Raw genomic sequence first — 57,671 nt, 5'->3', positions numbered from 1 at the left:
AAAATCGAAAACAATCTGGCAAGCCCCTCCTCCCGCTTCCTGCATGAGGTTGCGGGGCGGCTCGGCGTGCAGCCCGAAGATCTGCTCCAGCCCGCCTCCGTGCGATTCGAGGACGAAATAAGGGGCATTTTCTTAGCTTATTGGGAGCGGGACCTTATTACCGGAGACGATATTTCCAAGCTGAGCCTGCATTTGCTTGAAGTGCACAGCAACGAGACCTATCTGATGATGTACGCGGTCCTGATCCGTTACCACTACCTGAATTCGACGTACAAAGCGGGGCTGGAGCTTTATGCCGCATCCTTGAAATATGTGAAGGAGAACGATACGGAGACCCCGGAGTTCGTATTATTTTACTATTATCAAGCTTGCGGGCTGTTGTTTTTCAACCTGCAGGATTTCGTCAAATCCAATCAATACTTGCTGCGCTCGGAGACGTTCGCGAAAGACCGCAGCCATAAGGACAAGGCCCGGCTTTATTTTAACCTGAGCCTCGTTCATCAACGTCTCCAATACGATGTGGGATTATGCTTATATTATTCCGAGAAGGCTTGTTTCCATATCAAGCAGCTGAACGATCCGAACCGGACGGCGAACCTGGTGCTCACCCGCGGCATTCAATTCCTGCTTGCGAAGCGGCCGGAGGAGGCGATGCAATGCGTGGAGGAAGCGCGGGAGCTGGTGCGGGAGGACGGCAACGAGGAGCTGCTGGCGGCGATCGACTATAACTTCGGGCGGGCGCACCAGCTTGCCGGGGAGTACGAGCAGGCCGTCGCTTTCATGTATAGATCGCTCGACCGGTTCGCCAAGCTGCCGGACTCGACGAAGGTTCAGCAAAACTATCGAAGGCTGATCGAGGTGTATTTGCAGCTTCGGGACTGGCAGAAGGCGGCGGAATGTCTGCAAATCGCGGAGCGGTACGCCGAGCAAAACAAAGAGGTGCTGTTCGATATCGAGCTGCACCTGCTGCGCGCCCAATTGTACAGGTACACCGAAGATACCCGCAAATATGAGAAGGAGCTGCACCGGCTGCTCGACTACTGCGTGAAGATGAACCAGCACCACCAGGTCAAGAGCATCGGCAAGCAGCTCGGGGACTACTATTATGAGCGAAAATCATACCGGAAAGCGGCCGAATGCTACCACGTAATGTCCCGCAACATGTAACGGCGCGCCCAACAAACTCAGGCTATCGAGGATACTCGGCAGCCTATTTGGCGTTCGCCCGCGCGAGACTCGTCCGGAATGGTTAAACGAGAAGCGGAAAAAGGCAATCGAACCGGCAGGAGAATATCGTAAATTTAACTTCTTTCAATTAACGAAAGCGGGATGATACATTTTTAAGAAGAAATTTTGGAAGGACGGTTTACATAGGGTAGGGGGGTATGGTATTATGAATCCAAGAAAGATGCAACTTCTCGCCAACCGTAAAACTCAATTTCCGAAAGGAGTACATACAATGACAACTTCTTCGAACACAGCAAAGGCAGGCCTGACGCAGACGGCTGCAGGCCCCGCGATACCGGAACCCGCTGTGCGGACCGGCTTAAGCAAACCGATGGTGACGTTCACGTTCTTGCTCGGCATCTTCATGGGGGCGCTGGATCACGGCATCGTCGGGCCCGCGCTCAGCTCGATCATGGCGGCGTACGCCGTCGATGCGACTTGGGGGGTATGGAGCTTCACCATGTACACACTGCTGTTCGCGGTCAGCATTCCGATTCTCGGCAAGCTGTCGGACCGCTTCGGACGCAAAAGGACGTTCATGTTCGGCATCTCGATGTTCGCTCTTGGTTCGCTGCTGGCGGCGTTCGCGCCGAGCTTCGGCTGGTTTCTGGCCGGCCGCGCGGTGCAGGCTGTCGGTACCGGGGGGATATTCCCCATTACCGCTGCGCAAATCGCCGTCTCATATCCGCCTGAGCGCAGAGGACGCATGATGGGGCTGATCGGCACGGTGTTCGGCGTCGGTACGATTCTCGGCCCGATCATCGGCGGCTTGCTCATCTCGCAGCTGGCATGGCAGTGGATCTTCCTCGTCAACGTACCGATTTCCATCGTGATCATCGCGCTCATCGCTACTTACCGCCAGGCGCAGGCTCCGGTAAAGAAGCCGATCGACCTGCCGGGAATCGCCCTGCTGACGGCTGCTTTGATTTCGATCATGTACGGCATTACCGCAAAAAATATAACCGTCGCCGCAATCGGGCTGCTCTTCGCCGCAGGGTTAGTGCTGGTGGAGCGCAAAGCGGCAGACCCGGTCATGAACGTCAGGTACTTCACGAGAGCGAACTCGCTGATCTTGCTGCTGGCTTCCATGGCGTCCGGCTTCGTGATGGCTTCCGCGACGAATATGATGCCTTATTTTACCGAGAAGGTACTGGGACTGGCGGCTGGCAGTTCAGGCTACATGGTCGCTCCTCTGGCGGCGGCTTCGATGGCGGCGTCGCTGGCGGGCGGCGTGCTGGTTGACCGGATCAGCGCGAGACGCGTGCTGGAGCTCGGCTTCGTGATCAGTGCGATCGGGGCGCTGTGCCTGGCATTCCTGGTATCCAGTGCGGCTGCTCTTATTCCGGTGCTCGTTGTACTTGGCTTCGGAATCGGGATCATTACCGGCGCTCCGCTTAACATGCTGATGCTGCAGACGGTGGAGCCGAAGGAGACCGGCGCGGCGGTCGGCTATGTCAGCTTGTTCCGCTCGCTCGGCTCGACGATGGGACCGACGGTGGCAGGCGTATTGGCGGCGGCTTTCGCCGAAGGGTTTACGGTGCTGTTCGCGGCAAGCGCAGCAGTGTCCGCCGTTAGCCTGGCGCTGGTGCTTATCGGCTTGCGGAAGCGGACGCCGGCTGCATAATACGGGCCCCCTGTATGTTGGCATAGGTATGGGGGGTATATTATAGTGATAATCAGAACATACTGATACCCCAATGGGGTATATACGGAGTGATAACTATGCAAAATCAATCTACATCCGCACCAAGCCAAACGACGCTGCAAATTACCGGCATGACTTGCGCAGCCTGTGCGAACCGGATCGAGAAGGGGCTGGGCCGCATGGAGGGCGTCGCGGAAGCGACGGTCAATTTCGCCCTGGAGCAGGCTTCGGTGACCTATGATCCGGCCAAAGTCACTCTTCCGGCGATCGAGGAGAAGATTCAGGCGCTCGGCTACGGCACGGTGAAGGAAACAATCGATTTTACGATAACCGGGATGACTTGTGCGGCATGTGCGACGCGGATCGAGAAAGGGCTCGGCAAGCTGCCGGGGGTTGCGCAGGCGAACGTGAACCTGGCGCTCGAGACGGCCCGCGTCGAGTACTCGCCGGCGGAAGTTTCGCCCCAGGACATGATCCGCAAGGTGGAGCAGCTCGGCTACAAGGCGGCTGTGAAGGAGGAGGCTCGGCCGGAAGCGGGGGATCACCGCAAGAAGGCGATTCGGGCGCAGCAGCTCAAGCTGCTCGTATCCGCACTTCTCTCTCTGCCGCTGCTCTGGGCGATGGTCGGGCATTTCTCCTTTACTTCATGGATTTGGTCGCCGGAATTGTTCATGAATCCGTGGTTTCAGCTCGCGCTGGCCGCGCCGGTGCAATTCATTATCGGCAGGCAGTTTTACGTCGGGGCTTATAAGGCGCTTCGCAACGGCAGCGCCAATATGGATGTGCTCGTGGCGTTAGGCACGTCGGCGGCTTTCTTCTACAGCTTGTACGAAACCTTAGTTTGGGCGCAGGATGCGGAAGCGATGCACGCTCCGGCCCTGTACTACGAAACGAGCGCTGTGCTGATCACGCTGATCGTGCTCGGCAAGCTGCTTGAGGCGCTGGCGAAGGGCCGCTCCTCCGAAGCGATCAAATCCCTGATGAATTTGCAGGCCAAGACGGCGCTCGTCGTCAGGGACGGCCAAGAGCTGAGTCTTCCGCTGGAAGCTGTAGTGACGGGCGACGTGATCATCGTGAAGCCGGGCGAGAAAATACCGGTTGACGGCGAAGTGCTGGAGGGCTCTTCGTCCGTAGACGAGTCGATGCTGACCGGCGAGAGCATTCCGGTCGGGAAGCAGCCGGGCGACCCGGTCATCGGCGCGACGATGAACAAGAACGGCGTGCTGCGCATTCGGGCGACGAAGGTCGGCCGGGAGACGGCGCTGGCGCAAATCATTAAGGTGGTTGAGGAAGCGCAGGGGTCGAAGGCGCCGATTCAGCGGATCGCCGATGTGATCTCGGGCATCTTCGTGCCGATCGTCGTCGGGATTGCGCTCGTTACGTTCCTGGTGTGGTATTTCTGGGTGGAGCCGGGCGATTTCGCAGGGGCGCTGGAGAAGACGATCGCGGTGCTGGTCATCGCCTGCCCGTGTGCGCTCGGACTGGCGACGCCGACATCGATTATGGCCGGATCGGGCCGTGCGGCGGAGCTTGGCGTGCTGTTCAAGGGCGGCGAACACCTGGAGTCGACGCAGCGCATCACGACCGTCGTTCTGGACAAAACCGGCACCGTAACGAAAGGGAAGCCGGAGCTAACCGACGTTACGGTTGCGGCGGGAGGCCTGACGGAGCGCGAGCTTCTGGCGCTCGTTGCCGCGGCGGAGAAAAACTCCGAGCACCCGCTCGCCGAAGCGATTGTAGCCGGCGTTCAGGCTCGGTCCATCGCCGTGCCGGCTGCGGATTCGTTCGAAGCGGTGCCGGGATACGGCATCCGCGCTGCGGTGCAAGGGCGCGAGCTGCTGGTCGGCACGCGGAAGCTGATGGCGAAGCACGATGTTCAGGTGACGGAAGCGCTGGCTGAGATGAGCAGGCTTGAAGAAGAGGGCAAGACGGCGATGCTCGTTGCGGTCGACGGGGCGTACGCCGGCATGGTGGCCGTGGCGGATACGATCAAGGATACGTCGCGGCAGGCGGTGGCCCGCATGAAAGAGATGGGGCTCGAGGTCATCATGATCACCGGCGACAACGAGCGGACGGCCCGGGCGATCGCGGCGCAGGTCGGCATCGACCGGGTGCTGGCGGAGGTGCTTCCGGAAGGGAAAGCCGCAGAGGTGAAGAAACTGCAGCAGGAAGGCCGCAAAGTGGCGATGGTCGGGGACGGCATCAACGATGCGCCGGCGCTGGCGACCGCGGATATCGGCATGGCGATCGGCACCGGTACCGACGTTGCCATGGAGGCGGCGGATATTACGCTGATGAGGGGCGATCTGAACAGCATTCCCGACGCGATCTTCATGAGCCGCAAGACGATGCGGAACATCAAAGAAAATTTGGTCTGGGCGCTCGGATACAACGTGATCGGCATTCCGATTGCGGCGATGGGCTACCTCGCTCCATGGGTGGCCGGAGCGGCGATGGCGATGAGCTCGGTGTCGGTCGTGCTGAATGCGCTGGACCTGCAGCGGATCAAGGTGGACTACAATCCGAATAAAGGGGCGCTTTGGATGAAACGAATTTTGTATGTGCTGATATTGGCGGTGGCGGTGCTTGCTACGTACAGCTTCACGAAAGATTATTACACCAAAAATCCTGTGGCGGAGGCTCCGGCAAGCACGGCGGGTGGACACGGCGGCGCCGGCACCGGCACCGGCGGGCATGGGGCTTCCGGCAGCGGAGCAAGTGCTGGGGCGGCAGCCCCTGCAGGGGCAAGCAGCGGTGCTGCTGAAGCGGCTGCGGGGCACGGGCATGCCGAGGGCGGCGGACACGGCGCGGGGACGGCCATCAAAGCCGAGGATGTCAAGGCGGTATGGACGATTGGCGACGGTCATGCGCATGCGAAGCAGGACACGCTTGTTCAGGTGCGCTTCGAGCGGGACGGCAAGCCGATCGAAAATTTCGAGGTGAGCCACGAACAGAAGCTGCATTTGATTATCGTCAGCAAGGACTTGTCGTTCTTTAACCACATCCATCCGGAATACAAGGGCGGCGGTCTCTTCGAGATCACGACGCAGTTCCCGGCGGGAGGCGATTATAAGCTGATCGCGGATATCGTTCCGACGGGAGGCAGCGCCATGAGCAAGATGGCCTGGACGCGCCTGGAGGGCGAAGCCGCCCCGGCTGCAGCGGTGACGCCGGACGCTGCCTTGACGAAAGCTGCGGACGGCAAGCAGGTGGCGCTTTCGGTCGAGGGGCTGGCTGCAGGGAAAGAAGTAACGTTGAATTTTGCCATAAAGGATGAAAAATCCGGGGCCCCGATTACGAACCTTCAGCCTTACCTGGGCGCGGTCGGTCACGTGGTTATCCTGACCGAGGATACGGAGAACTACTTGCACGTACACCCGCTGGATGAGAAGTCGGCCGGACCCGAAGCGAAGTTCATGACGACGTTCCCGAAGAGCGGCGTGTACAAAATATGGGCGCAGTTCAAGCACAACGATCGAGTGTTTACCGTGCCGTATGTGGTGAAAGTGCCTTAATAGATGGAGAGAAACAAGCCCTTCATGATGATGAGGGGCTTGTTTCGTTGTTCCGGGAATCGCTCAAGCTTCGAACAAGATGTCCCCAGTACGGGATAAGTCGTACCCCGGAATCGCCTGCAGCTCCTTCTTGAAGGCTTCGGACTGCAGGATTTGCAAAAGGGTAGGGAGCCAGGCTTGATTGGCCGGGGTTTTCAGCATCACCAAATCATAACGCTCCCGGATCAAAGGGATGAAATCGATTTGCCCGACAATGTGCGCCGCTTTTTCGATCCCTACGCCCACATCGGCTTCGCCTGACGCGACTTTCATCGCCACTCCGAGATGATTGGTTTGTTCATGATCGTATCCGGCAAGCTGCGCGGGCTTGATGCCGTGAAGACGAAGCTGTTCGTCCAGCAATACTCTGGCGCCCGAGCCTCTCTCCCGATTCACCAATCGCAGTCCCGGACGGCTTAGATCGGACCATTGGTTAAGTCCGAGCGGATTTCCTTGCTTGACGTACAAGCCTGCACTTCTGGTGAGCAGATTGACGACGACATAGGAAGCTCCGACAAGCAGCTTACGAATATAAGGCAGGTTGTATTCTCCGGTATCTCCATCCAGGAGGTGGGTGCTGACGATGTCGGACTCGCCCTTGTACATGGATATTAAGCTGTCGAGACTGCCGACAAACGAACGTAAGGGCCGGATGCCGGGGATGCTTTTTTCCATGTGCTTGGCCAAAATATCTAAGCCGATATCATGCCCGGTTATCACGATGGGGCGATTCGGACTAAGGGAAGCCAGTGGTTGGGCATGTACGGGCGAACGGGCTTCTACAGGAGGGTTTGCGGGAATCGCGACCATTCTTGCGCGTTGTTTGTACGCCTCCAGATCTGCGGCATCCACCCGCATCTGCTTGCCGACCCGGTAGGAAGGCAATTCCCCTTTTTTAATCAGATCGTAGACGGTGAGCTTGGATATTTTCAAGAGTTTGGCGATTTCCTCTGTTGTATAAGACATGTCATGGGACATATCGTGATCCTCCCGCTTTGCTGCAAAAAGCTGCTTGGTTTTGAAACTAATTATAACACAGTCGAACGAAACGAAGTCGAAACCGGCTGCAGGGAGACAGGGGTGCCCGCTAAACTATGAATAACTTTCGATTTAACTAAGTTTAGATATATTTAGGTTGAATTGGTTTACAGTTTATTCCTACGGAAGTATAATAGTTTTGTTTAATTATAATCAAACATAACTTTCTAGGGGGATTTATGATAAAGAACGTGAAGAATAGTTCGATTTTAATGGTTGTTTTGTCTTTGGCGTTAGCGATAGCAGGCTGCGGTACGGCGCCAAGCTCGACAACGGCCGGAAACGCCGGTACGCAAGCTCCAAGTCCGAATGCACCGCGCCCAACACCGACTGCAACCGTAGAGCTAACGGTATCCGCTGCGGCTAGCATGACCGATGCGCTTAAGGACATTCAAAAGGCTTACGAAACGAAAAATCCGAATATCAAATTGAACTTTAACTTCGGCGCATCCGGTGCCTTGCAGCAGCAGATCGAGCAGGGAGCCCCTGCCGACTTGTTCCTTTCCGCGGCGGCCAAAAACATGAAAGCGCTCGTGGACAAGCAGCTCATCGAGGCAGCTCAACAAAAAAATGTGCTCAGCAACGAATTGGTGGCTGTCGTTTCCGCTGACGGCAAAGCATCGATAGCAAACGCTGCGGATTTGTCCAAGTCCGAAATAAAGAACATAGCGGTCGGCATTCCGGAGAGCGTACCGGCGGGAGCCTATGCCAAAGAAGCGCTCACCAGCATGAAGCTCTGGGATTCCCTTCAGTCCAAGCTCGTTCAAGGGAAAGACGTAAGACAAGTTCTTCAATACGTGGAAACGGGAAATGCCGACGTCGGGTTCGTCTACAAAACAGACGCATTAACCTCGCGGAAAGTAAAAGTCGCATTCGCCGTAGATCCTAAAGCGTATACACCTGTCGAATACCCGATCGGAATCGTAAAGGCAACGAAGCATAAGCAAGAGGCCGAAGGCTTTTACACCTATTTGCAGTCCAAAGAAGCGCTTGACGTTTTTGTAAAATACGGATTCTCCGTCCTGAATTAGTTGAGGCCGTTATGAATTGGCATGAATTTTGGAGCCCGATCAAGCTTTCGCTGCAAGTTTCCGTTCTGTCCAGCCTAATCGTCGTTATACTCGGTGTGGCTGCCGCCTGGCGGATGTCCCGAGAATCGTTCCCGGGCAAAACGATTCTTGAAACAGCCTTTATGCTGCCGCTAGTTCTTCCGCCAACTGTGGTTGGCTTTATCCTGTTAGTCATTTTGGGCCGGAGAAGCCCGTTTGGGAAATGGATAGAGTGGCTTTTTGCCGCACCGATTATATTCACCTGGTGGGCCGCGGTGATCGCATCGGTCGTGGTCGCCTTTCCGCTCGTCTATCAAACGATGAAGGCAGGATTTTCATCCGTAGATAGGGATATAGAGGGAGCCGCGCGTTCAACCGGTGCGAATGAATGGCAGGTGTTCAGACACATTACGCTTCCATTAACGTTTCGTTCGCTAGTTACCGCCTACATCCTCGGATTTGCCCGCGGCCTTGGCGAATTCGGGGCGACGTTAATGATAGCGGGAAACATCCCGGGGAAAACGCAGACGATTCCTACAGCGATATTCGTTGCGGTGGATGCGGGCAATACGGCGATGGCATGGGCTTGGACGGGATCCATCATTGTGATTTCGTTTATATTGTTGCTGCTTACGAGACAAAAACCTAGTTCTTGAAAATAGCCGCTCATGCAGCGGCTTTTCCTTTTCACAAAATTCCTCCCTCAGTTGTCTTAGATATTGAACTGACTAACCCCAACCGAGGAGGAAATTCCATGAAGCTTAGAATGAACCACCGCGAAGCCAACCCGAAAGTGTTCGAGATCATGCTGCAGCTGGAGACGTCCGTGCAAAGCCTGGGTCTTGACAAAACCTTATACGAGCTTGTAAAAATCCGGGCGTCGCAGCTCAACAACTGCGCCTTCTGCATCGACATGCATGCCAAGGAACTGCAGGGGATGGGCGAGCAGTTCGACCGGATCTTGCTGCTGTCCGTCTGGCGGGAAGTGCCGATCTATACCGAACGGGAGAAGGCGGCGCTGGAGCTGACCGAGTATTTGACGCGGCTTTCCGACGCGGGGCTGCCGGATGAGGTGTACGCCCGTGTTCGGGCGCAGTTCCAGGAGAGCGAAATCGCGGCCCTCATCCTTGCCATTAACACCATTAACGGATGGAATCGTCTTGGCGTGGCGACCGGAATGTTCCCGGGCTGCTTCCTCTAACCCGACAGATCGGTGTAAACTGATAGTTAAAAGATCTGTTGCAGGGAGGAACGCGAAATGAAGCAGCCGGCAAGTGATCATGCCGCCTCAGCAACTGAGCAGCTGTACATCGCGTATCGGCCGCTGATGTTCTCGATCGCTTATCGGATGCTCGGCACGGTCGCCGATGCGGAGGACATCGTTCAAGAGGCTTTCGCCGCCGTACAGTCAATGCCCGGGCGGCTCGACCGGGTCGCCAACATGAAGGCGTATCTGAGTAAGCTGGTGGTGAACCGCTGTTTGAATGAGCTGAAGTCCGCGAACCGCCGCCGCCGGGATTATTTCGGGCAGTGGCTGCCGGAGCCGCTTGTCGGTGAAGCCGAAGAGCCGGCTGCCGCAGCCGAGCATAACGAAGCGATGTCGTATGCGTTCCTCGTCCTCCTGGACCGCCTCTCCCCGACGGAGCGGGCGGTCTTCGTGCTGAGGACAGCCTACGGTTTCGATTATGCGGAGATTGGGGGGATGCTCGGCAAGACGGACGTTTACGCACGGAAGCTGTACAGCATCGCCAAGAAGAAGCTGCGGCCAGAAGGCGAGAGGATGCAGTCGAAGCAGGAGCCCCCGGGGGACCGGGAGGGGGCCGTACCGCGGCAGCGGCGGCAGGAGCTGGAGCGGTTCGTGGAAGCGTTCCGGCGCAGAGACGTCACCGCGATGCTGGCGATGCTGAGCGAGGACGCCGTGCTCGTGACCGACGGGGGCGGAAAGGTCCGTGCGGCGGTCAAGCCGATCTTGGGCAGGGTGCGCGTAACGACGCTGCTGGACGTCATTTCCGGACGCAAGCTCGACGCAGCCGAAGCTGTCATCCGGCCGGTCAGCGGCCGGGAAGAGCTGTTGTTTTACAAGGAAGGCAAGCTGCTTGCGGTAGTAGCCGTCGATTGGAACGAGGGCAGCGGGCGGATCGACAGGATCTACGCGGTGTTTAATCCGGATAAGCTTGGACAGCACGCGCGGCCCTATTCCGAACCGGAGGATGACCAACATGTAACGGTGTGAATATGATATTCTATTCTATGAAATTGTCTGAGACTTCCGGCGATTTCATAGTGTTCTATTTGTCGGCGAATTCGGTGATCCTATTTTACAGTAAAGAGAGGTTGCCGCATGAAGCAGAACAGCCGCATCATCCGGGTATTCCGCGTTCTGGCGGTCGCTGCCATGCTGTTTGCAGCCGCGCTGCCGGTATCCGCTGCCGAGCCGCTTCCGCTCGCAGAGAAGGTGTACCGCCTGGAGCTCTCCCGATGGGGCGTTTACAACGACGGCACGCACCCTGTGGAGACTACCGCCGGTCTCAACGCTGCGCTGCAATGGGCGAGCGGCCAGAGCTATAACGTATTCAAAGTGCCGGCCGGCACCTATCTGATCGCCAAAGGGAAGGGCGGCACCGATCCGAATGCCCGCATCAACATGGTCAGCAATATGACCCTCGAGCTTGATCCGCAAGCGGTCATTCAGAAGGAAGCGAACGGCTACACCGGTTACCAGACGATGTATGTCGGAGGGTTCGTTCACGATGCGGTGCTGCGGGGCGGAACGTATCGAGGCGACCGGAATTCGCATGATTACACGGTACCCGGAACCCACGAGGGCGGCTACGGGATCATAACGGCCGGCTCCTCGCGCATCACGATCGAGAATGTGAAGGCGGAGCAGTTCACCGGAGACGGACTTGCCGTCGGTGCGTTCAATGCGTATTTTCAAGACTTGTATCCGAATCATTTCGAGCTGGGGACGATTGACCGAAACGGGAGAAAGACCGCTGCGACGGATCGGGTGAGGACTGCCAAGCATTGGCCGATTACGCATCCTTCCTTCGCCGAGACGAAGCAAATGGTAATCGACAATATTCAGCACCTGCCATGGACCTTCGATGTGATCTTTTACAAGGAGGACGGCACCTTCATATCTACAGCGGCCGCACAGCGCAAGGGAGAGTATGTTGCGATTCCGGCAGGGGCGGCGCAATTCAGCCTCGTGTTCAAAGCCGCGGAGACGAAACAGGCTTATCTGGAAATATGGAACAAGGTACAGTCCAGCTCCGTCATCGTTCAACATTCGGAATTCGCCTTCAACCGCCGGCAGGGGATTACGGTAGGCGGCGGCAACGGCGTGCTGATCCGGAATAACCGCATTCACGACCAGAGCGGCACGGCTCCGCAATCGGGCATCGACGTCGAGGGCGGCGCAGGCGATAACGGCTATATCAACAAAAATATTACGATTCAAAACAACGAGTTCTATAACAACAAGGCGTACGACATCATCTTATATGACGGCAGCGGCGCTGTCGTCGAAGGCAACCGCCTCGGCTCGAAGGGGGCGATCGGCCTTGCCGTATCGCCGCCGTTCACAGGAGCCAAAGTGAACAACAATACGTTCGACGGTACCCGGATCGTCGCCTATCACGACGTCAGCTTCGACGGCAACCGGATGATCGATTCGTACACGTATTTGGAAGGGCCGAATATCAGCGTAACCAATATGACGTTTACGGACGCTATGTTCTCGATCAGCTCCAAGGTGCCGTTCGGCGTATCCGCTTCGAATATTACGATCCGGAACAACAAGAAGAGCGATTCGGGACTGACGATTTGGAACCAGCCGGTTCATTTGCGGGACGTCACGATTATCGGCGAATCGACCTTGCGCAGCTTGAGCGGGGGCGTGGCGGACGGAAGCATTTTCGATAATTTGAAGGTGATCGGCTACAATGCGGCGTACGGGCTCGATCTTCCGCGCGGAACGTATAACAGCTGCGTGTTTGAGGCGGCGCCGCCAGGCCGCAGTGAGCCGAGCATCGGCAAATCCGGCCGCTACGTCTTTAACCAATGCTCCTTCAAGGGAAGCGGCACCGGGCTCGGCGTGTATCATAAGGATGCGGATGTGAAGATCACCGGCTCGCGGTTCGACGTGCTGGGTAACGCGGGAGCGATCTCGGTCGGCTCCGCCAAGTCCATCATTGTCGAAAATTCCGCCATCACCGCAAACAGCTTAACGTCTGCGGACACGCAGCTGATCGGCATCGGCAGCTATTGGCGCCGAACAGAGCCGTATCAAACCGGCTACGCCCTGATCAAGGGCAATACGATGACGTCCAATTTGGCGGCTAAAGGGATCTCGACGATTTATGCGGGCGCCGGCGCGCCGGCCTACACGGTGGAAAACAATGTGCTCCACAAGGCCAAGCTGGACCTGAAGCCGAACGATAAGAGCAAAGGCAATCAAGAGCTGCCGGAATAGGGCTGCGGTTGCTCCCGTTTTCCCAGGAATCGCGAAGAGCCGCTTACCGTATGCCGGTAGGCGGCTCTTGCTTGATCGCCCCGAGCTAGGAGGGCAGTTCCCCGAACTGCTGCTCCACCCACTCGTCGCAATACACCGTATCCAAATACCGTTCGCCGCGGTCGTGGACGATAACGACACAGACCGCTCCGCCCGGCAGCTCCTGCTCGATCCGGGCAAGCGCCATCGCCACCGCCCCGCTGGAGGGTCCCGCGAGAATCGATTCCTCCGCCACCAGCCTTCTGCAGCCGATAACCATATCCCGGTCGGACACTTTCACGATCCGGTCCATGAAGCGCGTCTGCGCGAACGGCGGGACGATGCCGGCCCCGATGCCGGGAAACCTGCGGAACTCCTTCTTCCCTCCGAATATCACGCTGCCCACCGCATCCACGGCGATCAGCTTCGTCGACAGACGGTGGTCCCGCACATAAGCGGCGCAGCCGTGCATCGTTCCGCATGTGCTGACGGCGCCGAATACATAATCGACGCTGCCGAGCTGCTGCACGATCTCCTTCATGGTGCCCTCATAATGAGCCAAATAATTGTTTTCGTTTCCGTACTGATTCGGCCAATAGCTGTTCGGGATCGCCGCCAGCAGCTCTTGAACCCGTGTCAGGCGGGCCGGCAGGAATTCGCCCGTGTCCGCATCCGGCTCTTCGACCCGGCTGATCTCGGCGCCGAACGATTTCAGAATCTGCACGTTGGAGGCCGAAGTCTTCGGGTCGATGACGCAAATAAAACGAAGGCCGTAGCGGGCGCAGATCGACGCCATACTAATCGCCATGTTGCCGGAGCTTGACTCGACGACGACCGAGCCCGGCCCTATCTTGCCCTCCCGCCACGCTTCGCTAATGATGCGCATGGCGGGACGATCCTTGGCGCTGCCGCCCGGATTGAGCAGCTCGAGCTTGGCGTAGACGTGCAGGTCGGGGCGGAACATGGTCGTGAGCCGGACGAGCGGGGTGTTGCCGATAATCGATAAAATAGTGTTGTTCACGGCTCCCCGACCTTTCAATAGTGAAGTTTCTTGCTCTTGCCGGTTGGACGGGCAAATGCTTCATGGCCCTCGTCGGCGGCACGAACCTCAATCGACTCGAGAATTCCGCTGCCGATCATCGAGCCGATTTCCGGTATTTTGTGCTCGATAGCCGTTCGGATCGCGGGCAGCATCGCGCTCTCCAGCGAAGAGCTGCGGAGCAGCACGGTCAGCCGATTGTCCCGGAGCTGTACGCGGGTTTGCGCATCCGGCAGCTGAGCGGCGACGACGGCCTCGATGTCGTAGATGCTGATTTTCTCGCCGTGCTTCAGCTCGGGGCCGATCCGTTTGGCAATGCAGGTGAACGCCTGCCGGGGCGTGCCGTCTACCTCGATCGTCTGCAAATCCCGAACGACGTCATACGTCACAAACCGCAAGGCGGGAAAATACGACCGAACCCACGACGTCAGCACAAGCACCTGTTCATTGTCCGCAAGCGGCTCGAAGCCTTCCTCCAGCCGTTCGGGTGCAATGCCTTCCGCATGCAGCCCTTCCGCCAGCAAATATTTGCCGTGAGCGTGCGAATAGGCGGCAATCGTGCCGATCTCGATCGAACCGAAAGTGTCGAGGATATCCTCCGGGGCGATGCCGAATGCGGATGCGATGCCGCGCTGCCAGGCCGGGGTGGCGATTTCGCCGACCAGGATGATTTTGCGGATGCCGAAGCGGGCCGGGTCGGACGCAGCATGTACGATCCGGTCCAGGATGGATGGCATCGTGTACAGCACATCCGGCCGGAACGCTTCCAGCCGTTCGATATGGCGCGCGACCGGAAGCTCATAGGAGAGCGATTCCGTTGTGAGGCCCAGCCGTTCGAAGATGGTAACCGCCGTACTGGCGGCATGCCCCGTGCCCATATCGGCGAGCGCTCTTTGAAGAGAGTTTGCGGTGCACTGCAGCCAGTCGCCGTACAGACGCGTCCGGATGTCGATATAATGGCGGTCGTCCTCTTCAGAGTAATAGATCGACTTGCGAATCCCGGTGCTCGTGCCGGATGTCCGGTATACGGAGAGCGGGCCGTCCGTGTCGCTGCGTGGCGGCGAAGCGTAGTAATGCTTCTCCAGCAGCGGCGCCGTCATCAGCGGCAAGTCGTCCAGTGTCAGCTGCGACGGGGCAATCGAATCCATCTTTCCGGCCGGCAATAGGCCGCCGTACCAAGGAAACACGCGAACCGTTTCCCGTATTTTTCGCTGCAGCTGCGGTGGGGGTGGATGAATCAACGTGCCTGTCACCTCATTCCATGTACAAACTGATCCTCGCTAACACATTCATATTCGACCCTTCGGAGCGGCGTCAGGGACAACCGCCCGAACGGATGGAGGGATTTTACAGTAGGATAGAGCATCACGGAACGAGTGGAGGAGCTATGAAAAAGGAACGAAAACTGGGCAAAGTTTATCACGACAAATGGGGAAAGACGCAAATGATGTGCAGCCACAAACGCCTCGCCTTGTATGTACCGGAGACCCGGCGGCTGTCGGCGGTGAGCTTGCGGGAGATGCTTCAGCGGTATGGCATGGTGTACGTGAAGCCTTGCTTTGGATCGTTGGGACGCGGCGTGATGAAGGTCGAGCGCCTTCAGGATGCGAAGAAAATTCGATACGCTTACCAGTTAGGGGAAAAACGGTTCGTGTTCAATAGCTTCCGGGAGCTGACAGCTTCGCTAAGGAAAGTGATTCGCGGTGAATCTTATTTGGTGCAGCAAGGGATTCATGTGCTTAAGCGGGCGGGACGGCCGTTCGACATCCGCCTGATGGTGCAGCTCAATGAGCGCGGACGCTGGGAAGTGACCGGCGTAATCGGCAGAGTGGCGCATCCCCGGAAAATTGTAACGAACGGCAGTCAAGGCGGAACGATCTATACGGTAGACCAGCTGTTGAAGGGCTCTGCGCCGTCCTGGAAGCAGTCGAAGGCTGTCACGAAGATGAACCGGGTAGGCATGGTTGCGTCGAAGGTGCTGAAGCGCTCCCTGCCCAAGCTCTGGGAAGTTGGGCTTGATCTGGCTGTCGATGGCGAACTGAAGCCGTGGATCCTGGAAGCGAACACGCGGCCGGACCCGTGCCCGTTCACCAAGATCGCCGACCGTTCGATGCTGCAGCGTATCGTCCGCCTCGGCCGCTTGCACGGCAGAGTATATGACCTGCGCTGCACCAAGGCACGGCGCGGAAGATAGCGCATCGGCTCGAGGTCGGGCGGGGCCGAGCGTACCGGCCCCCGCCCGACCGTTCGGTGGTGCGCCGCATGAAGCAGCTCGGCCGTTAACGCGGCAGGGTGTTTTGCGTGTGCTGCGCGGGTGGGGGGCGTGCCGGCCGTTTCGCCGACCGTACGTGGTGCGCCGCATCAACCGGCACGTCCACTTGCGCGGTCGGTGTTTTGTCTGCGCTTCGCAGGGGGGGATGGCGTGTCGTCTGGCTTACGGGGGCTTCGGCCGCCGGCGCCGGACGAACGGACAAGTCCCCTTCGAATGGGCTTCTCGTACATAGCAGACTTTGAAGGAGCTATTTTGCAGCGATCCAATCCATCCTCGGGAATAGCGGGTTTTGAGGGAGTTAATTCCGCACCGTGCGGCCAAATGTGAGCGATTTAGAGCGTTTTACAAATAATTAGGCCCCCACAGACCGCTATACCGGCGAACCTAGGCTTTTTCATAGAAATTACGCCGTGAAAATCCGCTATTTTAGCGAGAGGCACATCTCTTCGGAACACGATATAGATCGTTTGCGAATGCCGTTCAGGCTTTCATTGTTGGGTTAGTGCGGCGAGCGGCCCAGTCAGGGTCGGCCTTCTTCTGCGCCTGTTTCGCCTGCTCCCCGGAGGCCTTGACGGCGGCTCCTGCATCTGTTTGAAAATTCGATATATTTTTCTGTTTCCGTAAACTCGGGCATAAGCTGATAGCAAGCTGTCGTCGCGAGCCGGAAAAGTAAATTTTGCCTAATCCATACCGGATCACTTACAATTATGAATGCGGATGGAGAGGCAGCGGAAGAATGCTCAGCGATTCGAATTGATTAGTGGGGGCGCACGATGAGACCTTTCGGAAATAGAGATCGAATCGGATACATGTTCGGGGATTTGGCGAACGATTTGATTTTCGTCTATATGGCTACTTATCTGATGCTGTTTTATACGGATATTATGGGCATTAACGGGCAGGCAATCGGGGTGATGTTCCTGGTCGTACGGCTCTGGGACGCACTTTGCGATGTGGCGATCGGTGCGTTTATCGATACGAGAAAGCCGTCGCCCAAGGGGAAATTCAGGCCCTATTTGATTCGTTTCTCCGTTCCGATCGCCGTGCTCGGGGTGCTGTGCTTCACATATTTCCCATCGATGTCGGAGCAAATGGCGCTTGTTTACGCATACCTCACTTACATGGCCTACGGCACTTTATATTCCTGCGTCAACATCCCATACGGATCGCTCGCGTCCGCCATTACGAGCAATCCGCTCGAACGCACGTCTCTGTCGACTTATCGAACGCTTGGCGCAGCTCTTGCAAATATCGTTATCGCTATCACCGTGCCGAAACTGATCTTTGACGCCAACAACGTACCGCAAGCGGGGGGCTTCCTGACGGCGGCGTTGATATTTGCGGTGCTCAGCGTGGTTTTCTACTATTTGAGCTATAAATTAACGACCGAAAGGATCACCGTCGGCAACGATGAGGCACCCCAGGTGGACTGGGGGGAGACGGTCCGCGGCATGCTGAGGAACCGGTCGCTCATCGCTTTCGTCATCGTGTCGATCATCATGCTGACCGTCAATTTCCTGATGGCGTCGCTGAACCCGTATTTATTCAAGGACTATTTCAAGAACGGCGAGCTGCTCAGCTGGATGACCTTGATCGTTCTGCCGGTTACGCTCGTTCTGCTGCCGACGATGAAACCGCTCGTAGCCCGCTTCGGGAAGAAGGAAGTAGCGGCCGGGGCGCTCGTCTTGACGTTCGTCAGCAATCTGCTGCTGTTTTCTTTGCCGGTTGTCAGCCCTTGGGTATATCTGGCGTTTCAATTCGTGTCGCTGATCGGTCTTGGATACATTACGATGCTAACTTGGGCGCTGGTAGCCGATATCATTGATTACCATGAACATTTGATCGGCAAACGCCAAGAGGGGACGGTCTATTCGGTGTACTCCTTCGCCCGCAAGCTGGGCCAAGCGTTGTCCGGCGGGCTGGCCGGCTTCGCGCTCGGCGCCATCGGCTACGTGCAGGGGCTTTCCGAGCAGACGCCGGAAGTCGCGGACCGCATCAAGCAGGTGATCACGATCGTTCCCGCCGCCGGCAGCCTGGTGATGATCGTGCTGCTGGTCGCGGTGTACAACTTGTCGAAGGAACGGGTGGAGAAGCTTCGCGTGGAGCTGGAGGCACAGCGGGGGCATTAATGCGGCGCGGATGGTTTAACGAGGGCCAAGGTCTCAGGCCTTTGCGCCTTGGACCAGGGAGGTTCTGTCGATCGCTTCCGGCTGTTTTTCCATCCAACCATGATTAACCAGAATGTTGTAACATAAAGCGCCGGCCTGCATCGCATGGTTGAATACGCCTTTGTAGTTGAGAATGATGTCCGATCTTAAGCTGGAGCCTAATGCAGCACCATAATAAGATAGAGCCGCGTTTACTAATAGCGCTGCGTGAAACATCATCAATTTGTCGGAGAACGGGCCAACGGTGGAATCGGTGATATCGGAATCCCAGCTTCTGGGGGTGGGCAAGTTGTCCTGTTGCAGGATAGCGTTAAGGGATTCTGCGTCCTTCCCCGCTAATTTCACGTTTTTCAACATAAACTTACGAACCTCTTCCGACTCTGCCACTTGACTGAAAGCCAGACTCAGCGACCTGACAAACCCCGTTTTCTTTGAATTAAAGAAAAGATTCGTGATCTCGGAAGCATTCAACGGTCTCTTGTCTCCAACTAAATTTGACAGGAATCCCGTGGAATCTACGAATTCGATCCCATGGGGCGATGGAACGGATGGAACACTTGAAAATTCCGGCTGATGTTTGGCCAGATCATCGATCTTTTGGAACAGCTCTTTAGATTCCGCTATGCAATTGAAAAAATGATCTTGAATATCCCGCCGTGCCGAGTTTGTAAAAGCCAAGCTATAGGCGGTTAGCCCATGGATGGTCATCACATTTGAGTAGTACAGCATGAACCGGTCGGAAAACAAACGAGGGGCAGTCAGATTCACATCCTTCTCCGTAAATCCTAGCGGTATTTCAAAATCATTTGCGTTCAGGAATCCGGTGATTTTCTTGATATGGCTCTCGGCGAACTGTAATGCGGACTCCAGAATGGATTGTATTTGTTCGTCTTCAATGATGTTCAGAAAATATTTATATACATATATAGCCATACTGTCGCTTAAATACTGGTGCCAAAGAGCGGATACTTCCGCGGCAGTAAACGGTATGCTCTTGGTGCTGTTCATGATTCGGGTCAGGGCTGATTCTAGTTCGGAATTCGAAATGCCGGATGTCGATGTCAGCTCGATGAAACGGGTCAATAGCTCGGGTACTTCCGAGACGGCCATATGATGTCGGGTTGCTTCGTCGATCATATGGCTCAGTAATGTATGGATTTCGGAATCGCTGGTCCCGGCAAGGCTCTTATCGTGAATAAGTTTTGCACTGACTTCCGATAGTTGGAGCTGGTTTTGTTTTATTTGGCACAAGAATCGGTCAACACGCTCAGCTAATTCAGCATTAGTTAGGCTAGCCGTTGCATGATGCAAAGCGTTCCCTCCAAATCGCAGCCTTTTTCGTTCGTTTCGGGTATTTTGCGGTATTTTCTGAGGACTATACGCATCAATTGGACAAATTTAGAGGTGTTGCTAGTGGACGGGCTGAATAGTCGGCAGCGGCATCATGCGAAATGCGGGGGGACTTTGTTCATACGACCGAATTCAGCGATCGCGCAAGGGAAACCCAGCTTAACACAAAAGCCTGCACAGTGGCAGGCTTTCCTTCTACCCAATATCTCACCTTACAAAAATCGGGTCCGCATACTGCAGCGGCAGCGGCTCCTCACAGGGCAGGCCGCTGTCGTACGTGCGGTTGCCGATGAGCCCGGCCAGTTCGCGGCGGGCCTCTTCCGCGGCGGCAGGATGCTTCACGGTCCAATAAGACAAAGCCGTCCGCAAAATGTGCTCGCCCTCCGCCATCGCGTCGTCCCACATATCCATGATGGAAGCCGTAGAGACGACGGCCATATCCGACGGATGACGCCATTCGCGCCGGGCTTCGTTGAGGAAGTCTGCGGCGGGCGGGCGGCGCTTGTAGGCGAGCGGGGCGATGCGGCCGAGCGTCAGCAGCGTCTTCAGGCCGGACGGGTCGTGGAACAGCCGATGTGCTCGCACCATATCGAGGTATGCCTGCTGCCAATCCGAGCTGTCGTAGGGGCCCGTTAACTCGGGATAATAAGCGGACGCCGTCGCCGCCAGCATATCCGTTACGCTGTCCGGCAGCGAAGGGCCGTTGTAGATGAGCTTCCAGGCCGGAAAGCGCCACGTTTCGATCCCCCGCATACGGTGCACGAGCAGCGTGTCCATTGCGACTTCGAACCGCTGGTGATCCCATTTTCGATATCCGCTGCGGTAAAACACATACGGATGCATCGTCCGGTCCAGCACATGGTGGGTGAAGAAGCCGAGCACATAGCGCGCCAGAGCCGAATCCGCTCCATGCTCCCGGGCTTTGTCGGCGAAATCCATCAGCACCGGCCCGCAATGCCGCTCGTGCATAGCGCTGCCCAGCTGCGTCATCGAGCCGCGCTGCCACGGCAGGAAGCGGTGGAAGAACAGCAGGTCCGGTCCCTGGCAGCCAAGGCGGTACAAGTTCAGCTGCCCCGCCGCCTCCAGATCGAGCCGGAAGCCGAGCCGCCCGGCCAGCGCTTCCCCGAACAATACGTGCGTCCACAAATTAGGCATGGCTTGCTTGCCCTCCAGCCGGCTGCCTCATGTATTCCTCGGGCGTCTTACCAATAACCGCTTTAAACTCCTTAATAAAATGAGCCTGATCATGATACCCCAAATCCATCGACAGCCGCAGCCAATCGTGCGTTTCGCCCCGATCGATCAGCTCGGCTGCGTTCTGCAGCCGGTAGAGCCGTATGATCCACTTGGGACTGACGCCGACATACTGCTCGAAGAGCCGCTGCAGCTTGCGCTTATGGATGAAGAAGCGCTCGCAAAGCTCATCGACCTTCGTGAGGCCGTGATCGGCCTTGACTTGCTCGATGATTTGATGAATGAGCTCGACGTTATCGTCCGGCTTCGGTAATCTCTGAACAATAATGTTCTCCATATAGGCCGCCATTCGATTGTCATCGTTCATCGTCAGCAGATCGGCCTCTAGGGCGGCGCCGGCCGCCGGGAATACGTTCGACACCGGTATCGGCCGCTCCGCCAGGCTGTCCATCGGTTTGCCGAAGAACGGATAGAAGCCGCCCGGCCTGAACTTGACGCCGAAGACGCAGCCTTGACCGGTAAGCTCCTTCGCATATTTGGCCTTCGCCGCGCCATAAATCAACGTTCGGCCCGGCTCGACGACGAGGTTGACACAGGGGTTCGGGACGACCTCCTGCCGATGGGTGAACGGCTCGGGAATGTTCCAACGCACGATCCAGTAATGCAGGACGAATCGGCCTGCTTCCGGGGAAGGGGCGACACGGCTCAATTGAAACCGGTCCCCGCTGCCGGCCAGCTTCAGTACGCCCATGCTGGGCATAGGGGAGCTTGCATGCACAATGTTCACGCTCCTATTGTCGCGTTTTTACAATATGTTTCCGTCTCGGGCTGCTATAGTAATACTATCACATCCGCAGGGACAAGGAGCGCGAATTATGGAGCAGAGGGATTTGAAGTATGAATTCTATATCGGAGCGGCGCCGGAAACCGTCTGGAACGCTCTCGTCTCGCCGGAAGGTACGCGGCAGACGTTCTTCGGCAGCGTCATTCATTCCACTTTCGAGGCGGGCGCTCCGTATGAATATATCGGACCGGGCGCGGAGGGGCCGGATGTCGTCCATGTGTACGGCACAATCCTCGCTTATGAGCCGAACAAGCTGCTGAGCATGACCGAGCACCCGGGGGCAACATACGCTGCCGACCACGAAACGCGTACGTCGCGCATTACATACACGCTGGAGACGATGGGCGGCTGCACGAAGCTGACGCTGGTGAACGATCAGTGGTCGCCGGACAACGCCTCGTACGAGAACGCCGAGAAGCATTGGTGGATGATATTGAGCAATATCAAGACGCTGTGCGAAACAGGCAAGACGCTGGATTTTGGATGGTAGGGGGAAAACGGCTGGGCGGGGATGAACCGTCTGGCTGTTTTTTTGTTGCCCTATTACAATGGACTGAAGATGGTGTTGAATTTTGTTTCCGGGCGCGGAGCGGTATGGAGCGGGGGCAAGGCGGAGGAAAGGCAACCGGGACTTGCTCTTGTCGTGCACGAGGGGAATGGCCGTGGACTAGCTGGAAATGCTCCCTCTAATTACAGGCAAAAAAACCGAAATGAGGCATCTAGACGGAAAAACTCCCCCTAACTTCGGCCCAATCTACGATTTCCGTCAATTGACGCAATTTTAGGCGGAGGTTTTCCATTTAAGATGGAAAAAACCGACGTTTCTATTGCAATTAGCCGGAGAAATTCCGCATAGCATAGCAGGTGTTTTACTGAAGAAAGATGGCGGAGATGAGGCGGGGGCGAACCAGAGTAAGCTGCGGCATTTTCAACTGTCGGGTCGTTGTCCGGTATGCAATCGTCCTTTCACTATTGAACATTTGATTTTCGAGCATGAACGGCTCTTTGTGCTATAATGCATTCCATATTAAGTCATAAGGAGCGATCGCCACATGGATTTTATCCTGGACAAGCTGGAAACGAAAATCGAGCTGTACGAGGCGTATGATATCAAATCATTGGAGCGGATCATCGAAGAGCAGATCGACAAAAACAAAGCGCTCCTGCTGGAGGTCAAATCCGTCCAGCACCAAGTCACGTTTGACCCGAACCGGAGCAAGCTGCTGTATACGGCGCTCGTCCATTTTCAGCTGAAGACATCAACCTGATATACATGGGCGACTGACGGGCAGCCGGCTTCACGCTTCATGCTCCATCCGCGTTCAGAACACTACCGCCTGCGGTCAGTCGACTCCGCTGCACTGGCCGCTCACGGTCACCTGCTAACCTCCACCTCCCCAAAGTTCTTACGGTCAGCGCCTTACATCCCACGCACCTTTCTCGGTCGGCACACCAAGGCCGCCCCCATGCACGCGATCCCTCCGAACCCCCGGCACTCTCCCCAGTGAATTTGGGCAGAACAGTTACGTTGCTGCCAAAACGGAATATACTGTTACCGAGATAGACCGATATCACGCTTCTCCCTATACGCAAGACCAGCGATTTTACCGACTAAATAAGATTTTGAAATAAAATCAAGGTTATCCTATGGTCATTGTGGGGATTTCGGAGTAGAATGAGGATATACAATTGGGTAGAGAGAGAGGTTGAAGGAGCTGTGTGGGAGACTTGGATTGCGATAGCCATTGCGCTGTTCTTCGCCATGAACATCGGCGCCAGCGGTGCCGCCGCTTCGATGGGCGTCGCTTACGGCAGCGGTGCGATTAAGAGCAAGCTTGTCGCTTTATGCATTGTGGCCGCAGGTGTGTTCTTGGGCGCTTATTTGGGCGGCGGCGAGGTGGTCAAGACGCTGGGGTCGGGAATTATCCCTTCGTCCTTGCTGACGGTGCATCTCGTCATCATTATTTTGCTGTCGTCTACGATCACGTTGTTCGGGGCCAACCTGCTCGGCATTCCGCTGTCAACCAGCGAGGTGACCGTCGGCGCCGTCGTTGGCGTAGGGGTTGCCTATGAGAAGCTGTTTGTCAGCAAGCTTCTCGTCATCGTATCGTTCTGGTTCATCCTGCCGGTGATCGCCTTCCTCTTCGCCTGGGGAGCGGGCTGCATCATTCGCCGCCTGGAACGCAGCAACCCGAAATGGAGGGGCGAAGGGAAAGGCTGGTGGACGAAGGCGTTAATGCTGCTTGTGGCGCTTGCCGGCTTTACGGAAGCGTTCTCCGCGGGGATGAACAACGTAGCGAACGCCGTCGGACCGCTTGTCGGCGCCGGCCTGATGGGTACCGGCAGCGGCGTGTTCTGGGGCGGCTTGTTCGTAGCGGCCGGTGCGCTGCTGCTGGGCGGCCGGGTGCTGGAGACGAACGGGAAGAAGATTACAAAGATGTCGCTGCTGCAAGGCATTACGATTTCCGGTACCGGAGGAACGCTTGTCATTATTTCCTCGCTGCTCGGCATGCCGGTTCCGCTGACGCAGATTACGACAACGGCGATACTCGGCATCGGATCGGCGGATCACGGGTTCCGGCTGTGGCAGAAGGGGATCGTGACGAAGATCTTGAAGGTATGGCTCGTTTCCCCGCTGCTTTCGATGGTCGTCTCCTTCACTCTTGTGAAGCTGCTCGTCGAACCGGCTCCGTATTTGATCGTCGTCATGGTCGGCGTGCTCGTTTCGCTGATCGGCCTGAAGAGTCTGTACGATTCCGAGCAGGCGGAGAAGCGCTCCTTCAACGAAGAGGGCGCCGGTATTTAATGCAGCAAGCCGATGAAGGAATCGCGATATACGCAGTGCCTTTAATGACGCTCCGGCCGCCTGGGCCGGGGCGTTATTTGTCTGTGGAAAGGCTCCGGGTCAAAGAGCGTATCTTACCGCTTCAGAGCTTCAACATTTCGCTTGGCGAAATACTCGCTCTGCTTGGCGTGGTTAGCTTCTTCTTGCGCAGGGTCATGCTTTGTGGAGAAAGCTTCGAACAGGAGCTTATCTTATCATTTTCTTAAGATTAAGGGAATGAATTCCTTTCAGCGTTAAATACAGATATAATAGTCGTGTTGGATGCTTGCACTGGCGAATACCTTCGAAGAGGATGGGAACGGACATGCACGTCAAGCTGAGCAGACGCAAACGATGGATGGTAGGGGCGTGGCTGACATGGGAGCGCTTGTTCCATACATGGTTTGGAGTAAAGCCTATCGATTCGGCGAGTCCGTTGTTTTATTATCGGGTATGTAAGTATAAGGGGCAGGATATCGTTTTTCCCGATCATGAACGGATCGTTTCGGGCGATAAGGTGGTTGAGCTCCACTTCAACAATCGGATGCTGGTCGGTTTGGGCGTCGAGCTGCCTTCGATCGTACAGCTGGCGGCCCGACTCATTCACGATACGAAGCATATTTTGCCCGTCATTGCCGAGAGAATGGAGACGGAGCCGGAGTTTGCCGGCGCGAAGGGTGTCTACGGCATTACGATGATTCACCGGGGGACGCAGCGGCTCGGCTTTACCGTGCTGGATTTGCCGGCGGGTATGTTTCGCATGATGACCCAGATATATTTAACGGCCTTATTGTATGTTATTCATCCGGAAGGCAAAGAGCGGTCGCAGACGAGCAAGGTGCGCTTCGAGCCGAAACTGCTCGCTATCTCCGCGAAGCAATTGATGCAACAAAAGAACGAGCATGTGCGTAGATAGTTGCAAGGAATGCCATTCTTACTGAGACAAGGGAGGATTGCCCGTGTGGAATCCACACGTCATGATTCTGACAGCAAGTTACGGGGACGGCCATCTTCAAGTATCCAATGCACTGAAACAGCGGCTCGCACAATATGGGATTAAGAACGTGCAGATCGTCGATTTGATGAAGGAAGCGCATCCGCTGCTCAATTCGATTTCGACCAAGCTGTATTTGAAGAGCACGGTAACTTCGCAATACGGCCTCGACTATTACGGGTGGAGCTATTATGTCACGCGGGATACGCGGACGGACGGCTCGATCGGCAAATATTTCAATTATCTTGGCAAAAGAAAGCTGAAGGCGCTCATCGAGCAGACCCGCCCGGACGTCATCATCTCCACGTTCCCGTTCGGCGCGGCTGCGGATATCGGGCGCGAGCTCGGGATTCCGGCTTGCGTAGTCATTACGGATTACGCACTGCACATGCGCTGGACGCATCCCGATACGGATCGCTACTACGTGGCGACGGAAGAGCTGAAGACCGAGCTGCTGCTCAAGCGGGCGGCGACGGCAGAGCGGGTTAAAGTAACGGGCATTCCGATTCGGCCGGCGTTTCTGGAAGCGAGTGCTTCCGGCTGCCGGTACCTCCCGGGCTGGAACCCGTCCAAGCGGCTTGTGCTCATATCGGCCGGCTCGTACGGTGTGCTTCATCATATCGAGGAGCTGGCCGACAGGCTGCGGCATCAGGACCATTGCGACGTTGCGATCGTCTGCGGGCGCAACCAAAAGATGGAAAATAAGCTGAAGCAGCTGTTCGCCGGCAATGAAGGCGTTCATGTATTCGGCTATGTGGAGCATATTCACGAGCTGATGGCGCTCTCCACCTGCATAGTTACGAAGGCGGGAGGCATTACGCTGTCGGAGGCGCTGGCGCTGAAGCTGCCGGTGTTCATTTATAAGCCGTTCGCCGGCCAGGAGAAGGAGAACGCGAAGTATTTTGCCGAGATGGGGATGGCCCATGTGGCGGCGAACATCCATGAGCTGGAGGAGCAGCTGCATCGCTTCCTTTCGGACTCGGCCGTGGCGTATGGGATGAAATCCCGGATGGCCGCGGTCCATAAGGGCGATGCGGCCGACCTGATCGTGAAGGACGTGCTGTCCATGGTGTCCTTGGAGAGGGAGAAGCTGGCATCGGTATAAAGCGCATGGGCGCTTAGGGAACCTATGATTGAGGTGAAGGGAATGGAAGTGCCGAAGCAGCGCAATTTACGCTGGATCAGCGGGATCGGGCTGCTGTTGATTATAGGGTCCTGTGTGTATTATGCATATTTGCTTCATATCGGGGAAGCACAGCGGCTTATGGCTTTAATTCGGGATTACGGGCTGACGGGCATCGTCGTCGGTATTGCCGTACAGGCGCTGGTCAATGTGCTGCCGGTGCCCGGCGAGTTCACGACTATTGCTCTCATGGAAATTTACGGACCGTTATGGGGCGGCTTCTATTCGTTCATCGGGGGCGTAATCGGAGCGCTCGGCGGGTTGTATTTGAGCAAGTGGCTGGCGAAGCCTCTCTTCGGAGACATGCTGGAACCATACAAAATCAAAGTCGAAGAGTGGCTCCACAAGCGGGAGACGCTCGGGCTGCTGATCATCCGGTTCCTGCCGCTGGTGCCGTATCATTTTGTCAATTATGCCGCGGGACTGCTGAAGGTCAACATGTGGACGTACACGTGGACGTCGGCAGTCGGCCTCATTCCGTACACGATCGCATTCGCGGGGCTGTTCGAGGGGCTTCGGCACGGCTCGCTGATTTGGGGAGCGATCGGCGGCGCGATCTTCCTCGTGCTCGGCGCAATCAATTGGATGGCCAAGAAGCGGAAGCAGAAGGCCTCCGGTTAAGCTTTGTGAAAATGAAGTCCGCCCCCGCCCGCAGCGCTTTGCGGCGCGGTGTGCGGGCTAATGAAGGGAGTGAGGGGTTTGGACGATTTATTCTTTTTTTCATTAATCGTACTAAGCATTTATACCATTATTCCTACTATTCTGATTCGCGTGTTCGGCTTGGGTGCATACAAAGAGGCGAGCGGCCAGCAAGGCGTTGCGCTGACGTTCGATGACGGACCGGACCCGCAGTACACGCCGCAGCTGCTCGATCTGCTGCAGCAGTACAACGTGAAGGCCACGTTCTTCGTCTTGGGTTCTAAGGCGGAGAAGCATCCGGAGCTGATCCGGCGCATGCATCAGGAAGGACACCTGGTCGGCGTTCATAACTACGTGCACCACACGAACGGGCTCATGAGCCCGTGGAAGGTACGCGGCCAGCTGCGCGATTCGATTCGCACGATCGAGCGGATCATCGGCGTCAAGCCGATTCATTATCGGCCGCCTTGGGGCGTGTTCAACTTGTTCGATTTTTTCTTGTTCCGGAAGTTTCGCGTCGTACTGTGGTCCCTTATTGTCGGCGATTGGGTTAGCCGCGGCGGGTCGGAGCGTATCAAGCAGCAGCTGCTGAAGAAGCTGAAGAACGGCGACGTGATCGTCCTGCACGACAGCGGGCAGACGTTCGGGGCCGATCGGGACGCACCGGCTCACATGCTGCAAGCGCTGCGGGAGTTTCTCGAGGAAGCGTCCAAGCAAGGCTATGCGTTTAAACGGATTGACGAGCATTTGGCTGAACCGGCCTGATTCGATACGATACATGCGAAGAGACCGACCTGAATGGGTCGGTTTTTTGGTGTTTTATGCGTCCTAACCGGGCAGATGACCAGTCAAGCGATTAACGGACGTCATACATTGTTATCGTAAGTGCACTTCCTTAGGAAAAGGGGGCTTCCACGATGGCATTCGCAACGGCAGCAGCTGCAGCAGGTGCAGGTATCGGTGGCGTTTTCACTTCGACGGCAGCAATTCTGGTTCTGTTCATTCTGCTCGTAATCGTTAGCCGCACTTTCTGGTGCTAATCCAGATGGCCGCCAATTGGGAAGGCCGGCTTCTGCCGGCCTTCTTTTACTATGCAGAAACCTCGTGTAGCTATACATAAATTGACAGTCCGCAGCAGCCGGTTGGGGCATGAACGGAACGTGCAACCCTGCCCCTTATTTGTACGTCTGGAGGAGAGCAGGATACGCCTGAAAGGACGATACATGATGAGATTTCGTCATTGTACATGGCATTTGATATTGCTTCTCGCGGCGGGCTGCGCAGCTTCTCCGGCTGTGCCGGAACATGGGAAGGGGCCGGAAGAGATCCCGCCGATGGCAGCAGCATTAACTTCGCCGGCAGAATCACCGGCAACGCTTTCATCGGTACCGCAGCAACCGGCAGCTCCAGTCAAACCGGCGACCGCGGAATCCGTAATTCCACTCCGCTGGGTCGAAGCTCCTTCTCCGGCACCTTTGCCGCCTGCCCGCACAAGCGACCTTCAGCATGGTGTGGCGATGGTGCGCGAGCTGACGCTGGAGGGCCTGGGGGCAGCTGTGTACTTGTATGAACATCCGGAAGATAAGGACCATGTATACGGCGTATTGAGTCTTAAGGATGGTATGGCGGCAGAGCTTGGGCCTGTTGCCGGCTCCGTCTATTTAGAGGGTGTCGAAGCGGATAGCCTCACTTTGTTCGGGAAGAGGATGATTCGAATCCGAGGTGCCGTAGGCGCCGCCGCTGCCGTGACCCGATACATCGCTTGGGATGAGGGGCAGCCGCCCAAGCTGGAGTTGCTTGTTGAAGAAGGACATGCCGCCGAGCTTGACGTCGACGGGGACGGAAAGCGTGAAGTTATCGCTTCCGGCGGAACGAACCCCGCTATCGTATTGTACAAGCAGAACGTCGACGGCGCCGTGCTTCGAGCCGAACTGAATGAACCGCTGAAGGCGGACTCCGTCACCGTGACGGAAGAAGGTGTCTTCGAAGCGATGTCGGTTTCGTCGCCGGATGTGCGATTGTACCGGCTCGCGTCCGAAGGGCTCCGGCTTACAGCCGCATACGATAAAGAAACCTACCTTTCAAACCGCACATCCCGCCGTTAAAGCCGGCTCCCGGGATAAACCCGGCGAGCGACGGCGCCTGCGGCGGGGAATCCCCGAAAGCAGCCGCCCCCCGGGAGCAGCTTCAATACGAAGCTTACGGCGGGCGCAGCATGCAGCTTGATGCAAATGGCGCCGTTCCGAGCTTGGTTCAACTCGGGACGGCGCCATTGTACCGGTTACGGTTGTTCTTCTTCCTGGTTGCCGATTTCGACCCGGTCGGTGGTGTCGATGACACCGCCGGTCCGATCGTGTTCGCCGGTATCCTCGTACAGCGTTGTGATGTCACCGTCCGTTTCCGGAGTGATTTGCTCGTTGGGCATCGTTCCGCCAGCCTCCTTCCTCGGCAGCATTTCGTCATGATTTCATTAGGTTGTCCCGGCCGATCCTTCGATTATACGGGAGTAGCATGGAATAATTTGCGCGAAATGGACGAAAACTAAAGGAATAACTGTATCAGTTTGGGAGGCCTTTAGACGTGGACGCATGGTCGCAGGATATTCATATTTGTTTGCATAGCGGTGAGGATGCGGAGCGATACGAGGGGGCGAGCGTGCCGCCGATTTTCGAAAACACCCATTTTGTGTTCCCGACGTTCGAAGAATTCGTTCAGGCGCACCGCAATGAAAGCGAACGTTATGTATACTGGCGAGGCACGAATCCGACGGTGCAGATCGTAGAACGGAAGCTGGCGATGCTGGAGCGGGGCGAGCGCTGCAAATGTTTCGCTTCGGGTATCGGGGCTATGGCGGCGGCGCTGCTCAGCTGCGTGCAAAACGGCGATCATGTAATCGGCGTCGGTCATCTGTACGAGGAAACGAAGAAGCTGCTCGCATATATCGAGCGGTTCGGCGTGACGCATTCCATCACCCGAACGACGAACGTCGATGAGATCGAACGGACGATTCAGCCCGGGACCAAGGTGATTGTTATGGAAAGCCCGACGTCGCTGACGTTCGAGCTGGTCGATTTGAGGCGTGTCGCGGAGCTTGCGAAGTCGCGCCGGGTCACGACGATCGTCGATAACACGTGGGCGACGCCGCTGCTGCAGAAGCCGCTGGAGCTTGGCATCGATATCGTCGTTCATTCCGCCTCCAAGTATATGGGCGGTCACAGCGATTTTCTCGGAGGCGCCGTGATCGGCGGCGAAGCGTTCATCCGGAAGCTGTTCGATCATGAATATTTGCTGCTCGGTGCCGCGCTCGCGCCGCTCGAGGCGCGGATGCTGCTGCGCGGACTGCGGACGCTTCCGGTGCGGCTGCAGGCGCATCGCGACGGCGGCATGAAGGTGGCGCAGTTCCTCGAGGATCACCCGGCGGTCGCTGTCGTCCGCTATCCCGGACTGCATTCGCATCCTCAATATGAGCTGGGCTTGCAGCAGATGCGCTGGACGACGGGACTGCTCGGCTTCGAGCTGAAGGAGGCTTCTTACGAATCCGTGAAGAAGGTGCTGAACCGGCTCAAGGTGTTCCGGATCGGTTTCTCTTGGGGCTCCTACGAGAGCTTGGCGATGTCGCCGAATTACGGAGATAATGCCGCACAGCTCGCAGCGGAAGGTATCGGGCAAGGGCTTATCCGTATCTCCGTGGGCCTGGAGCCGGTGGAGGAGCTGCTGGAGGACTTGAATCAAGCTTTACAATAAGAGAAAGGCCGAACTCAACGGGGGTTGAGACCTCGGCCTGCTTGTTTTGCCGCACGATATTACCAAGACGTCCAGTAGGATTGGAACGCAGGGCCCTTCGGTCCGGTGGACGCGGTTGTTTCCCCGAGCTCGCCCCACAAGCCGCCGTACAGGATAAAACGCTGATTGTTAAGCGGATATCCCGCTTCGCCGACGTTGACGACATTGTTTCGCGTTACCCATTGTTTGCCCCATAGCGTCTGATCGGAAGGAAGCACGGTGCCCCGGTAATGACTTCCGACGTTGTTATAGCTCGCATGCGAGCCGATCGCGGAATAGACGACAGGATGCGTGTATTCGCCGGTCAGCTTCTGCTGATCGGAGCCGACCGTACCGCTGTGATTGGCGAAAATCAGCTGAGCCTTGTCATACCGCTTGCCTTCGTTATCGTGCGCTGCATAATACGCGGAGTGAAACGTCTCGTTGCCGTAAACCGTAACCGTAATATGTTCCCAATCGCCCTCATGGTTTAAGTCGATGCCCGCTACTTCCGGAGAATCGTTATAAGGGTAGAAGAACCAGTACTGGATGTCATAGCCTCCGGACAAGTAGGAGCTCTTCTTGACGTGAGCGTAAGCTTTCCAATCCGCGGGATTCGAGGAGCCGCGATGAACGGTGCTGTCGAAGCCGTTCGTATTCGGCGGCTGCAGGAAAAATCCTTCGTCGGAGAACGTATTCCGCGACTGACTGGAGCGTACGAGGTCGTCGTTATGAGAGCAGAACGGCCAGCCTCCCTTCGTGCTGTGAGATTGCTGGGACAGGTTGGATTGCGTGACGGAGCCGAGCCCGAGGATGGCGTCGTCGCTGCATCCGCCATCGTGATGAAAGCGCAGGGCCACCCGGCTCAAATACCAGTCAACATTGGCGGGCAGACTTGTTTCGTCCCGGTGCAAGGAGACGACCGGGGCGAATTTCAGCATCAGGCTGTCCTCGAGAGTGTCCTGGATGCCGTCCCGGTCCGCGTCGCCGGGGGTTGTCGTAGGGGTCTTCGGCGGCGGATCGTCGGGATCCGTCGGATAGTCGCCCTCGTCCCGGGGCAGCATGGCGTGCACGGACGGCGTGCTCGCGGGCAAGACGGCGATGCCAAGGACCAAGGCGGGAATAAGCAGGAGCGGGATCGCTCGCTTTGACAGAAAACGAAGCATCGACATTCGAATACCTCCTACTAGGCTGAAGATGAAGCGGAGGGGCTTAGGGCGTGCTGACGCCGGTAAAATAACCCTTGATCTCCGGGGCGGCCGAGATGGCGGAATGCCGGATCGGAACGTGAGCTGCTGAGTGAAGTGTAGAGCTGGAAGATGGTGGAGCTGCAGTTTCTTTGCGGATCTTGCTTGCACGGTTACGCAAGGAGCGAACGTGAACTTGCATAGCTTGGCGGATTCCGGTCTCGGGGCCGATATTCAGTATACCGGGGACGGAAGCGGCGGAGTAGCTGCTCTGTTCCCATGTCGAGTCACGAAGCTTGGCGGGAGCCGAACGTGACTCGGCATGGGGAGAAAGCACGATTGTTCGCGGGGAAGTTAATGCTCCTGCAGGGCTTGCGGCGGAACAGGGTCCGAGTGCTGTGTGCCTTGCTGCATGCGGATCAGCTGTTCGCGGACTTGCTCCGCATCGGCTTCGCTGACGGAGACGCCCTGCTGCCGGTTCAGCAGCATAGCGAGGTCAACGGCGGCATCAGGCTGCTTCGTATATACATGTACGCCGGATTCCTCCTGATCGACTGCATAGCGCTCCGGTTCCTCGAGGCTCCCCAGCAGCTGCCGGGTGGCTTCCGCGTCCTGCCAACCGCCGGAAATCCGGTATATGTCTTCGCCGCGGGCGTCCTCATTCCGGATGGCGATGCCGACCCGGCCTAAAACAAGATGCTCCATATAGGTTGCAACTCCTTTCTGCCAGTTACCGTCAGTATGTGTGGGAACGGACAGTTTTATCATGCCCGATTGTTCTTTATAATGAATGTATGAAAAGAGGTGCCGATATGGATCGTATACATGAGATGGCCGAGACCTTCAAGCTTCTCGGGGACAAGACGCGCCTGACGATCCTTGGACTGCTGCGCGAGCGTTCGCTGTGCGTTTGCGATATTGTTGAACTGCTGGGCATGTCTCAGCCTGCCATCAGCCAGCATCTGCGCAAGCTGCGGTCCGGCGGGTTAGTCCGGGAGGAGCGGCGCGGTCAATGGATGTATTATCACCTTGCGGCGGAGAATGTGCCTTATGTACTCGAGGTGCTGAGGCACGTGCCGTCCTTGCAGGAGATGCTGGAGAAGCAGATTTGCAAAACGGGCGCATGCTGCTGAAGTCCAGCTATAATGGTTGAAATGAAAAAGTACATCCACACGGGTCGCCGGCCGTCAAGGTCCGGAACGGTTCATGTGAATGTACTTTTGTTCGTTAAGGGGCTGTTTACCCTGCAGGCTCAGCGGCTCTTGCCTCCGGCGGAAATGAGCTCCTGCCGCGGCTTCCTGCGAGCGAGGCCGCGGGCGGCCGTTAAGGCCAGCACGGCGGCAATGGAAGTCACATACATGATGCGAATGCCGGGGCTTGCCGAGTCCGTGCCAAGGAAAAAGCCGTGAATGAACGCCATCGCGAATACCGGATACGCGCTTAGATGAATGGCCAGCCACAGCTTCTTGCCGAGGCGCGTCTTGATATCCGACGTGAAGATCAGGATCAGCAGTCCGTAGCCCGCTAAAGTGCCCAGCCCGGTCAGCACCGGTCGGTGTGCGGCGGTGAACGGAATGAGCACCCCGCTCCAGTCGAACGGCATGTACGTATCGATGACCGGCGCGACGCCGTGCAGCAGTCCGATTGCAGTGCCGCCGTTCGTGAGCCAGGTATGAAGCTTGTACAGGCTGGCCTTGGTTTTGCCGTTCCAATGGGGAAACCCGTATACGATACCCAGACATAGGCCGGCCGTCAGCAACATGTAAGAGATGATGCCGAGATAGCGAATGATGTACCACGTAGGTGCGTTTGCCAGCCAGTCGAGCATAAGGTTCACCTGCTTTCAAATTTATCGATAGGAATATGAAGCCATCTGTCGCCGAAGGAGCTTGAATCGCCGAAGCCGATGATGTGCCGGTCTTCCGTGAAGATGACGGCCTCATACTGCCGCGTTCGGGTTCGCATCAGCTGGAGCCCTTCCGTAAGGCCAAGGACGCACAGCGCTTTCGACCAAGCTTCGCATGCCGCCGCATCGGGGCCCGCAACGGTGCATTGGACGACGCGGCTGGCGGCGGACATGCCTGTTCGCGGATCGATCAGGTGATGCATGATCCCCCGATCGGTCGTCCATGAGCGGCCCAACGTGCTCGATGTTGCGGCAGCACCGCTGCGAAGCGCCAGGACGCCGGTGTCCCGGTGCGGCTCCCACGGGTTCTCGATGCCGATAAACCACGGCTCGCCTTCATCCTCGGAGGGGCACCAGGAGGCCAAATCTCCGCCGACATTCACGACCCCGGCGCCGATCTCGAGCCGGTCGCGCAAGTAGCCGGCCAGCTTCCCGGCCGCCCAGCCCTTCACGATGCCGCCCAGATCGAGGCGGGTGCCTCTTGGAAGGCGGGCGGATTTCATTACCGTGTTCAGCTCGATGCCGGCGGAAGGCTGCACAGCATCTTGTGCCGGAGGCACCCGGTACTCCGTCCGCTCCCGGAGCCGCTCGAACGAGACGTTATAACCAAGCCGTTCGAGCGGATGAAGCAGCAGCGGATGAAAAGCGCCGTTCGTCTGCTGGCGGTACGCTTCGGCCAGCTGCAGCACCTCGAACATGACATCAGATACGAGGCAGTGCTCGCCGGCTTGCAGGTTCAGGAACTGCAGCTCGCTCTCCGGCAAGAACCGGCTGAAGCGTTCCTCCACTTGGGCGAACCAATCGTCCGCCGTTTCTTGGACGAGGTTCATCGTTTCTGCGTCCGTCCTGCACAGCACTTCGATGTGCGTGTTCATGGCGCGGATCGACAAGGAGCGAAGCTGGTGATCTGTATCGGGTTCCATCATCGGGTAGTTCCTCCTTTCGTGATGCGGTTGTTACGATCTGGTCGTCCTCGTTTGCGTTCTTGTGCCGGGTACGGCCGGCTGCGCGTCCTGGCTGCTTGGAGCTTGCTGGAATGTGGACCCGCTGCTGCTGCCATTGCCGCTACTACGGCCGCTGCCGCTAGTGCTGCCACTGTCACCAGGCATTGCGGGCGCCGGGCTTGTGACGCTGCCGTCGCCGGGAGCAGCCGGGGCTGTGCCGCCGGCGCTGCCCTGCCCGCTCCCCCCATGCCGCATGCTGCCGGCCTGGCGCCGCCCGCCTTCGCGCCGAGGCGCCGCCAAGCTGCCTTCGGTTCCGGCACCGTTCGTAATCGGATCGGTAGACTGGACGGCGGCCTGGGGCGCATTCGCTGCGGTGCCGGCATGGGACTCGACCGCATTCGCATAAACGCTGCTGGATTTCACTTCGTTAAATAGAACGGCGATGCCGATCGCTGCCGCTGAGCCGATCTGCCATTTCAGCCATGGATTTCGTTTCATCGGTGTTTGCCTCCCCTGTTTGTTCATGCTATGGTTCCATTATGGATGCCGTAGCTGAATCATCCTTGACCGCGGGCTGAAGATTCGCTGAAAATAAAGCTGGGCGCCGCATTGCGAGAGACATTCAGCGGGCGTTCAGGCTGGGCTCAGCGGCGTTTCAGTACGGCGAGGCATACTTACGTATATACGACAACCGTTGATTATAGGGGGCTTACTCGAAATGGCGACACCGACTAAAGGAATTCGCATCTTGCTCGTTGACGACGAGCCGAACATTTTACAATTTCTCGAGTTGGGTTTATTAAATGAAGGCTATGACGTGCAGACGGCGCCGGACGGAATGACCGCATTCACGATGGCCAAGCAGTTCCAGCCGCATGTGGCGATTCTGGACGTGATGATGCCGGGGATGGACGGATTTGAAGTGTGCCGGATGCTGAAGAAGCTCGGCAGCATTGCCGTCATTATGCTGACGGCGCGCGACGAGGTCGACGACCGCGTGCGGGGCCTGACGCTGGGAGCCGACGATTATATGGCCAAGCCGTTCTCCTTCGAGGAGCTGCTGGCGCGCATTCAGGCGCGGATCCGCAATCAATTCCCGAATCTGCTCGAGGAGCATGCGATCGGCCCGTTCCGCGTGGATGACCGGCGCAAGGAAATCAGCTATATGGACCGGGTGCTGGAGCTGTCTCCGACGGAATACGAGCTGCTGAAGTTTATGGTCATTAACCATGGGCTCGTCCTCAGCAAGTCGATGATTCTCGATAAGGTGTGGGGCTACGATTTTGGCGGCGAGGAAAATATCGTCGAGGTCTACATTCGCTCTCTTCGCGAGAAGCTTGGCGATAAAGAGCACAAGGTGATCCGTACGCTGCGCGGAGCCGGGTATCGGGTGGATTTGTCATGATCGGGCGGCGGCGTTCCCGGCCGCGTTCTCTGCGGATGCAGCTTTTGTCGCGTTCGCTGCTTGTGCTGGCGGTGCTGCTGCTGTTTATCGGCGTGTTTCAATATGTTCTCATGCGTGATTTTATGTACCGGAATCGTGCGCAAAGTGTGCAAAGCCAAATTGTGTCGATCGGCCGCGAGCAGTGGCTGGCTGCCATTATCGGTAATTCCGGCGGTACGGAAAGCCGCTTCGGCGGAATGCTGCGCGGTCCCGGCGATGGCGACGGACCGAACGGCGGCAATGGCGGAGCAGGACCCGGCCCCGGGGGCGGTCCCGGAGGAGGGTATGGCGTACCGCGCCAGCCGACGATATTTTTCCCGGATTCCAGTGTCCTGTTTGTCGGTGCTGCGAATGAAGGGAAGGTTGTGCTGGCCAACAACCCGTTCACCGATTCGCCGCCGCCGGAGCTGTCGCAGCAGCGGTACGAGCAAGCGCTGAAAGAAGGACGCAAGCTGAATTACTTCATTGAGAAGGATAGCCGCAACCACGGGCAGCTCGTCGTTCTTCAGGCGCTGGAGCAGCGGGGCCGATTGTTTGGCGTTGTGCAGGTGGCCGTGGATACCCGGTTGATGAACGATGTGCTCTTGCGGCAGCTGTTTATTTTCCTGGGTCTGTCGGTGTTGGCGCTGGCGGGCGGGATGCTGGCGTTTCTGCCGGTGCTGCGGCGCACGCTGGTGCCGCTCTCCAAAATGGTGCAGACCGTGGAACGGATCGATGCGGGCAATTTGGACGAACGGTTTCCTGCGCAGCAGGGGCAAATCGAGGTCGACCGGCTGGCGGTGTCGTTCAACGGCATGCTGGAGCGGATCGAGACGTCGTTCGAAGCGGAACGGGAAGCGAAGGAGCGGGCCCGGCGGTTCGTCGCCGATGCTTCGCACGAGCTGCGTACGCCGCTGACGTCGATTCACGGCTTTTTGGAAATCTTGCTGCGCGGGGCGATGCATCAGCCGGAGCAGCTGAAGCGGGCGCTGACGAGCATGTATGGAGAATCGGAGCGCATTAACAAGCTGGTGCAGGACCTGCTGCTGCTCGCCAAGCTGGACCGGACGCCGGAGATCGAGCTGAAGGAGGGGCGGCTGGGCGAGGTGCTGCACGAGATGGAGCCCCAGCTGCGCCTGCTCGCGGCACAACGCGAGGTTATCATAGAGCTGGAAGATCGCGGGCAGTGCCGGTTCGACAAGGACAAAATCAAGCAAGTCGTGCTTAACCTGTTCCATAACGCGGTACAGCATACGGATGCGGAGAGCGGCCGGATTGCGCTGACGCTCCGCCGGGCGCGGGACGGGGACGGTGTGCTGCTGAGCGTGCGCGACAACGGGGCCGGCATTCCGGCGGAGCATGTGCCGCGTATTTTCGACCGGTTCTATCGCAGCGATTCGTCCCGTACCCGCCGGAGCGGAGGAGCGGGTCTGGGCTTGTCGATCACGAAGTCGATTGTGGACGCTCATCAAGGCAAGCTGTGGGTGGAAAGCACGGAGGGGGCGGGAAGCGTGTTCTATGTGGAGCTTCCGGCTGCAGCCGGAAGTCCGCTCGAATAAAGGACGGATTCGGGGTACGGAGGGTCAAGCGCAATGGCCAGTATTTTGGTAGTCGACGACGATGCGAATTTGCGGGAAATGATGGCGGTGCTGCTGCGGCGCGAGGGCTTCGCCGTACGGGAGGCGGACAACGGCCGCGAGGCGCTGGAGGAGATGGAGCGGTCACCGGCGGACCTTGTGGTGCTCGATATTATGATGCCGGTGATGGATGGCTGGGAGCTGTGCCGCGAGCTGCGCCGGCTGTACGCCGACCTGCCGCTGCTGATGGTAACTGCGAAGAGCGAAACGAGCCAGAAGGTGAAGGGCTTCGGCCTCGGTACGGACGATTATTTGGTGAAGCCGTTCGATCCTCAGGAGCTGATTGTGCGGGTGAAGGCGCTGCTGCGCAGGTACAAGATCGCCGCCGAGAAAATGATTCGCCTCGGCCGTCTTCGCCTCGACAAGCTGAAGCGCAGCGTTACCGACGGGACGAAGACATGGACGCTGCCGCTGAAGGAGTTCGATTTGCTGTATCAGCTGGCGAGCTATCCGGGTCAAATTTTCATGCGGGATCAGTTGATAGAGGCGGTATGGGGCATCGATCACGACGGCGACGAACGAACGGTGGATGTGCATATCAAGCGGCTGCGGGAACGGTTCGAGGAATGTACGGATCAGTTCCGCATCGCAACGGTGCGCGGCCTCGGGTACCGATTGGAGCTGACGGGCGAATGATTCGAACGATTTATTTGAAGCTCGTGCTGAGCTTCATTGCGGCTGTGATCGGGGGGCTGGCGGCGTCGTTTTTCGTGACTACGGCCTTGTATAAGGATCGGATCGCCGCATCCGTGCAGCAGGGCATATCCGCTAACGGGAATGTAATGTCGAGTGTGCTGAACCGGTTATCCCCGGAGGAGAGGGAAGCGTTCATCGGCGATATCGCGCGGACGCAGCATTTCACGATCTGGATGTTCGACGGGCAGGGACGCTTAATCGCGCGCTATGGCCAAGACTCGGGCGAGGAGGCCGTTGCGCTGGAGCTGGCCGAAAAGGCCGGGGGAAAGACCCAGTTCAGATCGCGGGGATTTCTGCCTAATGTTCGCAATATTTATTTTGGCGTTCCTCTGCAGACGGGTGAGCAGGCCGTGTATCTCGTGTTTCATCCGGATTACGCGCATGAAGTGACGAATTTCGATGAGATGATGCGGACGCTGCTGCTGATTGCTTTAGGCTTCGGGAGCCTGCTCATTATCCTGGTCGCCCGCTATTTGGTGAAGCCGATCCGGGAGCTGACGACGGCGACGAAACGGATTGCCCGCGGCGAGTATGATATCCGGCTGGAGACACGGCGCAAGGATGAGCTCGGCGTCTTGTCGGCAAGCTTCCAGTCGATGGCCGGGGAGCTGAAGCAGCTGGAAGAGATGCGGCAGGAATTCGTTTCGAATGTGTCGCATGAGATCCAGTCGCCGCTCGCCTCGATTGCGGGCTTTGTGTCGATTCTTCGTTCCGATACGCTGGGGGAAAAGGAGCGTCAGCGGTATTTGGGCATTATCGAAGGGGAGAGCCGCCGCTTGTCCCGTTTGAGCGAAAATTTGCTGCGGCTGGCGTCGCTGGATTCGCAGCGGCATCCGTTCCAGCCGGCGGCGTTCCGCCTGGACCGGCAGCTCGGCAGGTCGGCGGTGGCGCTCGAACCGCTGCTGACGGCCGGACGGCTGGACCTGGTCACGGAGCTGCCAAGGGTGACGTACGTCGGAGACGAGGAATTGCTCAGTCAAGTATGGCAAAACCTGCTTCACAACAGCATCAAATTTACGCCTCCCGGCGGCGAAATCGCTATATTGCTGGAGCTGCGGGTCAAGGACGTCGTCGTCACCATCCGCGATACCGGGATCGGGATCGCGGAGGAAGACCGCCGGCGCATGTTTGAACGGTTTTTCAAGGCGGACAAGTCGCACCGGCGCGGGCCGGAGAGCGACGACGGCGGTCGCGGTGACGACGGCAGCGGCGGCGTTGTAAGCAGCGACGGCAGCAGCGAGGGGATCATTGCCAGCGGAAGCGGGCTCGGACTTGCGATTGTGAAGCGGATCGTTGATCTTCACGACGGCGAGGTGCGTGTGGAGAGCGAGCCGGGCCGGGGCACTAGCGTTATCGTAACGCTGCCGAGCAGATCGATGTCTGCGGGCGGCGGGTCAGGGCAAGCCTTCGGCTCCGGCGAAGCCTAGCGCCGGTTCTGCTCCATCCACGCTGTGGCCCAATCGACGAACGGCCGTTGCTCGATCAAACGAACCTCGGCGTCGCCAACTTGATAAACCGGGATATTGCGGGCCAGCTCGTACTCTCTGCCTAGCCGAACGAAGTCGCTGTCGTCCATCACCTGAGTGGCGTAGGCAACCCATTTCCGGCTGCCGTTAACCAGTATGGCGCTGCTTTCGTTCGCGTACCTCTTCCCTGGGAAGCGAGCCCGCGTTTCCGCCAAATGCAGGGAAGTGTTTTTATCATAACCGACACCGATTAACAGCACTCGGCCGTTTAGATGATACAGCTTATCGAGAGGGGAGCCTTCCCCGAAAATATTGCGTAGATCATGATGTGCGGTCAGGTGCTCGGCATACCTGCCTACGGCTGCAAAGGAACGGGCAGGGTGATCGGATCTGTGCGCCCCCGGCCATTTGCGAAGCATCTCGGCCGCCGCCCCCATACCGACAGCGGGAGTAATGTTCTTGTCGTAAGCCGGCCAGTGCTCCCGTATGGCTGGCCAGGCTTCGGCAGGCGCTTCCCAATGCACGCCTGTGTCAGGGTCAAGATTTTTCCATGTCTGGGATGGCATCATGACGGTGCCCTCTTCTCCGACGACTTCAAGCAGCGAGCGAATGAGCGTTTCGGCTCCGCCAACGACATAGCCAAGCTTGCTTAGCGATGTATGGGCAAGAACGGTTTGTCCTTCCCCCAGGCCGCAGCTTTTCCATTGGCGGATCAGGTCGGTTTTCGTCAGAACGGTTTTCGTCTGCTTCGATTGCTCGATTACGGTCATTGTGATTGCCTCCCGGAAAAAATAGTGGATAATAAAAAAACAACCCCGCTAAATTAGCGGGGTTGTCTCTTGTAAGAGAAGCATTGCCCTTAACCTAAATGATGTATGTAACAATTATTATAACATCCTGCACTGATGATGCCAATAGTTGGTCCTTGCCTGAATCCCTCTTCCGAGCTCCAATCCGGCGCACTCCCGCGTACAACCATTTTATATCCCATAAAATCCCAATCGGTTCACATCCAGTTCACATTCCTCTATTACATTATGGTTTAGAGACTATAGAAGGAGAGGAATCCATGTCCCGATTGACCGATTTTTCCATGAAAAATGTTTCGGCCGTCATCATCATCATCGCGCTCCTGTTCGGCGGCGGGCTGTATTCGACCTCGACGCTCAAGATCGAGAACTTCCCGGACATTTCGTTCCCGGTCGTGTCGGTGTCGAGTACGTACCAGGCGTCGCCGCAGGACGTGATGGAGGATGTGACGAAGCCGCTTGAAGAGGCAGTGTCCAATCTGGCGGACGTCAAGAACGTCTCGTCCACTTCGTCGGGTTCGTTCTCTTCGGTCATTATCGAATTTAACCAAGGGATCGATCTGGATAAGAAGAAGACCGAGGTCAAGGACGTGGTCGCAGGGGTCAGCCTCCCGGCCGGTGCCGGCGAGCCGCAGGTCAGCACGTTCGGATCCGCCTCTGCGCCGTCCTATTATTTGACCATTCAGGCGAAAGACGGCGTCTCGCAAGCGGAGATGGACCGGATGTATAAGGATGTTCTCGAGGATGAGATCGAAGGGCTGAACGGAATCGATCACTACGATGTCATCGGCAACCGCGATACGAAGATCGACATCGAGCTGGACTCGAACGCCCTGAACCGCTACGGTCTAACCCCGGCGCAGCTGGCGCAAAGCATTCAAGGGGCGCTGACCAGCGGACCGGTCGGTACGGTAAAGCTGAGCGGCAATGAGAAGATGGCGCGCATCACCGGCAGCCTGAACACCGTGTACGACCTGCAAAATATGGAGGTCACCACGCCGTCGGGCACCGTGCTGCTGAGCCAGCTGGCGAGCGTGGAGGCGATCACCGATGCGACGTTCACGGCGCGGCTGGATGAGAAGCCGGCGATCGCTCTCGTCCTGTACAAGACGAAAAGCGCCAACGCCGTCGACTTCTCGAGCGATATTCACAAGCTGACGGCCAAATGGTCCGAGACGATGCCGCAGCTGGAATTTAAAGAACTATACGACGGTGCGGTCGAAGTGAAGAAATCGATCAACGGCATGCTGAAAGAGGGGGTTGTCGGCGCTCTGCTGGCGGCGCTGATGATTCTCGTCTTTCTGCGCAATATCCGGATGACCCTGATCGTACTCGTTTCCATTCCGCTGTCGATTCTGATTACGCTGCTGACGATGTCGTACCTGAACATTACGCTGAACATAATGACGCTCGGCGGTATATTTATCGCGATCGGCCGGGTCGTTGACGACAGTATTGTCGTGATCGAGAACATTTACTCCCGTCTCGTGCAGGCGCAGGAAGACGGCGAGAGTGTCATTAGGCTGGCCACGAAGGAAGTATCGTCGGCGATTACTTCGTCGACGCTGGCGACGGTCGGCGTGTTCGGTCCGATCGGGATGGTGTCCGGGATTGCGGGACAAATTTTCCGGCCGTTCGCCATTACGCTGGCCTGCGCGCTGCTTGCATCCTTGATCGTCGCTCTCACCGTCATTCCGATGATGGCCAAGCTGCTGGTCGCCAAGCAGGTCCAGGCTAAGGGCGCGGCGGCTCACCGCGAAGAGTCCTATGACGGTCCGGTCTACGGCTTCTACCGCCGCTGGCTGGAATGGTCGCTGAGGAACGGCGGCAAGACGCTGCTGCTGGCGCTGCTGGCTTTGGTCGTTTCGCTTGCTGTTATCGTGCCTAATCTATCGGTGTCGTTTATCCCTAGCGACGATTCGTCGCGAAATATTTATTTTACCGTCAAGCTCCCGAATGAATATACGCTGGAGGCAACCGACGCCAAGGTCAAAGAGATGGAGAAGGTGCTTCGCGAGGCGAAGACGGCCGAAGGAGAAGCGCTGTTCGAAAGCATCGAGGCGCTGGTCGGCTACGAAGGCGGCAATATAGCGGCGATGGGCGTTCCGCTTGAGGCTGTGTCGTACAAAGCCCAGGTTCACGCCATCGTCAGGGAGGGCGAGAGCCCGACCCAGGCCAAGAAGCAATACACCGCCGCTCTGACCGAGCTGCTGCCGGCGGGCTCCGAGCTGAAGCCGTTTACGCTGGTAGGAGATATGGGATCGTCCGCCGACTTCTCCTACAAGGTCAAAGGCGACGATCAGCAGAAGCTTCAGGAGGCTGCCGTTATTTTACGCGAGAAGCTGAAGACGTATCCGGAGCTCACGGAGCTGGAAGACAGCCTGAGCGACGCGAAGACGGAGCTGAAGATCGAGGTCGATCAGAAGAAAGCCCGGCTGTACGGTCTCAGCGCATCGTCGGTACGCGATTCGGTTGCGTTCTGGCTGCGGGATTCGAGCATCGGCGAGCACAAGCTGGATAACGTCAATTACACGATCAACGTGAAGGTACGGGAGAAGGACGTCGACACTGCCGACGAAGTCGGCCGCATTGCGGTCCGTTCCTCGACGGGCTCGCTCGTCTATCTCAGCGAAATTGCCCGCATCCAAGAGGTCGATGCGCCGGTCAACATTCAGCGGGAGAAGAAGCGTCAGGTGCTGAGCTTTACTGCAAAAATCGAATCCGCGAACAAGGGCGGCATCTCCCAGAAGATCGCGCAGGATCTCAACCAAGTATCGCTGCCGGACGGCGTTTCCCGCGAAGTAGCCGGGGTATCGCAGGATATCGGCGAGAGCTTCTCGCAGCTGTTCGTGGCGATGGGTGTAGCCGTATTCGTCGTATACCTCGTCATGGTGCTGGCCTTCGGGAACGCAAGCGCGCCGTTCGCGATCTTGTTCTCGCTTCCGCTCGCTGCGATCGGCGGACTGCTGGGCTTGTTCATTACCCGAACGACGCTTGACGTAACGACGCTCATCGGGTTCATGATGCTGATCGGTATCGTCGTCACGAACGCAATCGTATTGATCGACCGGGCGCAGCAGCTGCGCGAGCAGGGGTATACGGTACGGCATGCATTGATTGAAGCGGGCATCGTACGGCTTCGTCCGATCATCATGACCGCCGTGGCGACGATTGCGGCTCTCGTGCCGCTGGCGCTGGGCTTCTCGGAAGGAACGATCATTTCCAAGGGCTTGTCCATTGTCGTCATCGGCGGCTTGATTACCTCGACGGTACTGACGCTGGTCGTCGTTCCGGTCGCTTACGAGAAGATCGAAGGCATGAAGCTTCGGCTTCGCAGCGGTTCGTCCAAGAGAAAGGCATCGCGCGCTTCGGCTCCATCGGATCCGAACGTGACGGCCTAAAGAGGAGATGGAAGAGATGAAGATGTGGAAACGGAATACGAGTGCCGCCGCGGCGGCAGCTGTGCTGGCTGTGGCGATGCTGGGCGGCTGCGCGCAGAAGCCGCAGGCTGCGGCTCCGTCGGCGGCAGCGGCGGAAGCCGTCCTGCAAACGGCCGTTGTAGGCAAGCAGACGGTCGGCGATTCGATCGAGCAGGTGGCGGAGGTCGCCGCCTCGCTCCAGCTCGATATCGTCAGCAAGGCGAGCGGGACGGTGCTTGAGAAGCTGAAGAGAAAGGGCGACACGGTCCAGCAGGGCGACGTGTTGTTCACGGTCGACACGACCGACCTGTTATCCGATAAGCGCAAGACGGAGATCAATTTGCAGAGCCTGCGCGATTCGCTGGCCAAGACGAAGCTGGATACGCAAACGAACCGTCTCCAGCTGGAGAACAACGTGACGCGCAGCCGCAACCAGCTCAAGACCCAGCAGGAGGAGCTGAACAAGCTGCGCAACGAATACGATGCGGGCATCGCATCCAAGCGTCAAGTCGAGCAGGCCGAGCAGCAGCTGGAGCAAATCCGCCGCGATACGGAGCTGGCGGAGAAGCAGCTCGCGGCGCTTGATGCCAGCGATCCGCTGGCGTCGATTCAATCGCAGATCGCTTCGACGGAGGTGTCGCTGCAGGATTTGAACCGCCATCTCGCCGACTACGAGGTGAAGGCGCCGGCGAGCGGCGTCCTGAACGATCTCACGGTGGAGGCCGGAGCTACAGTGTCGCAGGGCATACGGGTCGGCCAAATCGTGCAGATGAACCCGGCCAAAATCACGACGGAAGTCGCCGAGCCGCTGCTGAAGCTGGTCGAAGGAAAGCCGGAGATTGCGTTCTACACCGGTACGGACAACAAGACGCTGTATAAAGCGAAGGTCACCTTCGTCGGCCAGACGGTGAACGCCCAGTCGAAGGCGTACGCCGTGGAGCTGGAAGCGGATAACGCGGACGGCAAGCTGAAGCAGGGAATGCGCGTACAGCTCGTCCTGTCCGGGGCCGAGGAGCAGAAGGCGCTGGCGGTTCCGACATCGGCGATCGTCAAGGAAGGCCCGGATAACTTCGTCTATGTCGTGGAAGGCGATAAGGCCGTCAAGCGTCCGGTCAAGCTCGGACGCTGGAAGGACCTGTATCAGGAAGTGCTCGAAGGCGTGAAGGAAGGCGACAAAGTCATCACGACCGGCCTTGCTCAGCTCAAAGACGGGCAAACCGTCAAGACTCAATAATTCGGCTATAGGAGGCATCACCTATGAAAAAATCGATTCTCACCCTCACCACTGCCGCCGCCTTGCTGTTATCCGCAACGTCCGTACCAATGTCCGTATGGGCGGCGGACGGCCAAAGCGCTGTCGGTTCGGTTCCCGCCCCGGCTCCTGCAGCGATCTATAAACTATCCGATGCCTATACGGTCGAGCTGATCGGGCTGACGAACGAGCGCACCGAATTCGGCACGAGGCTCGGCGCCGTCGTGCGCTACACGAACAACAGCGCGTCGCTGGCGCGGATTCCGGATGACGAGCTGCGCGTAACCGCATCCGACGGCACCGTCTACACGCTGACCGGCAGCGCAACTAACGCGCGCGCCGTTCCGGCCAAGTCATCGCAGGTGCTGACCTATATGCTGACGGTGGATCGTCAAGACGATTTGGCGCTGACCGGCCTCGCCTGGGTTAACGTGGACATGTACACGTATCCGAAGACGGAGACGATGAATTTACAGATCGACGTCACCGGACGGGAATGGCGCGGCGGCTTGGGAGCGGCCGGCCAGTCGGCGAAGCGGATCGCATGGGGCGATACGTTCGCGCTCGAGGGTTCTCCGCTGCAATACCGGACGGTGAGCCTGAACACGGATACGTCGGGGGCGAAGCCGGTAACTACGGTAAAGCTGCTCGTAACGAACCCGGGCTTCCAGCGGGAGACGGCGCCGAGCCTGTCGCTGGAAGCCACGGACGGCATCTCGGTATACAGCGGCACTCAGGCGGAGAAAGCTCCGGTCGCGGTAGAAGCAGGCGGTCAGGCCTATGTGCACATCGCAGTTCCGACCGACATAGGAGCCCAGCTCACAACGTTCACCTTAATTGAAAATTACACCTTCGCCGTAGCTGGAGGCACCGCCGCAGCGTCAGGCAGCACCGCAGGTGCAGGAGCAGGCACAGGTACCGGTGCAGGCCCGGGTACGGGCGCCGGCGTTCTGTCGATCGGCCGCATTTCCTTCGACAAGCCGGCTGAATCGGCCGCCGTCAGTACCGAATGGAAGCTTGGCGAGCGCATCGCGCTGGATCCCATGAACAAGCTGATCCATCCGGGCATGGAGGTGTCGCTGGTCGAGCTCCATGTGGCGAAGAACGAGGAGGACAGCTACCAGACCGGAATCGTCAAGCTGCGGCTGGCCAACGGCTCCGGTACGACGCTGGCCGCACCGAACGTGGCGGTTAGTCTGGTTGACCGGAACGGCAGCGTGTATCCGGGCAGCCGTCAGGCTGCCGTGACGCCGCAGATCGTTCCGAACGCGGCGACAGCGTTATCTTACTCCTTCAAGCTGCCGCTCACCGTATCGGCTGACGACCTAAAGCTGCAGCTGTTCGACGCCCAGACGATCGCGCCTTACCAGTCGCTGCTTGCCGAAGGGAAGGTCGAGGCGCAGTCGTCGCTTCCGGACAACATGCATTGGAGCCTGTATCCGCTGCAGGTAAATAACAATGGCTTGATCGTGCAGAACAGCCTGGTGAACGGTATGTATTCGTATCAGATTAAGCTCGACGCGGAAATCGTGCAGCAGCCGGACAGCATGCTCGATGCGTCGACCTCCAGGCTGCAGTTCGATCTGTACGACTCCGCCGGCCGCCTGGTCGGCTCGACGGCGAACGTCGGCTTCACCGGCGCCGGCCATCTCGTGAACGGAGACAACGTGATCAGCGTGAACGCCTCGACGAATCAGCTGGCCTACCCGGTTACGGTCCGCGTCTACGAAACATTCGTCGATTCGAACAACGAAACGGCGAAGCGATTGCTGGCGATTTTGCAAGGATAATGGAGTGCGCCGCCTGTTCCCTAGGGAACGGGCGGTGTATTTTTTTGCGGGCGGGGCAGGACAATAGGTGTGCCGGTAGGCGGTATCCGACATATTTTGCTATACTGAAAGAACTAACTAGTTGCCAATAGGAGCGTCCGATGATTACAACTCCCGGCTATAAGTTCCTGCACGTCATTTACGAGGATGACAACATCTGGATTGCCCATGCGTATGCGGAGGAGCTGGCCCGGGTCGTCGTATGGAAAATGACCAAGCCCGGCCCGCGCTCCATCGTCGAGAACGCCAAGCTGATCCACGAGCACGAAACGCTGGCGGAGCTGCCCGTGAAGGGCGTACTGAAGCCCCGCGCACTGCTGCGGCAGGGCGGCTCGATGGTGTTGATTTTCGATATATTCCACGGTGTCGTGCTGCGCGGGTACATGAGCGCCGGACCCGTGCCGGCGAAGCCGTTCCTGCAGCTTGCCGTGAACATGGCGGCAATTATGGAAGAGCTGCACCGGCACGAGCTCCTTCATATGAATATTCGCCCCGACACGATCATCGTCCGACCGGAGACGCTGGAAGTTTGTGTGACCGGTTTCAGCGATGCTGTGACAATCCCGCAATCGGCCGACGCATCGATGCTGGACGGCAACCCCGCTTATTTGGCGCCGGAGCGGGCTGCCCGGGGGCGAAGTCCGCTTGACGGCAGGAGCGATTTGTATTCGCTCGGCATCACTTTCTACGAAATGCTGGCCGGGGAGCTGCCGTTTCAAGCGGCGGATCCGATCGCCTGGGCGCACGCGCACCGCTCCTTGCGACCGCCGGATTTGGCCGGGAAGTACGGCGTGCCGGCCGTTCTGGCAAGCATTACGGCCAAGCTGCTGGAGAAGACGCCCGGGGACCGCTATCAAACTGCCAAGGGGCTGCGGCTTGATTTGCAGCGGTGCTTGGAGCAGCTGGACCGGCAGGGCGAGCTGCCGACGTTTGAGCTGGCGCAGGGCGATCTGCAGCCCTCTCAAGGGAGAGAAGAGGCCGTTATAGAGGGCCGGCCCGCCTCTCGAAAGACGGTCGCCGCTTACGAGCTGCAGGAAGTACACTCCGAGTCTTCGCCCGTCGAAGGAAGGGCGACCGCACCCCAGGATTCGTACGTGGAGCCGCCTGCAGTGCTGTCGGACACGGTGCGCGCCGTCGGGGAGCAGCCGATCCGGCCGCAGGTGCCCACGTTGTTTGGGGAAGCCGCCTATGAGCATTTGCTGGATTTGGCCGTCGTGTACAAAGCGTCGGAGGTGTTCGCGACCGAGCGTCTCGATGACGGGCTCATCGCCAAGCTGCTGAGGATCGCCGCAGAATATGCCGGGGCCGGTAAAGCCTGTTGGATCGCAGAAGGCCCCGAGGGAATGGCCGTTACCCACTGGACGGAGGCTGCCGGCGATGCGAATTGGAACTTCGGCGCCGGTGCGGTACCCGTAACGGGTGACGGACCGTGCAGCCCCGAGGCCGTGAGCGATGCCGTCCTTCGGCGTGCGGTCGTGAGCATAGGCGATGCCTTGCTTGCGTCAAGTTCTTATGCAGACACGCCCTACGTACGCCGGGTTAAGCCGAGAGCGGTTCTGGCGCTGCCGGTTGAGATCGAGCAAGAGCTGACAGGATTGCTTTATTTGGAAAATAGCGTGCTGCCCCATGCGTTTTCAGCGGAGCGCATCCATTTGTTGAGAATATTATCCATACAAATCTGTTATGCCCTCATGCTTCTGGCACGGGCGACACCGGGGCTGGCGCTGCCGGATGCGCCGCCGGTGACGGCGCGCGAGCTGCAGGTTTTGGAGCTTATGGCGGAGGGGCTGTCCAACAAAGAAATTGCACGAAAGCTGCATGTGACGGCCGAGACCGTGAAAGCGCATGTGAGCCATATTTTAGCCAAGCTGAACGTAAACCGCCGCATGAAAGCCGTGGAAGAGGCCCGCAAGCTGCAGCTCATCCCGTGAATGGTGTGAAGATCCCCCATTTGGGGAATGGCCGAAAGATCTCGAAACTCAAGCATTCAACAGCAGGGAAAACAGGGCCGTATGGCAATTGGCACTGATGAGAATCATCGAGGAGAGATTGCCGGACGATTTCCGGATAACAGGAAAGCCCTCTTAAACGAATTGTTCAATGGAGAATGGTGATCTGCCCGGTACTACATAAAATTAGTACTACCAAAAACCCCCATCTTTGCCGATGATAAAGTAGTTGATAATTGAACGCTGACGCAATAACCATCAATTTTTCTACGATCCAACGGGGGTGGGGGATTTTGTATCCGGTATATATTACGAGCATCGGGAAGTTTCTGCCGGGAGAACCGGTTGCTAACGATGAGATAGAGGAATACCTTGGCAAAATCGGCGGAAAAAGATCCAAATCCATGCGTCGCATTCTCGAACAGAACAAAATTAGGTACCGCCACTACGCCATCGACAAGAATCAGAAAAGCCTGTATTCCAATGCGGAAATGGCAAGCCGTGCGATTCGGGAGGCTTTGGACAACAATGCTGAGGATTTGTTTGCGCAGATCGATTATTTAGCTGTCGGAACGACCCAGGGAGATTTACTGGTACCCGGGTTCGCCAGCATGGTTCATGCCGAAGCCGGTTTGCCGGTTTTGGAAATTGCCACGCATCACGGTGTCTGCGGAAGCGGCATGCAAGCGTTCAAGAGCGCATATCTGCAGGTGCAATCGGGCGAGAAGCAGGCTGCAGTCACTTGTGCCAGCGAGTTCCCGAGCCGAGTTTTCAAGCATACGCGCTTTGAAGCGCAAGCGAGATTCATGGACCAGCCGATTCCTTTCGACACGGATTTTCTTCGATTCATGCTGTCGGATGGAGCGGGCGCAGCCGTTCTTCAGCGGAAACCGAGCGACAGTGGCCTGTCGCTGCGCATCGAATGGATCGATAATAAGTCCTATGCCAATGTTTACGACGTCTGTATGTATGCCGGCTGCAACAAAGACGGAGGTCCGGAAGGCCGGGCGGGTTGGATGGACTATGCCTCGATCCATGAAGCGGCCGATGACGGAGCGATCAATTTGAAGCAAGACATCAGGCTGGTTAATGAAATGCCGAAGGTCGGTGTCAACCGGTTCTTTGAACTCGTCGACGAAGGAAAGGTTGAGCCTTCCGAGATCGATTGGATGGTGTGCCATTACTCCTCGCACTATTTTCGAGATGAAATCTTTCGTTTGATGCAGCTGGGTGGTATGACCATCCCCGAACACAAATGGTTCACGAACTTGTACACGAAAGGGAATACGGGCGCAGCCTCCATCTATATTATGCTTGAGGAGCTGCTGAACGAGGGGCATCTGAGGCCGGGCGAGAAGGTGCTGTGCATGGTGCCGGAGAGCGGCCGCTTTCAGACGTCGTATATGCTGTTGACGGTTGTAGGCTCCGATAACCGGATAGCCCGGGAAATCACGATGCGGGAGCCTGAGGCACCGAAGCTGGCGTACGATGAGTACGATGAGGTTCAGGCTTGGCTCGTCCGCCAATTCGTTCACATTTGGGTCGATTTTGAACAAAAGCTTGCTCATGTTCCGATCATTCATAAGCTGTACCAGGGGAAGTTTACGCTGGACGATTACAAGCTGCTGATGGAAAATATTCGCCAACAGGTGATCGACGGTTCGCAATGGATCGCTCGCGCCGCGTCATATATCTCAATCGATCATATCGATCTGCGATCGCTGTTTATCGCCCATGCGCGGGATGAACACCGGGACTATCAAATCCTGGAGCGCAATTACGTGGCGGTCGGCGGGGATCTCACACATATTCAATCCGGCGATAAAAATATCGGCACCGAAGCGCTGTCGGCTTACTTATTTCAACGGGCGAGCAGAGATAATCCCGTCGACCTTATGGGCGCCATGTGGATCATAGAAGGGCTCGGCTGCCGAATGGCACGTTATTGGGGCGATATGATCCGTGATCAGCTTGGCCTCAGCGATGAGCAAGTGTCTTTTTTGCTGTATCACAGCGACTCGGATGAGAAGCACTTTGAGCGGCTCGAAGCCGGCATCCGGCATCCGATGTTGACGATGGACATCGCCCAGAGAATTGTGAAAACCGCCAAAACGACGGCCAGATTGTACTTACTGCAGTTAGAGGAGCTGGGGAACGTATGAGTGAGGCCGATTATTTTCATAACATGCCACATAATAAGATGGATCCGAATCCGTTCCTCGCCATCTTCCTCGATCAAAGTATTCCTTTCAACGAGGAAGCCAAGGCTGCTTATCTGAAAGATTGCTCCAGCCGATCGAGACAATTTTTGCTTCCGGTGCTTAGGCCGCTGGCACGTCTGCTTATCATCTTGTTCCAGCTGTACAAAATTGTCGTTCCGAAAGCGTTCACGTCGTCAAAGGTGCTGCATCGGCTGCTTTACTGGGGGATGAAGAATTGGATTAGTTCAAACGCGAATTATATGATACTGCGGCATTTTTATTTGGGCTCCGAGGTGCTGCAGTTTATTCGCGACAACATTCCGGGAGTCCAGGTCGAGATGAACCCGCTCAAACCGACGAATCTGGAGCCGGTGAAGGATGATCTGTTTCTGATTCACGATCTCAATCTGTATAATTTCGTCATCAACTTGAATAAAGAAATCCGTGAAAAAAACATCCAGATCAACGTTCAGAAGCAGCTCAAGTTCGATGCGATTACGTCTGAGCCGCTGCCGATCGAGCCGCTGCCTGACCGCTGGCATAACTTCTTGGATCTGACGACAGCGATCGAGATTTTTACGCCGATCTACCAATTTTTCCTGACGGATCATGATTTTTGGCGGGCTACGAATTCGCTGCAGCTCGATGAAACGATCGGCATTCTCGCATCGAAAATTATCGGCAGCAACGAACGGCTCGCCTTGATCAACAACAAGCATCCGATGGTTCCAATGTCTACACTGGGAGCCGGGTTCCGGCTCGTACTGCACGGTCTGGCAACGGAACAGCTGCATGCGCTGCTGGTGGAGCTGAAGCATAAACAGGCTCAGGGAACACCGGCTTGACGGAAAATGATTGACAAACCGATATGGTGAGTGTGTCATCCCGATACATGATAAAGTCAAAGGAGCTCCAGCGGCGGCTGCAGCTCCTTTGTTCAGTATGCTTCGCGGTTCCTAAACAATCTTGAAGCCGACGCCTTCGATCGCGCCCTTGATGTCGTTCATGGACACGCGGCTGTCGTCATACTGGACGGTTACCATCGCTCCGGTCAAATCGACATGCCCTTTGGCACCGATTTGCTGCAGCGCCCCCTCGACCGAATCCGCGCAGTGCTCCCCGGTCATGCCCGCAACTTTGAATGTAGCTTGGCTCATCGTGTTTCGCTCCCTCGCTCGCAATTGGTTCGCCATCGCTGATTAGGTTTGCTCGAATTCCGGCGGCTCATGCATGCGGCCAAGAGTTTTACCGCCTCGTCCCCGGTCTGCGCCGCCTTCAGGCTTTATAGGGAATGCATGCGCCGGTACTGTGACGGAGCCGTCTTAACCTTCTTCTTGAAGACACGGCTGAGGTAAAATCCGTTCTCATATCCGCACTGCACGGCGATGTCGTCGAGCGTCAGCCGGGTTTCCAGCAGCAGCGTCTTTGCCCGCTCGATGCGCAGCGACGTCAAGTACTCCATCGGCGTCTGCCCCCACACCGCTTGAAACCGCCGGGTCAGCTGCACGGCGCTCATCCGTTTCCCGGCGCTGTAATCTTTCATCCGCAGCGGCTCGAAGGCGTGCCGGCGGATCCACAAGGCCGCTTCCTCCATCTCCGGGTCGATCGCCGTTCCGGCTTCCGTGCCGCTCAGCCGCTCAGCCGCCCCGGCTTCAAGGCACATAAGGCCCCACACATCCCGGAACAGCTCCTGCACCCCGGCCAGCCGCCGCTCTTCGTCCGCCGCCCTTAGCTGCTCCATATATGAGTACGTTGCCGCGAGCCGGCTGTGATCGAGAACATGGACCGCGCCGACCGGCCGGGGTTCCGCTCCGCGCGCCGAAGCGACCGGCACCCACCGGAAGTGGTAAAAATGAAACGACACCGGATGCACTACCTCCCTATGAAACGCTGCGCCCGCCGGGCAAAACACCACATCGCCGAAGCCCGCTTCACCGCTCCTCTCTTCAATCCGGTACCGAAACCGCCCTTCCGTCACGGCAAACAGCACCCACTCCCGGTACGTATCGCATGCGAATTGGAACTGCTCCTTCCGCCGCCAATACATATGCGAAACCGCCGCAGGCGCGTACCTCCACCCATCCTCCAGCTCTGCCATTGACCGCATCCTCCGTGAAATAAAGTATATGTTATATGATAATTCCGTGCATTAAATTACGCTACCCCATCCGCTAAAATAAACCTAAGTAAGCGGTATCCAAACGAATGATACGACAGCGAAAATTCAGATAAACGGAGGTAACGCATGAGGAACGAAAACGTACGTACCGATATTACGGTCATCGGCGGGGGGCTTGCCGGCGTCTGCGCCGCCATTGCTGCGGCCAGACTCGGCCAAACCGTCGCCCTGGTGCAAAACCGGCCCGTGCTAGGCGGCAACTCCAGCTCCGAGGTACGCGTGTGGGTATGCGGAGCAACCGGTCACGGGACGAACCGCTATGCCCGCGAAACCGGAATTATGGGCGAGCTGTTCGTCGACAACCAGTACCGCAATCCGGAGGGCAACCCGTATTTTTGGGATGTGACCGTCCACGAAGCGGTGCGGGCCGAGCCGAACATCCAGCTGTTCTTGAATACCGATGTGCACGAGGTTGAGGCCGAAGGGGACGAGGATCACCGCATGATTCGTTCCGTTACCGGCTGGATGATGGGATCGGAGCGGCGGATCAAGTTCGAGAGTGAGATGTTCCTGGACTGCACGGGCGACGGTCTAGTCGGCTTTCTTGCCGGTGCGAAGTACCGGTTAGGCCGCGAAGCCCGGCACGAGTACAATGAGAGCTGGGCGCCCGAGGTGGAGGACACGATCACGCTCGGCAGCACGCTGCTGTTCTATACGAAGGATACGGGGCAGCCGGTCACGTACCGTCCGCCGAGCTTCGCCAAGGATATTACGAAGACGTCGATCCCGCTTAAGCGGGTCATCCGCAGCGGCGACAACGGCTGCGCCTACTGGTGGATCGAATGGGGCGGCGAGCTGGACACGGTGCATGAGAACGAACGAATCCGCGACGAGCTGTGGTCGGTTATTTACGGAATATGGGACTTTATCAAAAATTCAGGCCAATTCCCGGAATCCGAGACGATGACGCTGGAGTGGGTCGGCTCGGTGCCGGGCAAGCGGGAGTATCGCCGTTTTGTCGGCGACTATGTGCTGAATCAGAACGATATTATCGCCCAGCGCGAATTCGAGGACCGGGTCGCCTTCGGCGGCTGGTCGATCGATCTGCATCCGCCGCAAGGCGTATACTCCACGGAGAGCGGCTCGAAGCATCTGTATGCGGACGGCATCTATCACATCCCGTTCCGCTCGCTGTACTCGGTCAATGTGGGGAATTTGCTGTTCGCCGGCCGCGATATCAGCGCGACACACGTTGCCTTCGGTACAACTCGCGTCATGGCGACGTGCGCCGTTATCGGCGAAGCGGCGGGCACCGGAGCGGCGCTTGCCGTGCGGCACGGCGTGACGCCGCGCGACATTGCGCAGCGGCACCTCGCCGAGCTGCAGCAGACGATGCTGCGCCAGGACGCTTCGATCATTGGCCTGAGCAACCGCGACGAAGCGGACCACGCCCTTCGGGCCGTCGTCGGCGCTTCGAGCGAGCTGCGCAAGCTGGCCGTCGAGCGTCCGGCCGAAGCGCAGCCGCTTACCCAGGACATCGGCTTCATCATCCCGGTATGGCCGGAGCTGCAGCAGCTTGAGCTGCTTGTCGACGCCGCAGCGGCGACGGCGCTTGAGGTGGAGCTGTACAGCACGGGCCGCGCCGAAAATTACGTTCCGCACAAGCTGGAAGTAAGCGGGGCGGCCCCTGTCGCCGCCGGGGAGCGGCAATGGATCGCCGTGCCGCTGCCGTGGAAGCCGGAGACGGCGCAGAACGCCTTCATTGTCGTAAAGGCGAACGCTGCAATTACCGTTTACCGCTCCGACATGCCGCTTACGGGCGTGCTGCCGTTCGTGAAGGGCGACAAGCCGAAGGTGTCGCTCGCGCTGGAGGACCACGACATTGCACAGCCTGTCGTGCAGTGGCGTATGCTGGGCAAGCACCGCCAGCCGTTCTGCTTCCGCGCTTTGCCGGATACGGCCGCCTACACGGCGGACAAAGCGACGGACGGTTACAGCCGTCCATACGGCGGGCCGCATCTGTGGATTTCGGAGCCGCTCGCCGCCGGAGCGGAGGCTGTGCTGGAGCTGGCGTGGCCGACCGCGGCGGTAACGGTAGGGGAGATTCATCTGACATTCAACGATGACGTCAACGAGGACCTGATCAACCTGCACCATCACCGCACGTCGTTCGAGATTATGCCTGAGCTCGCAAGGGACTATCGTCTCGAAGCCGAAATCGGCGGGTCATGGCAGGTGCTGCACCGCGAAACCGCCAACCGCAAGCGCAAGCGGGTGCATAAGCTGGCTCAGCCGGTCCCGGGCGTCTCGAAGCTTCGCTTGGTTGTCGAAAGCACGAACGGCAGCCCGTCCGCCGAGCTTTGCGAGATACGCGTATATAGCTGATCAAGCAAGAACAAGCCGTGAGCGCTCGTGCGTTTCGCGGCTTGCTTCAATGATCGGGAGTATCGGTGACTGCCGGAATCCATGTGCGTTAGGCGATCCGATCCGGCTGATTGCCTCCGAGCTTCAACGGCTCGTCACCCGGTTCGGGGAGAGCTTTGTGCGCCTGCCTGCGTTTCACTCGACGCCTGCTCTTCCCCCCGCGCCTACGGCACCAGCTTGCCGACGTAAAATCCCGTCCCCAAATCGTACGTACTGATCAGTACAAAATGAAGCACGAACCAGCCTGCTCTGCGAAGCGCAATAACTCCTTGTTAAGCGGTATGCGAAGCCGATCCGTCACGATCATGCCTCCGATGTATTCGAACACATGCAAATCCATCGATAGCGGATGTGCAATGGGCCTATGCGGCAAAGTTGGGCCTTCTAGCTGTATCGCAAACCTGCCACCTTTCACCTCAATGCCTGCATATTTTTTATTTAACGGTTTCGGAAGTGCTTATTTTCCCAAATCGGCATGTTGAGCGGGGAATAGCGGTCTGTGAGGGATTTATTTGGCAGACGGAAGGGGTTGAAGGCGAATGTATGCGGTTCCACAGAATAATAAAGCCTTCGCAAACCTCTATTTTGCATGAGGAAGGTGGAAATGAACAAATAGGACCCTGAAAATCCGCTATTTCCTGGATGATGGTTTCGGAAATACGAATTTACTCGAACCAGCATAAGAGGCGGAGAATTTCGGCTGTAAGGACACTAGCGTTGCAAGAAACCTCACAGAACACACGAAACCTTAATTATTGAAAAATTTTACAGTTGGTTTTCTCGTTCAAAACCCAAAAAATTGAGAGCATCAGAAAATAGACGCGTTTCCCATTTAATGGATATTTTGTTTTGGGGTTATCGTTAATTTTTGCTTTTTCTTGGCTTCATCATTCCCACAGTAGTACGTAACCGCGGCACTTGCTTCTGTGCCTTCGGTACTTTCTCGCGCCCTTTGGAGAACCGACTTGGCTTAGGATGCAGTTCCGCCTCGAGTACAAACCACGCTTTGTCCCAACACGCTCGAAGCGACTGCAGCACATCCCACAAACTTAGCTTTGTTCCGCTCTTCAGTTGAATACACATTGCGATCGCATAAGTGATCAGCGCCAAAAAAATCTGGTTCCAGACACCTT

At 57.5% G+C, this 57,671-nt stretch carries 49 protein-coding genes and 2 pseudogenes (1 of these 51 running past the window's edge); 35 read left to right on the top strand and 16 right to left on the bottom strand.

What is annotated here, in order from left to right; all coding sequences use genetic code 11:
- From ACFFK0_RS22425 to ACFFK0_RS30695, 4 genes and pseudogenes are all read left to right on the top strand, one after another.
- Positions 1-1,167, top strand: the 3' portion of a protein-coding gene (locus ACFFK0_RS22425) for a helix-turn-helix domain-containing protein (RefSeq protein ID WP_377472599.1). The gene continues 96 nt to the left of window position 1, outside the view; the window shows 1,167 of its 1,263 coding nt (coding positions 97-1,263); its start codon lies off the left edge, out of view; its stop codon occupies positions 1,165-1,167.
- Positions 1,168-1,459: 292 nt separating this feature from the next.
- Positions 1,460-2,851 (top strand): MFS transporter, encoded by a 1,392-nt coding sequence (locus tag ACFFK0_RS22420; RefSeq protein WP_377472598.1) that lies wholly within the window; start codon positions 1,460-1,462, stop codon positions 2,849-2,851.
- Positions 2,852-2,949: 98 nt separating this feature from the next.
- Positions 2,950-5,385: pseudogene (locus tag ACFFK0_RS22415) on the top strand (heavy metal translocating P-type ATPase); the annotation flags it as partial.
- 30 nt (positions 5,386-5,415) lie between these two features.
- Complete coding sequence (locus ACFFK0_RS30695; RefSeq protein ID WP_512700679.1) at positions 5,416-6,387, top strand: DUF8832 domain-containing protein; 972 nt, start codon at positions 5,416-5,418, stop codon at positions 6,385-6,387.
- Between the two features lie 63 nt (positions 6,388-6,450).
- Here ACFFK0_RS30695 and ACFFK0_RS22410 read toward each other — a convergent pair whose 3' ends face one another.
- Positions 6,451-7,404 (bottom strand): substrate-binding domain-containing protein, encoded by a 954-nt coding sequence (locus ACFFK0_RS22410; RefSeq protein ID WP_377472597.1) that lies wholly within the window; start codon positions 7,402-7,404, stop codon positions 6,451-6,453.
- 239 nt (positions 7,405-7,643) lie between these two features.
- Between ACFFK0_RS22410 and modA the strand changes: the two genes are divergently transcribed.
- The 5 genes from modA (at position 7,644) to ACFFK0_RS22385 (ending at position 12,990) form a co-directional block, all read left to right on the top strand.
- Complete coding sequence (gene modA, locus ACFFK0_RS22405; protein WP_377472596.1) at positions 7,644-8,495, top strand: molybdate ABC transporter substrate-binding protein; 852 nt, start codon at positions 7,644-7,646, stop codon at positions 8,493-8,495.
- 11 nt (positions 8,496-8,506) lie between these two features.
- Positions 8,507-9,169, top strand: coding sequence for a molybdate ABC transporter permease subunit (gene modB, locus ACFFK0_RS22400; RefSeq protein WP_377472595.1), 663 nt, complete (start codon positions 8,507-8,509; stop codon positions 9,167-9,169).
- A gap of 98 nt (positions 9,170-9,267) precedes the next feature.
- Positions 9,268-9,714, top strand: a complete 447-nt coding sequence (locus ACFFK0_RS22395) for a carboxymuconolactone decarboxylase family protein (RefSeq protein WP_377472594.1) — start codon at positions 9,268-9,270, stop codon at positions 9,712-9,714.
- A gap of 57 nt (positions 9,715-9,771) precedes the next feature.
- Complete coding sequence (locus ACFFK0_RS22390) at positions 9,772-10,746, top strand: sigma-70 family RNA polymerase sigma factor (protein ID WP_377472593.1); 975 nt, start codon at positions 9,772-9,774, stop codon at positions 10,744-10,746.
- A gap of 108 nt (positions 10,747-10,854) precedes the next feature.
- On the top strand, positions 10,855-12,990 hold the full coding sequence (locus ACFFK0_RS22385) for a right-handed parallel beta-helix repeat-containing protein (RefSeq protein WP_377472592.1): 2,136 nt from the start codon (positions 10,855-10,857) through the stop codon (positions 12,988-12,990).
- Between the two features lie 85 nt (positions 12,991-13,075).
- Here ACFFK0_RS22385 and sbnA read toward each other — a convergent pair whose 3' ends face one another.
- Positions 13,076-14,029: a 2,3-diaminopropionate biosynthesis protein SbnA gene (sbnA, locus tag ACFFK0_RS22380; RefSeq protein WP_377472591.1), complete on the bottom strand. Its 954-nt coding sequence runs from the start codon at positions 14,027-14,029 to the stop codon at positions 13,076-13,078.
- A 14-nt stretch (positions 14,030-14,043) separates the two neighbouring features.
- A complete protein-coding gene (locus tag ACFFK0_RS22375) occupies positions 14,044-15,288 on the bottom strand; it encodes a phenylacetate--CoA ligase family protein (RefSeq protein WP_377472590.1) in 1,245 nt (414 codons plus the stop codon).
- 146 nt (positions 15,289-15,434) lie between these two features.
- Between ACFFK0_RS22375 and ACFFK0_RS22370 the strand changes: the two genes are divergently transcribed.
- On the top strand, positions 15,435-16,241 hold the full coding sequence (locus ACFFK0_RS22370; protein WP_377472589.1) for a YheC/YheD family protein: 807 nt from the start codon (positions 15,435-15,437) through the stop codon (positions 16,239-16,241).
- Between the two features lie 851 nt (positions 16,242-17,092).
- Positions 17,093-18,448 carry an MFS transporter gene (locus ACFFK0_RS22365; RefSeq protein WP_377472588.1) on the top strand — a complete coding sequence of 452 codons (1,356 nt, stop codon included), beginning with the start codon at positions 17,093-17,095 and terminating at the stop codon, positions 18,446-18,448.
- Positions 18,449-18,481: 33 nt separating this feature from the next.
- Here ACFFK0_RS22365 and ACFFK0_RS22360 read toward each other — a convergent pair whose 3' ends face one another.
- The 3 genes from ACFFK0_RS22360 to ACFFK0_RS22350 form a co-directional block, all read right to left on the bottom strand.
- Entirely contained in the window at positions 18,482-19,798 is a 1,317-nt protein-coding gene (locus tag ACFFK0_RS22360) for a DUF3231 family protein (RefSeq protein WP_377472587.1), read from the bottom strand.
- A 246-nt stretch (positions 19,799-20,044) separates the two neighbouring features.
- Positions 20,045-20,992, bottom strand: a complete 948-nt coding sequence (locus ACFFK0_RS22355; protein WP_377472585.1) for a zinc dependent phospholipase C family protein — start codon at positions 20,990-20,992, stop codon at positions 20,045-20,047.
- Positions 20,985-21,809 carry an AraC family transcriptional regulator gene (locus tag ACFFK0_RS22350; RefSeq protein ID WP_377472584.1) on the bottom strand — a complete coding sequence of 275 codons (825 nt, stop codon included), beginning with the start codon at positions 21,807-21,809 and terminating at the stop codon, positions 20,985-20,987. Before ACFFK0_RS22350 ends, ACFFK0_RS22355 begins: the two co-directional genes overlap by 8 nt.
- A gap of 97 nt (positions 21,810-21,906) precedes the next feature.
- On the opposite strand from ACFFK0_RS22350, the gene ACFFK0_RS22345 reads away from it, so the two are divergent.
- From ACFFK0_RS22345 to ACFFK0_RS22300, 10 genes are all read left to right on the top strand, one after another.
- Entirely contained in the window at positions 21,907-22,365 is a 459-nt protein-coding gene (locus ACFFK0_RS22345; RefSeq protein WP_377472583.1) for an SRPBCC family protein, read from the top strand.
- A gap of 562 nt (positions 22,366-22,927) precedes the next feature.
- Entirely contained in the window at positions 22,928-23,143 is a 216-nt protein-coding gene (locus tag ACFFK0_RS22340; RefSeq protein ID WP_377472582.1) for a DUF2536 family protein, read from the top strand.
- A gap of 449 nt (positions 23,144-23,592) precedes the next feature.
- Positions 23,593-24,681 carry a sulfate permease gene (gene cysP / locus ACFFK0_RS22335; RefSeq protein WP_512700678.1) on the top strand — a complete coding sequence of 363 codons (1,089 nt, stop codon included), beginning with the start codon at positions 23,593-23,595 and terminating at the stop codon, positions 24,679-24,681.
- On the top strand, positions 24,681-24,926 hold the full coding sequence (locus ACFFK0_RS22330) for a hypothetical protein (protein ID WP_377472581.1): 246 nt from the start codon (positions 24,681-24,683) through the stop codon (positions 24,924-24,926). The genes cysP and ACFFK0_RS22330 overlap by 1 nt, the downstream gene beginning before the upstream one ends.
- Positions 24,927-25,024: 98 nt before the next feature.
- Entirely contained in the window at positions 25,025-25,615 is a 591-nt protein-coding gene (locus ACFFK0_RS22325) for a YkoP family protein (RefSeq protein ID WP_377472580.1), read from the top strand.
- Positions 25,616-25,658: 43 nt separating this feature from the next.
- Positions 25,659-26,798 (top strand): MGDG synthase family glycosyltransferase, encoded by a 1,140-nt coding sequence (locus ACFFK0_RS22320; protein WP_377472579.1) that lies wholly within the window; start codon positions 25,659-25,661, stop codon positions 26,796-26,798.
- 24 nt (positions 26,799-26,822) lie between these two features.
- Complete coding sequence (locus ACFFK0_RS22315) at positions 26,823-27,497, top strand: TVP38/TMEM64 family protein (protein WP_377472578.1); 675 nt, start codon at positions 26,823-26,825, stop codon at positions 27,495-27,497.
- A gap of 78 nt (positions 27,498-27,575) precedes the next feature.
- Positions 27,576-28,280, top strand: coding sequence for a polysaccharide deacetylase family protein (locus ACFFK0_RS22310; RefSeq protein ID WP_377472577.1), 705 nt, complete (start codon positions 27,576-27,578; stop codon positions 28,278-28,280).
- Positions 28,281-28,432: 152 nt separating this feature from the next.
- On the top strand, positions 28,433-28,555 hold the full coding sequence (locus tag ACFFK0_RS22305) for a YjcZ family sporulation protein (RefSeq protein WP_377472575.1): 123 nt from the start codon (positions 28,433-28,435) through the stop codon (positions 28,553-28,555).
- Positions 28,556-28,738: 183 nt separating this feature from the next.
- Positions 28,739-29,620, top strand: coding sequence for a hypothetical protein (locus tag ACFFK0_RS22300; protein ID WP_377472574.1), 882 nt, complete (start codon positions 28,739-28,741; stop codon positions 29,618-29,620).
- A gap of 176 nt (positions 29,621-29,796) precedes the next feature.
- Here the strand turns inward: ACFFK0_RS22300 and ACFFK0_RS22295 are convergent, their stop codons facing one another.
- Positions 29,797-29,940: a hypothetical protein gene (locus ACFFK0_RS22295; RefSeq protein ID WP_377472573.1), complete on the bottom strand. Its 144-nt coding sequence runs from the start codon at positions 29,938-29,940 to the stop codon at positions 29,797-29,799.
- Positions 29,941-30,095: 155 nt separating this feature from the next.
- On the opposite strand from ACFFK0_RS22295, the gene ACFFK0_RS22290 reads away from it, so the two are divergent.
- A complete protein-coding gene (locus tag ACFFK0_RS22290; RefSeq protein WP_377472572.1) occupies positions 30,096-31,259 on the top strand; it encodes a trans-sulfuration enzyme family protein in 1,164 nt (387 codons plus the stop codon).
- Between the two features lie 59 nt (positions 31,260-31,318).
- On the opposite strand, the gene ACFFK0_RS22285 is transcribed toward ACFFK0_RS22290, so the two are convergent.
- A complete protein-coding gene (locus tag ACFFK0_RS22285; protein WP_377472571.1) occupies positions 31,319-32,449 on the bottom strand; it encodes a Vps62-related protein in 1,131 nt (376 codons plus the stop codon).
- A gap of 205 nt (positions 32,450-32,654) precedes the next feature.
- Between ACFFK0_RS22285 and ACFFK0_RS22280 the strand changes: the two genes are divergently transcribed.
- The gene (locus ACFFK0_RS22280) at positions 32,655-32,780 is read left to right on the top strand and encodes a hypothetical protein (protein ID WP_377472570.1); all 126 of its coding nucleotides are present in this window, start codon (positions 32,655-32,657) and stop codon (positions 32,778-32,780) included.
- A gap of 38 nt (positions 32,781-32,818) precedes the next feature.
- Here ACFFK0_RS22280 and ACFFK0_RS22275 read toward each other — a convergent pair whose 3' ends face one another.
- Complete coding sequence (locus tag ACFFK0_RS22275) at positions 32,819-33,169, bottom strand: hypothetical protein (RefSeq protein WP_377472569.1); 351 nt, start codon at positions 33,167-33,169, stop codon at positions 32,819-32,821.
- A 107-nt stretch (positions 33,170-33,276) separates the two neighbouring features.
- On the opposite strand from ACFFK0_RS22275, the gene ACFFK0_RS22270 reads away from it, so the two are divergent.
- Complete coding sequence (locus tag ACFFK0_RS22270; RefSeq protein ID WP_377472568.1) at positions 33,277-33,597, top strand: ArsR/SmtB family transcription factor; 321 nt, start codon at positions 33,277-33,279, stop codon at positions 33,595-33,597.
- Between the two features lie 119 nt (positions 33,598-33,716).
- On the opposite strand, the gene ACFFK0_RS22265 is transcribed toward ACFFK0_RS22270, so the two are convergent.
- Genes ACFFK0_RS22265 through ACFFK0_RS22255 form a run of 3 tightly spaced genes read right to left on the bottom strand, consistent with a single transcriptional unit; the run spans position 33,717 to position 35,812 of the window.
- Positions 33,717-34,292, bottom strand: coding sequence for a ferric reductase-like transmembrane domain-containing protein (locus tag ACFFK0_RS22265; protein WP_377472567.1), 576 nt, complete (start codon positions 34,290-34,292; stop codon positions 33,717-33,719).
- Between the two features lie 5 nt (positions 34,293-34,297).
- Positions 34,298-35,296 (bottom strand): FAD:protein FMN transferase, encoded by a 999-nt coding sequence (locus tag ACFFK0_RS22260; protein ID WP_377472566.1) that lies wholly within the window; start codon positions 35,294-35,296, stop codon positions 34,298-34,300.
- A 30-nt stretch (positions 35,297-35,326) separates the two neighbouring features.
- Entirely contained in the window at positions 35,327-35,812 is a 486-nt protein-coding gene (locus ACFFK0_RS22255) for a hypothetical protein (RefSeq protein WP_377472565.1), read from the bottom strand.
- Positions 35,813-36,032: 220 nt separating this feature from the next.
- On the opposite strand from ACFFK0_RS22255, the gene ACFFK0_RS22250 reads away from it, so the two are divergent.
- From ACFFK0_RS22250 to ACFFK0_RS22235, 4 genes are read left to right on the top strand one after another with little or no spacing between them, the layout of a single operon-like run.
- Positions 36,033-36,719: a response regulator transcription factor gene (locus ACFFK0_RS22250; protein ID WP_377472564.1), complete on the top strand. Its 687-nt coding sequence runs from the start codon at positions 36,033-36,035 to the stop codon at positions 36,717-36,719.
- Positions 36,716-38,296, top strand: coding sequence for a sensor histidine kinase (locus tag ACFFK0_RS22245; protein ID WP_377472563.1), 1,581 nt, complete (start codon positions 36,716-36,718; stop codon positions 38,294-38,296). The genes ACFFK0_RS22250 and ACFFK0_RS22245 overlap by 4 nt, the downstream gene beginning before the upstream one ends.
- A gap of 33 nt (positions 38,297-38,329) precedes the next feature.
- Entirely contained in the window at positions 38,330-39,010 is a 681-nt protein-coding gene (locus tag ACFFK0_RS22240) for a response regulator transcription factor (protein ID WP_377472562.1), read from the top strand.
- Entirely contained in the window at positions 39,007-40,497 is a 1,491-nt protein-coding gene (locus ACFFK0_RS22235; protein WP_377472561.1) for a sensor histidine kinase, read from the top strand. Before ACFFK0_RS22240 ends, ACFFK0_RS22235 begins: the two co-directional genes overlap by 4 nt.
- Here ACFFK0_RS22235 and ACFFK0_RS22230 read toward each other — a convergent pair.
- The gene (locus ACFFK0_RS22230) at positions 40,494-41,306 is read right to left on the bottom strand and encodes an AAC(3) family N-acetyltransferase (protein WP_377472559.1); all 813 of its coding nucleotides are present in this window, start codon (positions 41,304-41,306) and stop codon (positions 40,494-40,496) included. The genes ACFFK0_RS22235 and ACFFK0_RS22230 overlap by 4 nt on opposite strands.
- A gap of 299 nt (positions 41,307-41,605) precedes the next feature.
- Here ACFFK0_RS22230 and ACFFK0_RS22225 point away from each other — a divergent pair, with 299 nt between their 5' ends.
- The 6 genes from ACFFK0_RS22225 to ACFFK0_RS22200 all read left to right on the top strand — a co-directional run bounded on the left by ACFFK0_RS22225 (position 41,606) and on the right by ACFFK0_RS22200 (position 52,840).
- Positions 41,606-44,746, top strand: coding sequence for an efflux RND transporter permease subunit (locus ACFFK0_RS22225; protein ID WP_377472558.1), 3,141 nt, complete (start codon positions 41,606-41,608; stop codon positions 44,744-44,746).
- Between the two features lie 16 nt (positions 44,747-44,762).
- Positions 44,763-45,998 carry an efflux RND transporter periplasmic adaptor subunit gene (locus ACFFK0_RS22220; RefSeq protein ID WP_377472557.1) on the top strand — a complete coding sequence of 412 codons (1,236 nt, stop codon included), beginning with the start codon at positions 44,763-44,765 and terminating at the stop codon, positions 45,996-45,998.
- 23 nt (positions 45,999-46,021) lie between these two features.
- Positions 46,022-47,806: a hypothetical protein gene (locus tag ACFFK0_RS22215; protein WP_377472556.1), complete on the top strand. Its 1,785-nt coding sequence runs from the start codon at positions 46,022-46,024 to the stop codon at positions 47,804-47,806.
- A 140-nt stretch (positions 47,807-47,946) separates the two neighbouring features.
- Entirely contained in the window at positions 47,947-49,776 is a 1,830-nt protein-coding gene (locus tag ACFFK0_RS22210) for a LuxR C-terminal-related transcriptional regulator (protein WP_377472555.1), read from the top strand.
- Positions 49,777-50,087: 311 nt separating this feature from the next.
- Positions 50,088-51,956, top strand: coding sequence for a 3-oxoacyl-[acyl-carrier-protein] synthase III C-terminal domain-containing protein (locus tag ACFFK0_RS22205; protein ID WP_377472554.1), 1,869 nt, complete (start codon positions 50,088-50,090; stop codon positions 51,954-51,956).
- Positions 51,953-52,840 carry a DUF6999 family protein gene (locus tag ACFFK0_RS22200; RefSeq protein ID WP_377472553.1) on the top strand — a complete coding sequence of 296 codons (888 nt, stop codon included), beginning with the start codon at positions 51,953-51,955 and terminating at the stop codon, positions 52,838-52,840. Before ACFFK0_RS22205 ends, ACFFK0_RS22200 begins: the two co-directional genes overlap by 4 nt.
- Before the next feature lie 111 nt (positions 52,841-52,951).
- On the opposite strand, the gene ACFFK0_RS22195 is transcribed toward ACFFK0_RS22200, so the two are convergent.
- Both ACFFK0_RS22195 and ACFFK0_RS22190 read right to left on the bottom strand, forming a co-directional pair.
- Positions 52,952-53,152, bottom strand: a complete 201-nt coding sequence (locus tag ACFFK0_RS22195; protein ID WP_377472552.1) for a heavy-metal-associated domain-containing protein — start codon at positions 53,150-53,152, stop codon at positions 52,952-52,954.
- A gap of 125 nt (positions 53,153-53,277) precedes the next feature.
- Positions 53,278-54,093, bottom strand: coding sequence for an AraC family transcriptional regulator (locus ACFFK0_RS22190; protein ID WP_377472551.1), 816 nt, complete (start codon positions 54,091-54,093; stop codon positions 53,278-53,280).
- 147 nt (positions 54,094-54,240) lie between these two features.
- On the opposite strand from ACFFK0_RS22190, the gene ACFFK0_RS22185 reads away from it, so the two are divergent.
- On the top strand, positions 54,241-56,499 hold the full coding sequence (locus ACFFK0_RS22185) for an FAD-dependent oxidoreductase (protein ID WP_377472550.1): 2,259 nt from the start codon (positions 54,241-54,243) through the stop codon (positions 56,497-56,499).
- A gap of 900 nt (positions 56,500-57,399) precedes the next feature.
- Here the strand turns inward: ACFFK0_RS22185 and ACFFK0_RS22180 are convergent.
- Positions 57,400-57,671, bottom strand: a pseudogene (locus ACFFK0_RS22180) (IS4 family transposase); the annotation flags it as partial.

Source organism: Paenibacillus chartarius, assembly GCF_042432825.1.
Taxonomy (GTDB): Bacteria; Bacillota; Bacilli; order Paenibacillales; family NBRC-103111; genus Gordoniibacillus; species Gordoniibacillus chartarius.
The sequence above is the reverse complement of the archived record's forward strand: the minus strand, read 5'-3'. Positions and strand labels throughout refer to the sequence as shown.

Bases quoted from the DNA above. Each gene is read 5' to 3' on its own strand.
- ACFFK0_RS22265 (WP_377472567.1), bottom strand. From the start codon at position 34,292: ATGCTCGACTGGCTGGCAAACGCACCTACGTGGTACATCATTCGCTAT.
- ACFFK0_RS22420 (WP_377472598.1), top strand. From the start codon at position 1,460: ATGACAACTTCTTCGAACACAGCAAAGGCAGGCCTGACGCAGACGGCT.
- ACFFK0_RS22285 (WP_377472571.1), bottom strand. From the start codon at position 32,449: ATGTCGATGCTTCGTTTTCTGTCAAAGCGAGCGATCCCGCTCCTGCTT.
- ACFFK0_RS22275 (WP_377472569.1), bottom strand. From the start codon at position 33,169: ATGGAGCATCTTGTTTTAGGCCGGGTCGGCATCGCCATCCGGAATGAG.
- ACFFK0_RS22345 (WP_377472583.1), top strand. From the start codon at position 21,907: ATGGAGCAGAGGGATTTGAAGTATGAATTCTATATCGGAGCGGCGCCG.
- ACFFK0_RS30695 (WP_512700679.1), top strand. From the start codon at position 5,416: ATGAAACGAATTTTGTATGTGCTGATATTGGCGGTGGCGGTGCTTGCT.
- ACFFK0_RS22250 (WP_377472564.1), top strand. From the start codon at position 36,033: ATGGCGACACCGACTAAAGGAATTCGCATCTTGCTCGTTGACGACGAG.
- modA (WP_377472596.1), top strand. From the start codon at position 7,644: ATGATAAAGAACGTGAAGAATAGTTCGATTTTAATGGTTGTTTTGTCT.
- ACFFK0_RS22235 (WP_377472561.1), top strand. From the start codon at position 39,007: ATGATTCGAACGATTTATTTGAAGCTCGTGCTGAGCTTCATTGCGGCT.
- ACFFK0_RS22230 (WP_377472559.1), bottom strand. From the start codon at position 41,306: ATGACCGTAATCGAGCAATCGAAGCAGACGAAAACCGTTCTGACGAAA.
- ACFFK0_RS22295 (WP_377472573.1), bottom strand. From the start codon at position 29,940: ATGCCCAACGAGCAAATCACTCCGGAAACGGACGGTGACATCACAACG.
- ACFFK0_RS22210 (WP_377472555.1), top strand. From the start codon at position 47,947: ATGATTACAACTCCCGGCTATAAGTTCCTGCACGTCATTTACGAGGAT.
- ACFFK0_RS22385 (WP_377472592.1), top strand. From the start codon at position 10,855: ATGAAGCAGAACAGCCGCATCATCCGGGTATTCCGCGTTCTGGCGGTC.
- ACFFK0_RS22185 (WP_377472550.1), top strand. From the start codon at position 54,241: ATGAGGAACGAAAACGTACGTACCGATATTACGGTCATCGGCGGGGGG.
- ACFFK0_RS22255 (WP_377472565.1), bottom strand. From the start codon at position 35,812: ATGAAACGAAATCCATGGCTGAAATGGCAGATCGGCTCAGCGGCAGCG.
- ACFFK0_RS22410 (WP_377472597.1), bottom strand. From the start codon at position 7,404: ATGTCCCATGACATGTCTTATACAACAGAGGAAATCGCCAAACTCTTG.
- ACFFK0_RS22300 (WP_377472574.1), top strand. From the start codon at position 28,739: ATGATGAGATTTCGTCATTGTACATGGCATTTGATATTGCTTCTCGCG.
- ACFFK0_RS22190 (WP_377472551.1), bottom strand. From the start codon at position 54,093: ATGGCAGAGCTGGAGGATGGGTGGAGGTACGCGCCTGCGGCGGTTTCG.
- ACFFK0_RS22195 (WP_377472552.1), bottom strand. From the start codon at position 53,152: ATGAGCCAAGCTACATTCAAAGTTGCGGGCATGACCGGGGAGCACTGC.
- ACFFK0_RS22200 (WP_377472553.1), top strand. From the start codon at position 51,953: ATGAGTGAGGCCGATTATTTTCATAACATGCCACATAATAAGATGGAT.
- ACFFK0_RS22305 (WP_377472575.1), top strand. From the start codon at position 28,433: ATGGCATTCGCAACGGCAGCAGCTGCAGCAGGTGCAGGTATCGGTGGC.
- ACFFK0_RS22330 (WP_377472581.1), top strand. From the start codon at position 24,681: ATGCAGCAAGCCGATGAAGGAATCGCGATATACGCAGTGCCTTTAATG.
- ACFFK0_RS22225 (WP_377472558.1), top strand. From the start codon at position 41,606: ATGTCCCGATTGACCGATTTTTCCATGAAAAATGTTTCGGCCGTCATC.
- modB (WP_377472595.1), top strand. From the start codon at position 8,507: ATGAATTGGCATGAATTTTGGAGCCCGATCAAGCTTTCGCTGCAAGTT.
- ACFFK0_RS22340 (WP_377472582.1), top strand. From the start codon at position 22,928: ATGGATTTTATCCTGGACAAGCTGGAAACGAAAATCGAGCTGTACGAG.
- ACFFK0_RS22390 (WP_377472593.1), top strand. From the start codon at position 9,772: ATGAAGCAGCCGGCAAGTGATCATGCCGCCTCAGCAACTGAGCAGCTG.
- ACFFK0_RS22395 (WP_377472594.1), top strand. From the start codon at position 9,268: ATGAAGCTTAGAATGAACCACCGCGAAGCCAACCCGAAAGTGTTCGAG.
- ACFFK0_RS22260 (WP_377472566.1), bottom strand. From the start codon at position 35,296: ATGATGGAACCCGATACAGATCACCAGCTTCGCTCCTTGTCGATCCGC.
- ACFFK0_RS22270 (WP_377472568.1), top strand. From the start codon at position 33,277: ATGGATCGTATACATGAGATGGCCGAGACCTTCAAGCTTCTCGGGGAC.
- ACFFK0_RS22240 (WP_377472562.1), top strand. From the start codon at position 38,330: ATGGCCAGTATTTTGGTAGTCGACGACGATGCGAATTTGCGGGAAATG.
- ACFFK0_RS22355 (WP_377472585.1), bottom strand. From the start codon at position 20,992: ATGCCTAATTTGTGGACGCACGTATTGTTCGGGGAAGCGCTGGCCGGG.
- ACFFK0_RS22365 (WP_377472588.1), top strand. From the start codon at position 17,093: ATGAGACCTTTCGGAAATAGAGATCGAATCGGATACATGTTCGGGGAT.
- ACFFK0_RS22315 (WP_377472578.1), top strand. From the start codon at position 26,823: ATGATTGAGGTGAAGGGAATGGAAGTGCCGAAGCAGCGCAATTTACGC.
- ACFFK0_RS22370 (WP_377472589.1), top strand. From the start codon at position 15,435: ATGAAAAAGGAACGAAAACTGGGCAAAGTTTATCACGACAAATGGGGA.
- ACFFK0_RS22215 (WP_377472556.1), top strand. From the start codon at position 46,022: ATGAAAAAATCGATTCTCACCCTCACCACTGCCGCCGCCTTGCTGTTA.
- ACFFK0_RS22220 (WP_377472557.1), top strand. From the start codon at position 44,763: ATGAAGATGTGGAAACGGAATACGAGTGCCGCCGCGGCGGCAGCTGTG.
- ACFFK0_RS22245 (WP_377472563.1), top strand. From the start codon at position 36,716: ATGATCGGGCGGCGGCGTTCCCGGCCGCGTTCTCTGCGGATGCAGCTT.
- ACFFK0_RS22325 (WP_377472580.1), top strand. From the start codon at position 25,025: ATGCACGTCAAGCTGAGCAGACGCAAACGATGGATGGTAGGGGCGTGG.